Consider the following 57,671-nt stretch of genomic DNA (forward strand, 5'->3'; position numbering starts at 1 on the left):
GTCGACAGCGCCAGCCGTGAGGCGCCGCGCACCAGCAGTTCGGCGCCGCCGAGCAGCAGGATCAGGCCGAGGATCAGCAGCAGCGCGGTCATGCGGGGGACACCTCAATGACGGAAATGGCGCACGCCGGTGAACACCATTGCCAGGCCATGCTCGTCGGCCGCGGCGATGACCTCCTTGTCGCGCATCGAGCCGCCGGGCTGGATCACCGCACCGATGCCGGCCGCGGCGGCGGCGTCGATGCCGTCGCGGAACGGAAAAAACGCGTCGGAGGCCATGACCGAGCCAGGCACCGCCAGGCCGGCCTCGTCGGCCTTGAGCGCGGCGATTTTCGCGCTGACCACGCGGCTCATCTGGCCGGCGCCGATGCCGATGCTGCGCTGGTCGCGGGCGTAAACAATCGCGTTGGACTTGACGTACTTGGCGATGCGCCAGGCGAACAGCAAGTCGTCCAGCTCGGCGTCGGTCGGCGCGCGCTGCGTCACCACTTGCAGTTCCTCGCGGGTGACCTCGCGGATGTCGCTGGTTTGCATCAGCAGGCCGGAGCCGACCCGCTTGACGTCGAAGTTGTTGCGCCCGTCGCCGTGCGGGATCCGCAGCACGCGCACGTTGGCTTTCTTCTTGGCGTAGTCGAGCGCGCCATCCTCGTAATCGGGTGCGATCAGCACCTCGACGAACTGGCGGTCGAGGACCGCCTTCGCGGTCGCCGCGTCGAGTGTCTTGTTGAACGCGATGATGCCGCCGAACGCGGAGGTCGGGTCGGTGGCGTAGGCCAGCTCGTACGCATCGCCGCAGGCCACGCCCTGGGCGACGCCGCACGGGTTGGCGTGCTTGACGATCACGCAGGCCGGGCGCTCGAACTGGCGCACGCATTCCCACGCGGCATCGGCATCGGCCAGGTTGTTGAAGCTCAGCTCCTTGCCCTGCAGCTGGGTGAACGTCGCCAACGTGCCGGGCACCGGCCACAGGTCGCGGTAGAACGCGCCGTGCTGGTGCGGGTTCTCGCCATAGCGCAGGTCCATGACCTTGACGAAGTTGCTGTTGTTCTGTGCCGGGAACAGCGTGCGCGAACCGGCCTCGTCCAGCGATGACAGATAGTTGCTGATGCAGGCGTCATAGAAGGCCACGCGGTTGAACGCGGCGACTGACAGCGCGAAGCGCGTCTTGCCCGAGAGTGCGCCGTCATTGGCGGCCATCTCCTGGACGATGCCGGCGTACTGCGCCGGCTCGGTGGCGACAGCGACGCGCGCGAAATTCTTGGCCGCCGAACGCAGCATCGCCGGGCCGCCGATGTCGATGTTCTCGATGATCTCGTCCATGGTCGAGTCGGGATTGCTCGACACCGCTTCGAACGGATACAGGTTCAGCACCAGCAGGTCGATCGCGCCGATGCCGTGCTGCGCCATCACCGTCTCGTCCAGCCCGGCGCGGCCGAGCAGGCCGCCGTGCACCATCGGGTGCAGGGTCTTGACCCGTCCGTCCATCATCTCGGGAAAGCCGGTGACGTCGCTGACGTCCCGGACCGCGATCCCTGCGTCGCGGATCGCCCTGGCGGTGCCGCCGGTGGAGAGCAGCTCGACATCGCGTGCCGCCAGCGCCTGGGCCAGTTCGATCAGGCCGGTCTTGTCGGACACGGACAACAGCGCGCGGCGGATCTTCACCGGCGAGGTGGGGACGGCAGTCATGCGCTCAGGCTCAGCAGGGGAGCCGCGAATTATAACGAGTGATCGTCAGCCGGATCCTCGCGCGTTCTTCCGCGGGAACGACGAGCGAGGGCGCGATGATCTTGCGAGTCCCGAGTCCCGACTCCGAAAACCGCCGCCTCAGCCCAGCCCGTAATCGCGCAGCTTCTTGCGCAAGGTCGCGCGATGGATGCCGAGCATCGCCGCGGCGCGGCTCTGGTTGCCGTCGCAGTGGGACAGCACCTCGGCGAACAGCGGGATCTCCAGTTCGCGCAGCGCGATCTCGTAGAGGTCCTCGGTGCCGCTGCCGTTGAGGTCGCCGAGGTAGCGCCGGATCGAGGTGGCGACATGGTCACGCAGCGGAACGCGTGGCCCGGGACGGGAGGCATCGTGGCGGTCGGTTGCGGCGTTCAAGAAACATTCCCCCCGGAATTCTCGCGTCCCGTCGCGGAGTCGAATCGGGCGCGGTGCGCGCGGGCCGGGCGACGGGAGGACGGAGTCTATCGCGGGAAAGTCGCGGGGAACACCGTGACCGCACCGATTCAGGACAAATGCGCGGGAGGCGGGCCACGAAACGTGAGCGAAGTCTCCGGCCCAGACTTCAGCGGAACTCGAAGGTGAACGCGACGATCCGTGGCGACGGCTCCACCACCGAAAACTGCACCGACGCGCTCTGGCCAGGCGCCAGCGTCGCTGCGCCGCCGTCGGACCGGTACTCCTGTGGCGCGAACGCGCGCATCCCGAGCGGCTTGCCCTCCAGGTCGGCCAGGCTCAACACCAGGATCGGCCATGGCTGCGGCCAACGTGCGTCGTTGCGGAAGCTGGCGTTGACATCGAGCACGCCGGCCTGGCCGGGCCGTGGTTGCACGCTGCGGTTGAGCATCGTGTAGGCCGCCGGTTCCTGCCACGGCGGCACCTGGCAGCGCAGCACCTCGCACAGGCCGGCGAGCCACGGCCGCCAGCGCGCGTCGGCGGCCAGTTCGACGCGTTGCGCGAGCAGCAGCTGCAGGGCCAGCACCACGACCAGCACCACCAGCACCGCCACTTCCGGCCAGCGCGGCATGTGCACGCCGCGGGTCACCGGCACCCGCGCGAAGCTCGGGCTGCCGCGCCTGCGGCCGGTGCGCGGCGGAGTGCGCGCGGGTACCTGCCCGGCGACCGCCGCAGGCGGTGCCACCGGATCTTCCGGTGCAACGTCTGTCGCTGTCGCTAGGGTCGGATCTACCTCCGACTCCGCGTCAGCGGCTGTCTCGATCGGCCCGGCGGGCTTGGCCCGGTCGGTGTCGGCGGGGTCCGCCGCGGCCTGCAGCGGCTGCGCGCAACGCGGGCAGCGCTGCGGCATGCCGTCGCCGGATGCCGCCGATGCGACCAGGAATCCACAATGCGGGCAGGGCACGGACATGCCCGAAGTGTACGGCGCCGGCGCGCCGCGACGGGATCCCGGCTCCGGTGCGGCGTGCACTATCGGACCGCGATCGCACTTTTTCGGCTTTTCCAGACGCACTTGCGAGCGCGTCGGAGGCTCAGCCGCGGCGGACCCCGGTGATGCGGATCCAGTCGTCGAGCCGCTCGGCATGCAACTGCTGGAAACCGGTGGCGAAGCACGCGAGCACCTCGTCCTCCTGCCCGGCCAGGATGCCCGACAGTGCGATCCGGCCATGTGGTGCGACGCGTGCCGTCAGGGTGTCGGCCAGCGCGATCAGCGCCGAGGCGAGAATGTTGGCGACCACCACCGGGTAGCTCGCCGTCGGCTCGTCGCCGGGCAGGTACACCGACAGCCGCTCGGCGACTTCGTTGCGTGCCGCGTTGTCGTGGGTGGCGAGCAGCGCCTGCGGGTCGTTGTCGATGCCGACCGCACGTGCCGCACCGAGCTTGAGCGCGGCCAGCGCGAGAATGCCGGAGCCGCAACCGAAGTCGAGCACCGGCTGCTCGCGCAGCGCCCCTTCGCTGGCCAGTGTGTCCAGCCACTGCAGGCACAACGCGGTGGTCGGATGGGTGCCGGAGCCGAAGGCGAGGCCGGGATCCAGGCGTACCACCGCGGCGTCGGGCGCATCGGCGCCGTCGGGCAGCGCGTGATTCCACGGCACAATCCAGGTGCGCGCGCCGAACTGCAGCGGTTCGTACTGGTCCATCCAGGCGCGTTCCCAGTCCTGGTCGGCGACCTCACGGCACTGCGCGCGCGACCAGTCGAGATCGGCATCGGCCGCGGCCAGCGCATGCATCAGCAGTTCCGGCAAAGTGCCGCCGGCGAACAGCGCGGTCAGCGCCATCTCCCGCCAGACCGGCGTCTCGCCGACCCCGGGCTCGAAGATCGCCTGCTCGTCGGGCGCATCGGCGTGGGCGTCTGCCAGCGTGACCGCCAGCGCACCGACCTGCTCCAGCGCGTGTTCGTAGCGCGGTTGCTCGGCTTCGGTGCAGGGCAGGGTGAGTTCGAGAAAGGGCATGGGGGCGGCGGGCTGAGGGTTGCGACTCGAGCAGTGGGGTTCGTGGGGCGTGCCTGGATGCGTATTTCGGGACCGGGGACCGGGGACCCGGGACCCGGAAAGGCAGAGACAAGAGCGGGAACTCGTTTTCTGCTCTTCCGGGTCCCCGGTCCCGGCTCCACTCACACGATCGAGATCGACTTTTCCTTCTGCTCCTTCAGCCGCTTCTCGAGGTAGTGAATGTTCTGCTCGCCCTGCTGGAAGCCGATGTCGGCCAGGATGCGCTGCTGCAGCGGAATGTTGGTCTTGATCCCGTCGACCACCATCTCGCTGAGCGCCACGCGCATGCGGCAGATCGCCTGCTCGCGGGTGGCGCCGTGCACGATCAGCTTGCCGATCATCGAGTCGTAGTTGGCCGGTACGCGGTAGCCCTCGTAGATGTGGCTGTCGACGCGCACGCCGGGGCCGCCGGGGGCATGGAAGTGCTGGATCAGGCCCGGGCTGGGCATGAACGTGTCCGGGTCCTCGGCGTTGATGCGGCATTCGATCGCGTGGCCATCGAGCACCACGTCGCTCTGCGTGATCGACAGCTTGTGGCCGGCGGCGATCATCAGCTGTTCGCGCACCAGGTCGATGCCGGTCACCATCTCGGTGACCGGGTGCTCGACCTGGATGCGGGTGTTCATTTCAATGAAGTAGAAGCGGCCGTCCTCGTAGAGGAACTCGAACGTGCCGGCACCGCGATAGTCGATCCGGATGCAGGCGTCCACGCAGACCTGGCCGATCTGCGCGCGCTGCTGCGGGGTGATCCCCGGTGCCGGTGCTTCCTCGACCACCTTCTGGTGGCGGCGCTGCATCGAGCAGTCGCGCTCGCCCAGATGGATGGCGTTGCCCTGGCCGTCGGCGAGCACCTGGATCTCGATGTGGCGCGGGTTCTCCAGGAACTTCTCCATGTAGACCATGTCGTTGCCGAACGCGGTCTTGGCCTCGACCTTGGTGGTCGCGACCGCGTTGGCCAGGTGGGCCTCGGTATGCACCACGCGCATGCCGCGGCCGCCGCCGCCGCCGGCGGCCTTGACGATGACCGGATAGCCGATCTCGCGCGCGATGCCGATGTTGGTGGCCGCATCGTCGCCGAGCGGGCCGCCGCTGCCGGGCACGCAGGGCACGCCGGCCTCCTTCATCGCGCGGATCGCCTCGACCTTGTCGCCCATCAGGCGGATGGTCTCGGCGCGCGGGCCGATGAAGACGAAGCCGGACTCCTCCACCCGCTCGGCGAAGTCGGCGTTCTCGCTGAGAAACCCGTAGCCGGGATGGATCGCCTGGGCGTCGGTGACCTCGGCCGCCGAAATGATCTGCGCCATGTTGAGGTAGCTGTCGCTCGACTTTGCTGGACCGATGCAGACCGATTCGTCGGCCATCGCGACGTGCTTGAGGTTGCGATCGACGGTGGAGTGCACCGCGACGGTATGGATGCCCAGCGCGTGGCAGGCGCGCAGGATGCGCAGGGCGATTTCGCCGCGGTTGGCGATTACGACTTTGTCGAGCATTAGGGATTCCGGGAGTCGGGGTTGTTTCGCGTTGCGGGACCGGGGACCGGGGACCGGGGACCCGGGAAAAGCACAAGCCGAGCGCGACGCTTTGCTGTTGCTTTCCCCGGTCCCCGGTCCCGTGTCCCCGGTCCCGACCATCAACCAATCACGAACAGCGGCTGATCGAACTCGATCGGCTGGCCGCTCTCGGCCATCACCTTGAGCACGGTGCCGGAGACGTCGGCCTCGATCGGGTTGAACATCTTCATCGCCTCGATGATCGCCAGCGTCTCGCCGGCCCGGATCGACTGGCCGACGGTGACGAACGGCGGCTTGTCCGGCGCCGGCGAGGCGTAGAACGTGCCGACCATCGGTGCGCGCACGACATGGCCGTCGGGCAGGTCCGGGCCGGACGCGCCGGCGTGGCCGCTGCCGCTGGCGGCATCGGTCGATGACGGCGTCGGCGCGGCATGCATCGGCGCGGCGGCGTGCGCGAGCGGTGCGGCGACGGCGATGCCGCCGCGCGGCGTGCGGGCCAGGCGGACCGACTCTTCGCCTTCCTTGATCTCGATCTCGGCCAGGTTCGACTCTTCGAGCAGGTCGATCAGTTTCTTGATTTTGCGCAGGTCCATGGGTCGGGCCTCTGGTGGGTGGGCTCCGCTCGGGGCGGGGCGTGGATTCGTGGAAGTCGGAGTGCCGTCAGGACGGCCGGGACTTGGACACGGCGTGGCGGTCCAGCCACGCCAGCGCCGCGTCGAGCGCGTAGCGGTAGCTGTCCTCGCCGAAACCGGCGATCACGCCCAGCGCGAGATCGCTGAAATAGCTGTGGCGGCGGAACGGCTCGCGGGTGTGCGGGTTGGACAGGTGGATCTCGATGAACGGCAGGTCCACCGCGGCCAATGCATCGCGCAGCGCCACGCTGGTGTGGGTGAAGGCGGCCGGGTTGATCAGGATCAGCGCGGTGCCATCAACGCGGGTCGCCTGGATGCGCTCGACCAGCACGTGCTCGGCGTTGGACTGCAGCGTGGCGAACTGGTGCCCGGCGCGCTCGGCTCCGGCCTGCATCGCAGCGTCGATCTCGGCCAGAGTGGTCCGACCGTAGACCCGCGGCTCGCGATCGCCGAGCAGGTTGAGGTTGGGGCCGTGCAGGGCCAGCAGCTTCGCCATCAGGGGCCGGTGTTCAGGCGGAAAGGCCGGCAGTGTGCGTCAGGACGCGGGAGCTGTCCAGAAGTTGGCCCCCATATCGGCGAAGTTGTCGCGATTTAAGCGGCCGTTTGGATGATGTTTTGTAGGAGCGGCTTCAGCCGCGAACGGATGATGGTCGTTCGTCCGATTCGGGATCGCGGCTAAAGCCGCTCCTACAAGGGCTTAGCCGAGGGCTTAGCGGGCGTCGGCCCATTGGTCGATCTCGCCGTGCTCGAATGGGCCGATCTTCTGCTTGAGCAGCCGCCCATCGGTACCGACCAGCACGGTATACGGCAGCACGCCACGCGGGTTGCCGAGCCGGACCCCGGCGTCCGCCGGGCCGGCCTGGTCCAGCACGATCGGGTAGCTGACCGGGACGCGGCCGAGGAACTCGCGCACCGCGGCCTCCTCGTCCAGCGCGATTCCGACCACCTGGGTACCGGCTTCGCCCTGGCTGGCGGCGAAACGCTCCAGCTCGGGCATTTCCTGGATGCACGGTCCGCACCAGCTCGCCCACAGGTTGACCAGGATCGGGCGGCCGGCATAGTCGTCCGGCAGGGTCAGATCGCCGCCGCCGAGCCTGGGCAGGCTCAGCGCCGGCAGCGCCTGGCCGCGTCGGGCGACGGCCAGATCCGCCGGCGGTTCGGGCGCGCCGGCGGCGAGCACGCCCTGCAGCACCCGCTGGCCGATCTCGGTGCGCAGCAGCGGCGCGGGGCTGTTGAGCGCGATGCCGATGACCGCGCCGAACACGCCGGCGACCGCGGCCACCAGCAGCACCTTGGCGGTCGAGCTCATCGCCATCAGGGTGCACCTGCCGCGGCGGCGGCCGGCGCCTGCACCCGCGCGGCACGCTCGGCGAACGGGGCGGCCTGCTCGAAGCCGAACAGCCGCAGCTCGCGGCGTTCGCGGCCGTCGACGTAATACAGCGTGGCCGGCGGGCCGATGATGCCCAGGCGCTTCATCAGCGCCTGGTCGGCGTCGTCGTTGGCGGTCACGTCGGCCTTGAGCAGCACGAAGCCGTCCAGCGCCGCATGCACCACCGGCTCGGGGAAGGTGTACTTCTCCATCTCCTTGCACGACACGCACCAGTCGGCATAGAAGTCGAGCATCAGCGGCTGACCGGCAGCCTGCGCGGCGGCGAGTTCGCGGTCGAGGTCGGCCAGCGATTTGATCTTGCGGAACGGCAGCTCGCGCGATTCGATCCCGCCGGCGCTCAGCCCGGCCAGCGGCTGCAGCGGATCGCGGCTGCCGGCCATCGCGCCGACCACCTGCGCCACCCCGCCCACGCCCAGCAGCAGCGCCAGGGCCCAGGCGCCTGCACGCAGGCCCTCGCGCGGCATCGGTCGGCTCGCCGCCAGCCCCGCCATGGCCGCCGCGCCCAGCAGCAGCACGCCCCACAATGCCAGCACCAGCGGCGCCGGCAGGATCCGCGACAGCATCCACACCGCCAGGCCCAGGAACACGAAGCCGAACACGCGCTGCACGCCGGTCATCCACGGGCCGCTGGTCGGCAGACCCCTGCCGGCCGCGATGCCGAACGCGATCAGCGGCAGGCCCATGCCCATCGCCAGCAGGAACAGCGCTGCGCCGCCGAACACCGGGTCCTGGGTCTGGCCGATGTACAGCACCGCCGCGGCCAGCGGCGGCGCCACGCACGGCCCGACGATCAGCGCCGACAGCGCGCCCATCGCAGCCACTCCGGCCCACGAGCCGCCGCGTTGCCGATCGCTCAGTGCGCCGAGCCGGCTGCGCAGCGATGCCGGCAGTTGCAGCTCGTAGGCACCGAAGCTCGACAGCGCCAGCGCGACGAACAGCAGCGCGAAGGCGACGATCACCCACGGGGTCTGGAACGCGATCTGCACGTTGGCGCCGACCAGCCCGGCGACCATGCCGGCGATGGTGAACACCAGCGCGTTGGCCAATACGTACACCAGCGACAGCGTCGCGGCGCGGCCAGTGCCAAGCCCGCGGCCGGGGCCCTGGCTGGCCGAGGCGCCGGCGATCAGTCCCGACAGGATCGGGATCATCGGCAGCACGCACGGGGTGAAGGCGAGCAGCAGGCCGAAGCCGAAGAAGCTCAGCAGCGCCCAGCCGCGGTCGGGCCCCGACAATGCGGCGGCGATGCGGCTGTCTTCGGCCTGGGCGGCGGTGGCCGGCTCCAGGGCGGGCCTCTCGGGCTCCCGTGCTGTTGTAGGAGCGGCTTCAGCCGCGAAGATGTCGCCGGTTGCGTCACCGCTGCCCGCCGCTGACGACCGCCCGCCGACCGGGTCTGCATTCGCGACCACGGGCCCATTCCCGGTCGCGGCTGAAGCCGCTCCTACCGGTTCCTCTGCGGGCGTTGCCTCGCCGGCCGGCAGCGCCACCGTCACCGTCCGTGTCATCGGCGGGTAGCAGATGCCGTCTGTCTGGCAGCCCTGGAAGCCGGCGGTCAGGCGCACTTCACCGGCAGCGGCGCGTTCGCGCCGCAACGGCAGCGGCACGTCGATCTGCTCGAAGAACACCGTGGTGGTGCCGAAGTATTCGTCGTGGTGCGTCTCCCCGCGCGGCCATTGCGGCTCACCGGCGCGCAGGCCTGCGGCGGCGACCAGCGGGCCATCCAGCTCCAGCGTGGTCTGGTCGCGGTACAGGTAATAGCCGCGCGCCGGGGTGAAGCGCAGCAGCAGGGTGTTGCCGTCGCCGGCAATCGCCTCGAAGCCGAACGCCTGCTCCGGCGGCAGCGGCGCGGAAGCCGCGCCACTGCCGAACAGGCCCGGCGCCGCGGTGCCGGCGGACGACGCGGCGCCACCGAACGCGCTCAGCGCGCTGCCGAGCACGCCGCCGGCGCCCGAATCCATGGCCGCCGGCATGTCCACCACCAGCTCGCGGGTCTGCGGCGGATAGCACACCCCCAGGTCCGCACAGCCCTGGTACTTCACTTCCAGCGTCACCCGGTCGGCACCGGCGGTGCCCGGCAGGGTCGCGGTCAGCGTGTCGCGATAGGTCTCGACCTCGCCGAAGAACTCGTCCTCATACGCCTTGCCACGCGGCAGCTGCAGTGGCCCCGCGGCGTAGTCCGGCGTGGCCTTGACCGCGGTGCGATGGCGGTACAGGTAGTAGCCGTCGGCGATCTCCCAGTGGATTGCGATGCGGTCGGCCGCGGTGGCCCGGGCGCTGAGCACGAATGCCTCATCGACCGGTAGCAGGTCGTCCTCGTCGATCGCCGCTAGCGCCGGTGCCGCCGCCAGCAGCAGGCCGGCGAGCAGGGCGCACAATGCGGCGGCTCCGGGCACGCGGCGCTTGGCCCTGCCGGATCGGGCGCCGGGGCGGGCAGGGTCGCGCGGTGTCGCACTCATCAGGTTGGGCTCATCGGGTCGGAGTCTTTAGTCTTCATGTCGGTGCGCGGCAGGTTGCACGCGGCGGGTCGCGCGGGGCCGGTCTCCCCGACCACCCAGTCCAGATACGGAGCAAGCCCGCCGACGGCTTCGACCGCGATGACCTCCGGCAGTTCAGCCGGATGCAGCGCGTGCACCCGGGCGGTGAGGGCATCGAGGTGTTCGCGCGTGGTTTTGATCAGCAGCAGGACCTCGTCGGCCTGTTCGATGCGCCCTTCCCAGCGATAGGTGGAGGTCAGTCCCGGCAACTGGTTGACGCAGGCCGCCAGCCGCTCCTCGACCAGGGCGGTGGCGAGCGTACGCGCGCTGGCGGCGTCCGGGCAGGTGCACAGGCAGATCAGGACGGTCATGCGTGCCGATTCTACCGGCCGCGCGGCCGCCCCGGACCGGCGCGGCCAACCGGCCGGCGGCGGCTCAGCGCGTATTCCTGCCGCCATCCCCGCCGCTGCGGCGCCCGATGCGTTGCGAAGCCAACTGTTCGGCGATCTCGACCAGCGGCGCCCGCGCCAGCATCGGCGCCTCGCGGAACGCCACCAGCAGGCGCAACTCCAGTGGATCATCGATCAGCATCGCGTCGGCGGCAGCGACCGAGTCCATCGCGATGTCTTCGGTCAGGGTCATGCGCCCGCGCCCGGTGGCGAGCCACTCGAACTGCACGCCCGTGGCGAGCGCCGCCTCGCGCAGGTGGTTGGCGCTGGGCGACTTGCCCAGGCTGGCCTCCCAATGGCTCACCGCGCTGCGCTGCACGCCGACAGCCCGGCCCAGCGCGCTCTGCGACAGGCCCGCGTGCCGGCGCGCGAGGCGGATGCGTTGCTGGGGCGTCATCGACCGGCTCCCGCGGGCGAGGGTGTGTGTCCGGCGCGGCGGGAGCGAAGCCGCAGCGGAGCGGCATCCGGGGTGTCCAGGGCTAGGGTGTCCAGTAGTGGCGGCGCTACCGATACTGTCCGCAACGTGTATACCGATGGTAGCGGCACGGCCCGTATATGCTGGTACAGTTCTGCTTTCATGCGGTTCAGCTCGTCAATACGCTACTGGAAGCGCACGACACCATAAGCCGACTGCTCTGGTCAAGGCGAGTTCGTACGAACAGAATCGCCGCACGCCGACAGGACGTCAGCGCGGACAGGAGTCGCCAGGTCAGGGGAGGGGCCACGGACGCCGTGCTCGGATGCCATCTCCGTACCAGAAAGAGCGCGTGCCTTCGGGGACGCGCTCTTTCTTCATGGGCGCGTGGCTGCGCATCCGCCAGGCTGCCGCCGCCCAAGGTCGAGCGGTCCCGGCCGCACCGCGGCCCGATCCGCCTTTGACCAGCCGATGGCCGCCGTGAGGCGAACCCTTGAAAGCATCCTGATCCGCCCCATCTCCTCGCCACCCCGGTTCGCCGGGCGTTGTCGTCTCCGGCATTGGCACTCACCGGGGGCGACTGCTAAAATTCTGATCTTTTCCCCACCCCTTCAACCACTTAGAGGTTGTCCATGAATATCAAGCCGCTCTACGATCGCGTGGTCATCAAGCGCATGGAAGAAGAAAAGATGTCCGCCGGCGGCATCGTGATTCCCGACTCGGCCACCGAAAAGCCGATCAAGGGCGAAGTCATCGCCGTCGGCGAAGGCAAGGTGCTCGACAACGGCAGCGTGCGCGCGCCGAACGTCAAGGTCGGCGACAAGGTGCTGTTCGGCAAATACAGCGGCACTGAAGTGAAGCTCGACGGCACCGATCTGCTGGTGGTCAAGGAAGACGACATCTTCGCGATCCTCGGCTGATGCGTAGGGCGGGTTTCAACCCGCCGCCACATCACCAGGAACAGCGATGGCGGGTTGAAACCCGCCCTACCCGTTCTTCCGATTCCCTATTCCCCATTCCCGATTCCCGGAGTTAAAAAATGGCTGCCAAAGAAATCCGCTTCGGCGAAGACGCACGCGCAAAGATGGTGCGCGGCGTCAACGTACTCGCCAATGCCGTCAAAGCCACGCTCGGCCCGAAGGGTCGCAATGTCGTGCTCGAGAAGAGCTACGGCGCCCCCACGATCACCAAGGACGGCGTGTCCGTGGCCAAGGAGATCGAGCTGTCCGACAAGTTCGAGAACATGGGCGCGCAGATGGTCAAGGAAGTCGCGTCCAAGACCTCTGACATCGCCGGTGACGGCACCACCACCGCCACCGTGCTGGCGCAGGCGCTGATCCGCGAGGGCATGAAGGCGGTCGCCGCCGGCATGAACCCGATGGACCTCAAGCGCGGCATCGACAAGGCCGTGATCGGCGCGGTCGAAGAGCTCAAGAAGATCAGCAAGCCGTCGTCCACCAGCAAGGAAATCGCCCAGGTCGGCGCGATCTCGGCCAACTCCGACACCAACATCGGCGACCTCATCGCCCAGGCGATGGACAAGGTCGGCAAGGAAGGCGTGATCACGGTCGAGGAAGGTTCGGGCCTGGACAACGAGCTCGACGTGGTCGAGGGCATGCAGTTCGACCGCGGCTACCTGTCGCCGTACTTCATCAACAACCAGCAGTCGATGCAGGCCGAACTTGACGACCCGTTCATCCTGCTCTACGACAAGAAGATCTCCAACGTGCGCGATCTGCTGCCCGTGCTGGAAGGCGTGGCCAAGGCCGGCAAGCCGCTGCTGATCGTCGCCGAGGAAGTCGAAGGCGAGGCGCTGGCGACCCTGGTGGTCAACACCATCCGCGGCATCGTCAAGGTCTGCGCGGTCAAGGCGCCGGGCTTCGGTGACCGTCGCAAGTCGATGCTCGAGGACATGGCCGTGCTGACCGGCGGCACCGTGATCTCCGAGGAAGTCGGCCTGCAACTGGAGAAGGCCACGATCAACGATTTGGGTCGCGCGAAGAAGGTGCAGGTCTCCAAGGAGAACACCACCATCATCGACGGCGCTGGCGACGGCGAGGGCATCCAGTCGCGCATCAAGCAGATCAAGGCGCAGATCGAGGAGACCTCCTCGGACTACGACCGCGAGAAGCTGCAGGAGCGTGTGGCCAAGCTGGCCGGCGGCGTGGCGGTGATCAAGGTCGGTGCCTCGACCGAAATCGAGATGAAGGAAAAGAAAGCACGTGTGGAAGATGCATTGCACGCCACCCGCGCGGCAGTGGAAGAAGGCGTGGTCCCGGGCGGCGGCGTCGCGCTGATCCGCGCGCTGGCCGCGATCGCCGAGCTCAAGGGCATCAACGAAGACCAGAACCACGGCATCCAGATCGCCCGCCGTGCGATGGAAGCCCCGCTGCGCGAGATCGTGATCAACGCCGGTGAAGAGGCGTCCGTGATCCTCAACCGGGTCAAGGAAGGCAGCGGCAACTTCGGTTACAACGCGGCCAATGGCGAATTCGGCGACATGATCGAGTTCGGCATCCTGGACCCGACCAAGGTCACCCGCACCGCGCTGCAGAATGCCGCGTCGATCGCCGGCCTGATGATCACCACCGAAGCGATGGTCGCCGAGTCGCCGAAGAAGGAAGAGCCGGCCATGGGCGGCGGCGGTGGCGGCATGGGTGGTATGGGTGGCATGGGCGGCATGGACTTCTGATCCAGCGCCCCGGCCGAGCGCGTCGCGACACCGCGACGCGCTGGTTAGCCCGGCAACACCAGGAACCCCGCCCCCGAGGCGGGGTTCTTTTTTGCCTGGTCCTTATCTTCGCGTTCTCGTGGGACGGTGTGACCACCACTGGCAAGAAGAAGGCTTTCTTGGTGCCCGACGGCGATTACGTGGTGAAGCGCAGAGACGGTCTTTTCCAAACTGCCGGGTTCTTTTTTGCGCTGCAGCGTGCATTGTTGATCACACCTCCCTCACGATCGGGCTGCATCCCGACGTGGGGGAGGGAGCAGGCCCGCTACCGGTTCGACCGGGGCGGGCTTTTTGTTTGGCCCGGTCCTGGCTCGCAAATCAGCGGTGCCGGTGCCGGTGCAGGAGCGCCTTGTCTGGCCTGCGGGGAGACGCGCCGCGGCTTGCATCGCGCCCATGGGGTGCTCCTACAAAAACAGCGGCGCCAATGTAGGAGCGGGCCACGCCCGCGAGCGGCGACTCGCGAGCCATGTCGCTGCCGTGCCGCCCCGGTTCCGCGCGGCGAACGCGGGCCGCCACATGCCCTTGATGCCACGCAACAGGTTTCGTGATCCCCATCACGGTTAGACTCGGCCGGCCGGTTTCAGCGTTCAGCTGGGATTTGGCAACTGGATCTTTTCGTTTTTTCAAGGGAGCTACACATGAACTTGTCTGTACGGGCCATCGCATTGGCCCTGGGTACCGTGGGTTTTGCCGCATCCGTCCACGCCGAGACCTTTGTCGTCGCGGCCAACGGCAATGCCTTCGACCAGCAGCTCGCACAACGCATCGAAGCGGCCGGCGGCACCATCACCGCGCGTCTGCCGCAGATCGGCGTGGCGATCGTGGAATCGGAATACGCCGGGTTTGCCGATCGCGCTGCGCGGGTGAAGGGCGTGCATTCGGCGGTGGCCGACTACGTGTTGCAGTTCGAGCAGCCGCAGGGCAGCGAGCCGATCGCGGCCGATGCCTTCGGCAATCCGCCGGCATCGGGCGAGGACGACTTTTTCTTCGACCTGCAGTGGGGCCATGCCGCAATCGACGCGGCCGGCGCGTGGAATGCCGGTTATCGCGGCGAAGGTGCGATCGTGGCGGTGCTGGACTCGGGCCTGTACTGCGACCACGTCGACATCGCGCCGAACCTGATCGGCGGCGCATCGTTCGTGCCGAGCGAGCCGGACTTCTGCAACACCAGCGGCAGCAGCCATGGCACCCACGTGGCCGGTACGATCCTGGCCGCCGACAATGGCATCGGCACGATTGGTGTCGCGCCGGAAGCCAGGCTGCTCGCGGTCAAGGTACTGAGCGCGGCCAACGGCAGCGGCAGCTTCGCCGGGATCATCCAGGGCATCGTTTTCGCCGCCGAGCAGGGCGCCGACGTGATCAACATGAGCCTGGGCGTGGCCGGTGGGCTGCCGACCAGCGGCCCCGGCGCCAACCAGGTCGCGGCCCTGATCAACACCACCGCGCGCGCCACGCGCTACGCCGCCAGCCGCAACGCACTGGTGGTGGCTTCGGCCGGCAACGACGCGCGCGATCTGGACCACGACAAGAGCGTGCGTGCATTCCCGGCGCAACTGCCGGGCGTGCTGGCGATCTCGGCCACCGCGCCGACCGGCTGGGCGCTGGCGCCGTTCGACATCGACCTGGACGGCCGCGCGAGCTACAGCAACTACGGCCAATCGGCGATCGACTTCGCCGCGCCGGGCGGCGACTTCGTCTATCCCGGCAACGAAGGCTGCCAGATCGGCTTCGTGGGTCAGGCGTGCTGGGTGTTCGACATGGTGTTCAGCACCACCTTCACCTCCGGCGGCAGCTCGTTCTACAGCTGGAACGCGGGCACCAGCATGGCCGCCCCGCATGCCTCGGGCGTGGCTGCGCTGATCATCGGCAAGCACGGCGGTGACATGAAGCCGGCCGCGGTGACGCGCATCCTGCGCGCCTCCGCCGATGACCTGGGCAAGCCCGGCAACGACGACACCTTCGGTGGCGGCCGGGTCAACGCGGCGCGCGCGGTCCGGTAACCGCATCACCGCAACACCAGAAGGCGCTCGTCGGCAACGGCGGGCGCCTTTTTGATGGTCGGCAGCTCGGGCGGCATGCCGACGCGTGCCATCATCGAGGCATGCCGATTGCGCTCACCGACACCGATTCCGATGCCCTCCGCGCACTGGCCGAGCGCGCGCTGACGCGGCTGCGCGCGGCGTCGCCGGAGGTGGCCGAGCAGTTGAGCGATCCCGATGGCGAGGCCGTGCAGCGCTGCCGCCAGGTCGCCATCGCCAGCGACTTCGCCATCGACACCCTGGTGCGCCAGCCCGATCGGCTGGTGGCGCTGCTGGTCGACCCCGATGCCGGCCCGGCGCCGCCGCCGGTGCTGGACATCGACGCGCGCGAGCAGTGGCCGGCATTGCTGCGGCGCTACCGCGCGGCCGAGTCGGCGCGGCTGGTGTGGCGCGACGTGCTCGGCCTGGATGACGTCGATACGACCCTGGCCGGCAGCACCGCGCTGGCCGAGCGCTGCCTGGAGCTGGGCCTGGCAGCGCTGGAAACCGACATGGCGCAGCGGCACGGCGTCGTCCGCGATGGCGCTGGCGGCGCGCAGCGGCTGGTGGTGTTCGGCCTGGGCAAGCTCGGCGGTGCCGAGCTGAATTTCAGTTCCGATGTCGACCTGGTTTACGCCTACCCATCCGCCGACGACGCGGGCGAGGGCCAAGCGCCGCGCAGCAGCGACGGTGCCCGCCCGCTGGATGCCGAAGCCTGGTTCGCCAAACTCGGCCAGCAGCTCACCCGGCTGCTCGACGAGGTCACCGCCGATGGCTTTTGCCACCGGGTCGACCTGCGGCTGCGGCCCTACGGCAACGCCGGCCGCCCGGCGTGGTCGTTCGCGGCGATGGAGCAGTACTTCCAGCGCGAGGGCCGGGACTGGGAGCGCTATGCGTGGCAGAAGGCGCGCCCGGTCGCGGGCGACCTCAAAGCCGGCGAGCGCTTCCTGAAAACCCTGCGGCCGTTCGTGTACCGCCGCTACCTCGACTACGGCGCGCTCGACGGCCTGCGTGCGATGAAGGCCGCGATCACCGCCGAGGTCGCGCGCACCGAGCGGGCCGACGACATCAAGCGCGGCCCGGGGGGCATCCGAGAGATCGAGTTTCTGGCGCAGGCGCTGCAGCTGATCCGCGGTGGCCGCGAACCCGAGCTGCGCAGCCGGCAACTGCGCGCATCGCTCGCCGCGCTGGTCGAGGCCAACCAGATGACGCCCGAAGCCGGTGCGGCGCTGACCGGCGCCTACCGTTTCCTGCGCCGGCTCGAGAACCGCCTGCAGATGCTGCGCGATGCGCAGAGCCACTCGTTGCCCGAAGACGGCCAGGACCGCGCACGGATCGCCCGTGGCTTGGGCTTCGAGGCCTGGGCCGCGCTGCGCGAGGCGCTGGATGCGCAGCGCACCCTGGTCAGCGAGGAGTTCGCCGCGCTGCTGGCGCCGCGTCGGCGCAACGCCGCGCCCGGCGCGCTGGCGAGCTACTGGCTGGCGTTGCCCGATGCGGGCGATGCCTCGGTGTTGACCCGGGCCGGATTCGAGCCGGCCGGCAACGCCGATGCGATCCTGCGCGACTTCGCCCGCAGTCCCGGCGTGGCCGGGCTGTCCGACAGCACCCGCGCCCGCCTCGACCGGGTACTGCCGGCGCTGCTGCATGGCGCGGCGTCCTCGTCGGAACCGATGCTGGCCTTGCGCCGGTTGCTGGCGATGCTGCACAACATCCTGCGCCGCAGCGCCTACCTGGCCTTGCTCGACGAGCAGCCCGCGGCCCTGGCGCGACTGGTCGAGGTGGTCACCCACAGCGCGCTGCTGGCCGAGCGGCTGGCGTCCCATCCGCTGCTGCTGGATGAACTGCTAGACGTGCGCATCTCCGGGCCCTTGCCGGACCGCGCCGAGTTGCTCGCCGCCTGCGCGGCGGTCGCCGGCGACGACGACATCGAAGCGACCTTGCAGGCCCTCAACGAGGTGCGCCAGGCCCTGGGCTTCCGCGTCGCGATGGCACTGCGTGACGGGCGCCAGTCCGCCACCGACAGCGCCCAGCAGCTGGCATGGCTGGCCGATGGCGTGGTCAGGCGGGTGGTGCTGCTGGCCGAACACGAAGTCGCGCGCACGCACGGGCGCATCGCGCAGGCGCGGTTCGCGGTGCTGGGTTACGGCAGCCTCGGCGGCGAGGAACTGGGCTTCGGCTCCGACCTGGACCTGGTGTTTCTGTACGACGCCGCGCCGGAGGCACAATCCGACGGTGACCGCCCGATCGACGCCTCGCGCTGGTTCGCGCGGGTGGCGCAGAAAGTGGTCGCGCTGCTCGGCACGGTCACCGCCGCCGGCCGGTTGTTCGACGTCGACGTGCGGCTGCGCCCCGACGGTGCCAAGGGCCTCCTGGTGTCCACGCTGTCGAGCTTCGCCGACTACCAGCGCACGCGTGCCTGGACCTGGGAGCACCAGGCGCTGGTGCGCGCACGCTGCGTCAGCGGCGATGCGCATCTCTGCGCCGACTTCGAGCGGGTACGCGCGCAAACGCTGGCCCGCGCCCGGCAGCGGCAACAGGTGCATGCCGACGTGGCCCGGATGCGCGGCCGCATGCGGGCCGAGCTCGACCGCGGCGACGCGGCGGCGTTCGACCTGAAGCAGGGCGAGGGCGGGCTGGTCGACCTGGAGTTCCTGCTGCAGGCGCTGGTGTTGCGCGAGGGCCACGTGCACCCGGTGCTGCTGGGTCCGCGCAACACGCCGGCTTTGATCCAGGCGATGCGCGAGGCTGGGCTGCTGGACGCGGCCAGTGCCGCAGGCCTGCTCGCAGCGCACGCATTGCTGCTGGCGCGGGGGCTGGACTGCACGCTGGACCGGCGCTCGCGCCGGACTGCAATGGACGAGGAAGTCGAAGCCGCCCGGGCGGCGATCCGTTCCGCGACGCAGGCGCAGGGCCTGGACTTCACCGCACCCCGCGGCGAGGGCCTGTAGGAGCGCCCCATGGGCGCGAAGTCTTCGTGCAGGTGCTGCGGAGGGTGGTGCCCCATCGCGCCCATGGGGCGCTCCTACAGAAGCTGCGCCACCGACGTGTCCGTAGAGCCGAGCTTGCTCGGCTGCCTTAGCACCTTGCCAGCAGCAGCGGAGCAAGCTCCGCTCTACAGCACCTGCCGGCTGTTTGTAGGAGCGCCCATGGGCGCGAGCTCTTCGTGCAGGCGCTGTGGAAGGTGGTGCCCCGGTCGCGGGCATGGCCCGCTCCTACACCAGCTGCGCCACCGACCTGTCCGTAGAGCCGAGCTTGCTCGGCTGCTTCCACGCGCGTGGCCGAAGCAGCAGCGGCGCAAGCTTCGCTCTACAGGTGCAGGCGCGCTTTGACCTCTTCGGCGATGCGCGCGGTCTCGCGCAGCGGCACCACCGGGTAGTCGGCCAGCACGCCGTCCAGCGGGCGCAGGCGGTCGCGGCTCAGCAGGCTCTCGAGAAAGCGCTTCGGCCGGCCGCGGACCCGCTCGATGCCGGCGGCGAATACCGGCGCGTCGGTCGCGCAGGCCTCCGACAGCATGTTGACCGAGTCGGCGGTGCAGACGATCCGGTCGGCCCAGCCGAGCAGCCCGGGGTAGGGGTTCTCGCCGCCCTCGCTGCCGGTCCAGACCACGCCCGGAATGCCGATGAAGCGCTCGCGCAGCCGCGCCTTGACCGCTTCGGGCGTGCGTCGCGAAGTGGTGGCCAGCACGCTGCCGCCTTCGCGCGCCACCGCCGCGCCGATCTGCGCGGCGATCTGGCCGAACAGCGCGGTGTCGAACGCCGCATGGGTGCTGGCACCGCCCAGCAACAGCGCGGTGCGTGGCTGCGGCAGCTTCGCGAGCGCCGCGAAATCGCGCCGCGCCGCTGCCAGCCAGAGGTCATCGACCGGGTGCAGGCTGCCCAGCAGGGTCAGCACGTTGGGGCCGCTGAGCGCGTCGTGCTCGGGCGCGATCACCAGGTCCCAATGGCGCGTCGACACGCGCGGATCGAGGATCTGCACGGCCTTGGCGCCACGCGCGCGCAATAGCCGCGTCGCCAGCGCGGCTTGCCGTCCGCAGCCGATCGCCAGCGCCGGTGGATCCGACAGGGCATCGGCGAATCCGTCGCCAAATGCATGCGCTGCGCCCGGCATCCGTCGCGGCGCCAGCCACCGCCAGGGTGCGCGTGGCTGCAGCGTTTGTGCATGCACGCTCATGCCACGCGACTGCAAGGCCAGCGCATCGGCCAGTGCCGTGGCCTGGCGCGAGTTGCCGGCATGGCCGTCGGTCACGGTCCAGGCAGCGAGGGTCGCGGTGCTGGGTCGTTGCACGAGTGCGTGTAATCCGTTCCGGAGGTGTCGTCTGTTGCTTGACACCCGAGACTCTACACTTCCCGGTGTCGGCTGCGCCCCTGTCAGCGCCGATTTGCGCGCATAGCGATGCTGTTTTTGCCACTTGTGTTGCCACTGGAGAATACGATGTCCCGGACCCTGCCCGACGAGTCGCTCGACCGGATCTTCCGCACCGCCCGCACCCACAACGAGCTGGGCGGTGAAGTCAGCGAGGAGACCTTGCGCCAGCTCTACGACCTGGTGAAGTGGGGCCCGACCACCGCCAACACGACCCCGGCGCGCTTCGTGTTCGTGAAGTCGGAGCAGGGCAAGGCGAGGCTCGGCCCGGCGCTGGACGAGGGCAACTACGCCAAGACCATGGCGGCGCCGGTCACGGTGATCGTGGCGCACGATGTCGCGTTCTACCAGAAGCTGCCGTACCTGTTCCCCCACACCGATGCCAAGAGCTGGTTCGACGGCAAGTCCGAAGCCGAACTCACCCCGGTCGCCTTGCGCAACGGCAGCCTGCAGGGCGCCTACCTGATCCTGGCGGCGCGCGCGCTCGGGCTGGACACGGGGCCGATGTCGGGCTTCGACAACGCACGGGTCGACGCCGAGTTCTTCGGTGGCACCACGATCAGGTCGAACTTCCTGGTGAATCTCGGCCATGGCGACACCGACAAGCTGTTTCCGCGTTCGCCGCGACTGGCATTCGACGAAGCCGCGCGCATCGTCTGAAGCAACAAGCGTTGACGCGGATCTACGCGGATCAAAACGCGAATCAATCTTCAACGTAAAAGTGCCCTATCCGTGTCCCTCCGCGTTGATCCGCGTCCGAATGCGGTTCGTTCTTTCCCACAACGGAGCTATCCATGAAGCGTCTGCTGCTGCCTATCACCCTCGCGCTCGCCTTTGCCGGCAGCGCCGCCGCCGCGCCAATCACCTATACGATCGATCCCAACCACACCGACGTGATCGCCAGCTGGAACCACCTCGGGTTCTCCAACCCCATCGCGCATTTTGGCGATGTCGAAGGCGCCATCACCCATGATGCCGACAACGTCGGCCAGTCCTCGGTCGAGGTGACCATTCCGCTCAGCGGCCTGGAGTCGCATGTCGAGGCGTTCAACGAGCACCTGCGCAGCGGCGACTTCTTCGACGCCGAAAAGTATCCGGAAATCACCTTCAAAAGCACCCGCATCGAGGCCGCCGGCGACGACAAGCTGCGCGTGTGGGGCGAACTGACTATCCGCGACACCACCCGCGAGGTGCTGCTCGACACCACCATCAACCAGATCGGCGAGCATCCGATGGCCAAGCGCCGCGCGGCCGGCTTCGATGCGGTCACCACGATCAAGCGCAGCGACTTCGGGGTCGACATGTACGCGCCGAACGTCAGCGACGAGGTGACCATCCGCATCACCACCGAGGCGGTGGTGGCCGAGGCCGAAGACGCCGGCTAAGACGCGCCGATGATCATCGAACGCCGCTCCGCCGACCGCGGCCACGTACGCGCCGGATGGCTCGAGAGCCGCCATACGTTTTCGTTCGGCAGCTACTACGACCCGGCCTGGATGGGCTTCGGGCCGTTGCGGGTGATCAACGAGGACCGGGTCGCGCCGGGTGCGGGTTTTCCGCCGCACCGCCACGCCAACATGGAGATCCTGAGCTATGTGCTCAGCGGCGCGCTGGCGCATCGCGACAGCAGCGGCGCTGGTGGCGGGGAGATCGGGCCGGGGCAGTTGCAATGGATGAGCGCCGGGCACGGGGTGGAACACAGCGAGTACAACGCCTCTGGGACCGAGCCGGTGCACTTCCTGCAGATATGGTTGCAGCCCGACCGGGTCAATGCCGCGCCCGCGTACGCGCGGCGCGACGCGGGCGCAGGCGGAGACTGGCAATTGCTGGCTTCGCCCGACGGGGCGGACGGCAGCCTCGCGATTCGCCAGGACGCGCGGTTGTATGCGCTCAGCCCGCCGGCGGGCGCGGAGGTGGCACGAGAGTTGTCCGGTGCGCGTCGTTACTGGCTGCACGTGGCCGCCGGAGCAGTCACGCTCTACGGGCGCGAGCTGCAGGCCGGCGACGCGCTTGGGTTCGTCGAGGAGACCGCCACGCTGCGGATCGAACGGAGCGGCAACACGCCGGCCGACGTGCTGCTGTTCGAGCTGCCTGCCTAGGTACTTGCGCCGTTCTGGTCCCGTTCCCTGTAGGAGCGGCTTCAGCCGCGATCCGGAACCGATGCAAGCGGCCCATCGCCCGATCGCGGCTGAAGCCGCTCCTACAGCACCCGGATGCGCCGCAGGGGCAGAACCGTCGCGGGCTTGGATACCACGTGGCTGCTAAACTGCGCGCCTCGCAACGCCCGTGCATCGCCGCCATGATCGCAGCCTCCGACCACCCCACCCAGGCCAACGCCGAGCAGCGCTACACGGTGACGCGCGCCGACCTGCCGCTGAGTTGCCCGCTGCCGTCGATGGCGCTGTGGAATTCGCATCCACGCGTCTACCTGCCGATCGAAGCCGAGCGCGAGAGCCAATGCCCGTACTGCGGCGCGCACTTCGTGCTCGTCGATGACGCCCAGCCCGACGCAACCTAGGACGGGTTGAGCGAAGCGATACCCATCATTACGAACCTGCCCGTGCCGGCGAACTCCGCGCCCGCAGGATTGCAGCGTCGCATTGTGATGTATTGCGCCGCGACGGCTGTTCCGGTGGTGGCGCGATGGTTCGGTGCATGGCGATGATGGGTATTGCGTTGCTCAACCCGTCCTTTGATCCGGGAGTCGCTTCGTGCGCCGGCTGACCATCGTTCAGTTGCTGCCCGCGCTCGAATCAGGCGGGGTGGAGCGCTCCACCCTGGAAATCGCCGACGCACTGGTACGCGCCGGTCACCGCGCAATCGTGATTTCCGCCGGCGGGCGTCTGGTGCCGCGGCTGCAGGCCTCTGGCGCCGAACACGTTGCGCTGGACATCGGTCGCAAGTCATTGCTGACGCTGCGGCACGTGCGCAGGCTGCGGGCGCTGTTCGCCAATGAAGCGGTCGACCTGGTGCATGCGCGCTCGCGGCTGCCGGCCTGGCTCGGATCGATGGCCTTGCGCGGCATGCGCGACGGTGCGCGCCCGCGTTTTGTCACCACCGTGCACGGACTCAATTCGCCCTCGCGCTACAGCGAAGTGATGACCCGCGGCGAACGGGTGATCTGCGTCTCCACCAGCGTGCGCAGCCATGTGCGGCAGCACTATCCGCGAGCGGCCGCCGAGAAGTTGCGGGTGATCCCGCGCGGGATTGATCCGGCTGCCTTTCCACGCTGCCCGGCGCCTGACCGCCAGGCCCGCCGCTGGGCCGCGGGGCAGCACCTGGCTCTGGACGGCGACGGCCCGCTGCTGCTGCTCGCCGGGCGTGGCACGCGGCTGAAGGGACATGCCGATGCGCTGGCGCTGCTGGCCTCGCTGCGCCGCAGCGGCATCGACGCCCGCCTGTGGCTGCCCGGCGCGCGCGATGCCGGTCGCCAGGCGTACATGCTGGAACTGGAACGCGAGGCGGCGGCGCTCGGCATCGGCGGCGCGATTGCGCTGACCGCGCCGACCGAGGCGATCGCGCGCGCGTATGCGGCCAGCGATTTGGTGCTGCAGCTCTCGCGCAAGCCAGAAGCGTTCGGGCGCACCGTGATCGAGGCGCTGTCGGTGGGCCGGCCGGTGCTCGGTTGGGCCCACGGCGGTGTCGGCGAGCTGCTGCGGGAACTGCAGCCGGGAGGGGAGGTCGCCCCGTTCGATGCGGCGGCGCTGGCCGACACCGCGCAGGCCCTGCTCGCCCGCCCGCCCGCACCACCGGCTACGATTCCCTACACCCTGGCCGCGATGCAGGACGCCACCCTCGCTCTCTATGCCGAACTCGTCGATGAACCAGCCGTCCGCTGACATGACTTCCACCGACCGCGCCCCCGGTGACATGCCGCGCGCGTCGCACGGCGCGGCGGGGTGGCGCTGGGCGCCGGCGTGGGTCCTGGCTTTCGTCGCGCTGTGGCCGGCGCCGGGCTATGCCGAGGGCGTGTTGGTGCTGGGCGCGCTGGTGGCGATCTTCAAGCTGGTCGGCTCGCGCTTCCGCGGCGGTGCGCAACTGCTCAGCCACCACGCCTGGGCGTTGACCAGCGTGCTGTTCTTTGCCTACTGGCTGCCGGAACTGGTATCGGCGTTCGACGCGGTCGATACCGGCCGGACACTGCGAGAGGCCGCCGTCGACCTGCGCTATCTGCCGTTCCTGTGGCTGACCGCGTCGGCGGTCGCCAATACGCGCGGGCGCCGGATCACCTTCGGCGGACTGGCGATCATCATGGGCGTGTGGACGCTCGATGCGCTGGCCCAGGCGCTGACCGGCACCAGTCCGCTGTTCGCCGGCATCGACACGCTCAAACACCTGATCAGCGACCGCGGCATGTGCAGCGCCGAGGATACCGCCGGCGTCGACCGGCTCAGCGGCATCCTGGGGCCCTGCAACCTGAAGCTCGGGCTGGTGATCGCCAGCCTGTCGCCGTTCGTGCTGTACGCGGCGGGTCGGCGTTTCGGCATGGGCGGCTGGAGCGTGGCCGCCGCGGCGATCGGCATCGTGGTGCTGATGGCCGGTGCGCGCGCGTCGTGGATCACCTTCGCACTGGTGCTGCTGTTGTCTGGCTGGAGCCTGCTCGGCTGGAAGAAGCTGCTGGGCGTGTTCGCGTTCGGCGCAATCGCGCTTGCGGTACTGAGTGTTGCCTCGCCGCAAGTGGGCGAGCGCATCGAGCGCACCGCCGAGGTGCTGGCCGCCGACGAGGGTGGCGTCGACATCGCCCTGTCCGGACGCACCCGGATCTGGGGCGCGGCGCTATGCATGGCGCGCGAGCATCCGTTCAACGGCGTGGGCGCGCGCGGGTTCCGCGAGGCGTTCGCAGCCTGCGATCCCCAGCAGGGCGAGCTCGCGGTTTGGGGCGATGGCCCGGCGCTGCACGCGCACCAGGTCGTGCTGGAGGTGCTGAGCGAGACCGGCTTCTTCGGCCTGCTGATGTGGCTCGCCGGCGCCGCCCTGGCGTGGCGGGCGTGGCGCTTTGCCGATGCGCAGGCGCGTGAGAACGCGCGCCCGGCGATGCTGGCGATGGTGGTGACGGTGTTCCCGTTCAACACGCATCTGGCGTTTTATTCGACATTCTGGGGCGGGCTGACGCTGCTGCTGGCAGCCCTGTACGCGGGCAGCCTGCTGGCCCGCGAGGCGCGATGACCCGCCGCTGCGGATTGCCTCGCAGCCCGACTGAGATCACGAGTCCTCACCCGATGTGATCCAGCGAACCTTGAATTCAGCCGGATATGAGCTTTGGCTTCGGCTTTTGCATTGCCGTTGCTGTCCCGCGCAAATTCATCCGTGGGGTCACTCCACAGACCCCGAAGGGGCGGCGGCCATGGATGGCCGCCGTTTTCCGATCGAGGCAGGATGCCGAGTCGGAAAATCCCCGCGTCGCCCGCACGGCGAGGTGTTTGAAGTGTCGAGGAAGGGCCTTTCTTTGGTTACTTTCTTTGGCCCTTCAAAGAAAGTGACTCGCCTTCAGGCGAAAGCATATGATCTTTGCTTGCCTACCGTCTGCGGATGTTTTTTTAAGGTCGCGGCGTGCTCACGATCAACCGCAAGAGCTTCCGCCTGAAGGCGGGTCACTTTCTTTGCTAAGCCCAAAGAAAGTAACCAAAGAAAGGGCTCTCCTCGACACACCTCCCGTGCGGGCGTGGAGTAGCGCGGGGATTTTTCGACTCGCCATCCATGGCTCGGTCGAAAAACGGCGGGCATCCCTGCCCGCCGCCCTTTGGGGTCTGTGGAGTGGCGAGGTGGGTTGGTTGGCGTGGAACATCAACGGCAACGGCAACGGCGATGTTCAGCGTCGGCCGACGGCGTCGAGTTGTCGGTACGCAGATCGCCGCTAATGCGGCTGATAAGGCGAAATCATCCCGCCCGGCCGGCGTTTAAAGCGCCGGTGGATCCACAGGTATTGGCTGGGTGCCTCGCGCACCATTGCCTCGATTGCGCCATTGACCCGTGCGCTGTCGGTCGTCGCGTCGGTGGACGGAAATCCAGCCAACGGCTCGCCCAGGCGCAATACGTAGTCGGCGCCCTCGCGGCGGTGGAAGAACGGCACCACCGCGCAGCCGCTGAGACGGGCGAACTGGTGGGTCGCGGTGATGGTCGCCGCCGGCACGCCGAAGAACGGGGCGAACACCGTGTCCTTGCCGCGCATGTCCTGATCAGGCGCATACCACAGGACGCCGCCCTGCTTGAGGTGGCGCATCGCCGGACGGATCTCCTCGTTGCTGAACATCGCCGCGGCGTAGCGTTGGCGGCCGCGTTTGACCGCCCACTCGAACACCGGGCTGCGGTGGCGGCGGTACATGCCGGCCAACGGAAGGTGCTCGCACATCAGCCGGCCGCACATCTCCAGCGTCAGGAAGTGGCCGGACACCAGCAGCACGCCCTGGCCGTTCGCGCGCAGTGCCTTGATTCGCTCAACGCCTTCGATTCGCAGCGTGTCGCGCACCGGTGTCGCTGAGCCCCACCACGCGCGGATGAATTCGAACAGGCCGATGCCCAGGTCCCGAAAGCTGCCGCGCAGCAGCCTGGCGCGCCCGCTGTCGTCGAGCTCGGGGAAGCACAGCCGCAGGTTGACCTGGGCTGCGCGCCGGCGCTCACGCGCAAGATGGAATGCGAGCGCTCCGATGCCACGGCCGAGCAGGCGTTGCAGCGCCCACGGCAGGCGCGCGCCCAGCAGCATGAAACCCAGGCCCAGCCACATCGGCCAGTGGCGCGGCCCCAGTGGTGGGCGGGGCAGGGAGGGAGGGCGTGCCGGCATGCTGGTGATTCTAGCGGGGGCGTTGTCGCAGCTGGTGGACGTATCGATGACGCAGACGTCCGTTTGGTTCCGTCATCGTGGGCGCAGCGCTGGACCTGCCGTTGCGCGGTAGGAAACGGAAGCAAATGGTCCTGCGCACCGGGATGACACAAGACCGAAGGCGACAGATGCTCTTGCGAGTCCCGAGTCCCGAGTCCCGAGTCCCGAGTCCCGAGTCCCGAGTCCCGAGTCCCGAGTCCCGCTATCCTTCCGACATGCGGAACGACCCCTTCGAGCGCCTGGTGCGCGGCCTGTACTCGGCCGCTTTGTATTTGCTGGCGCCGATCACCGTCTATCACCTGATCTGGCGCGGCTTCCGGCAGCCGGCGTACCTGCAGCGCTGGTCCGAGCGCTACGCGATCTACCACGATCCGCCGCATGCACAGACCCTGTGGCTGCATGCGGTGTCGGTCGGGGAGGTCAACGCCGCCGTGCCGCTGGTGACTGCCTTGCGCCGCGGCCGGCCGGACCTGCGGCTGCTGGTCACCACGATCACCCCGACCGGCTCCGAACGCGCGCGTGCGCTGTGGCCCGACGATGTCGAGCACGTCTACCTGCCCTACGACCTGCCCGGCGCGGTCGGCCGCTTCCTCGACCATTTCCGTCCGCACGCGGCGCTGATAATGGAAACCGAACTGTGGCCGAACCTGCTGTTCGGCTGCCGCGCGCGCGGAATACCCGCCTACATCCTCAATGCCCGGCTCTCGGAGCGTTCCCTGCGCGGCTATCGCGTCCTGGCGCCGCTGGTCGGGCGCGCGCTGCGCACGGTGCACACCGTGGCGGCGCAGTCGATGGCCGACGCGATGCGCTTTGTCCGGCTGGGCGCGCGTGCCGAGCAGGTGGTCGATATGGGCAACCTCAAGTTCGACGTGCTGGTGCCCGAAGCGCTGGAAGATTTCGCCGGCCAGTGCCGGGCGCGATGCCGCGGCCGGCCGGTATGGATCGCCGCGAGCACCCATGAGGACGAGGAGGCGGCAGTCATCGCGATCCACCGGCGCCTGCGTGCGCAACATCCCGATCTGCTGCTGCTGTGGGCGCCGCGTCACCCGGAGCGTTTCCGCAGTGTCGCCGAGCACTCGCGCATGGCCGGCTGGCAGGTCTCGACCCGATCGCGTGCGCGCTGGCCGCAGGAGCACGACGGCGTGTTCGTGATCGACACCCTGGGCGAGCTGATGAACTTTTACGCCTGCGCCGATGTCGCGTTCGTCGGCGGCAGCCTGCAGCCGGTCGGCGGGCACAACCTGCTGGAGCCGGCCGCGACCGGCGCCGCCACGGTGACCGGCCCGCACCTGCACAATTTCGCCGAGATATCCCGGCGGTTGCAGCAGGCCGGAGCACTGCGGATCGGGTCCGATGAGGCCGCGATCGCGGCCGAGCTGGAGGCGCTGCTGGCCGATCCCGCTGCGCGCCAGGCGATGGCGGACGCCGGCCGCGCGCTGGTGGAAACCGGGCGCGGCGCGCTGGCGCGGACCATGGTGCTGCTGCAGCCGGCATTGCCGCCGGTGCGATGAGGCCGCTGCGGCCTAGTTGCTGCCCGAGTCCAGTTGCGCTTCGGCATCGGCGGTCAGCAGGCGGTTGATCTCCTGCACGTCCTGGATGTCGAGCGTGCCGGCGGCCTGCTCGAGCAGCAGCCGGTTCTGCAGGTAGTTGTAGCGCGCCAGCGCGTACGCCTGTTGTGCGGTGAATAGGTTCTGCTGGTTGATCAGCACGTCAAGCACGGTGCGGGTGCCGACCTCCAGGCCGACCTGTGAGGCGTCGTAGGCGCTGCGCGCGGAGAACAGCGCCAGCCGGCGCGCTTCGATTTCGCTGATGCCGGCGACCAGTGCCTGGTAGGCGTTGCGGGTGTTGCGCTCCAGCGCCCGCTTCTGCTGCTCGAGTTCGTCGCTGGCGATGTCGCGTTGTGCGATCGCCTGGCGCACGCCGGACTGCACCGCACCGCCGGAGAAGATCGGCACCGACAGCGTAATGCCGATGCTGCGCGCCTGGCTGTCGTTCTCGAAATCGGTGACCTCATTGGCGATGTTGTTGGAGGAGGAACCCTCGGTGTTGGTATCGCCGTAGCTGCCGCCGAAATACAGCGTCGGCCAGTGCCCTGCGCGCGCGGTCTGGACATTGGCCGCAGTTGCGCGCACCTGGAACTCCTTGGCACGCAGCGCCGGGTTGTTGTCGAACGCGGTCTGGACCCAGCTGTCGGCCCCTTCCGATTCGGGCAGAGCCGGTTGGAAGTCCTCGGGCAACGCGCGCAGGTTGCGCACCGGCTGGCCGGTGATCTCGGCCAGTGCCTGGTAAGCGTCCTCCAGCGCGTTCTCGGCCAGGATCGTCTGCGCCCGCGCACTGTCGAAGGTGGCGCGGGCCTCGTGCACGTCGGTGATCGGCGCCAGGCCGACTTCCAGCCGCTTGGAGGCGAAGTCGAACTGCTTCTGCAGCGCCGTTTCCGCAGCCTGCGCCGCGGCGAGGGTTTCGATCGCCACCAGCACATTGAAGTAGGCAGCGGAGGTCCGCGTGACCAGCGAATCGCCCGCCGACTCGAGCTGGAAATCGCCGGCCTGGCTCAGTGCAAGCTGGCTCTTGAGCCGGGTGAAGTTGGCGCGGTCGTAGATCATCTGCTCCAGGCGCAGCCCGGCCTGGCGCGTGGTGCTTTCGTTGGTGCCGTTGTTGGGGATCAACGTGCTGCCGAAAGCCTGCGTGCCTTCGCTGTCGGAGCGGCTGCGCGTCAGCGAAGCGCTGCCGCCGAGCTGCGGCAGCAGGGCGGCGCGCGCCTGCACTGCGCCCTCCCGGATCGCCAGCCGGTTGGCCTCGGCCGCCGACAATTGCGGATCGCCGGCGCGGGCCATCTCGTAGGTCTGCAACAGGTCGGCGGCCGGAGCCGTGGCAGGCAGCAGGACGAAAGCGAGGGCAAGTGCGAGTGGGCGGCGGATCATGCGGGGTTCCTTGGTCCTTGTTTAACTATCCGCACCAGCATGTGCGGGATTTTGCGAGGGACTCGCATCACAACTTGAATGCCGGCACGGGCGCGGCACCGGCAAGATAGGGCAGGTCGGTTTCGAACAACGACTCGATGCGCCGCTCGTTGACGTCCGTCGTGCTGGAGGCGCTTCGCACCAGCACCGCTTCCATCGCCGGCGCGCGGCCGCGGACCACGAACATGCGTCCGTGGGGCTGTAGCCACTGCAGGAACTGCGACGGGATCACATCGACCGCGCCGGTCACGCAGATCGCGTTGAAGCGGCGCTGGGTCTGCCACGAGAAAGCATCGGCCTGCTCGACGTGGACGTTGCCCAGGCCCAGCGCGGCCAGACGCGTGCGCGCGGCGTCGGCCAGGTCCACATGTTGTTCCAGGGTGACCACCGCGCGTGCGAGCCGCGCCAGGCACGCGGTCAGGAACCCGCTGCCGGTGCCGATCTCCAGCACGTCGTCGCTCGGTTCCAGTGCGAGCGCCTGCAGCGTGCGGCCCTCGACCACCGGCTTCATCATGAACTCGCCATGGCCCAGCGGCAGCGGAAGGTCGGCATAGGCCAGGGTGCGGTGGGCGGCCGGCACAAACTCCTCGCGCGGCAGCGAAGCCAGCACCTCCAGCACGCGCGGATCGAGCACGTCCCACGGCCGAACCTGCTGCTCGACCATCAGTTCTCGGGCCTTGTCATAATCCATGGTGCTCATCGGGGTCTCGGCTGCGCGCGGGAAACCCGCAATTCTAAAGCGTCGGGCGGTGTGGGGCTGCTGCGTGGAGCAGGAGCGGGGCCGTGGATAGAATCATTCACACCGCCGCTGGAGCTGAGTGCCGGAAGTCACCCGGACTCCCGGTACCGGGCGGGGGTCATCGCGCCGCTGGAACCGATCGACACAGCGCTCCGAACGGATTCAACGTGACCCACCTGCGCCGCCGCGGGTGCCGTAGGCACGCAGAAACAGGTCCACGGATGCGGCCAGGTGTGCCTGCACCTCGTCGGCGGCAAGCCCACCGCAGCAGCCGAACACCATCTGCGCATGCGGCTCGCCCTTGAGCAGGGTGAAGAATTGTGCCGAGGCGCGGGCGACGTCGGGCACGTCCAGTTCGCCGATCGCGATCCGGCGTCGCAGCAGCGCGGAGAACTCGTCCTGCACCCGTTGCGGGCCGGCCTCCCAGAACATCTTCGGCAGGGCCGAGTCGGCCAGCTGCGGCGTGCACAGGATGCGGTGCCCGGCTATGGCCTCGGGCTTGCTGATCATTGCGTAGAACGCTCGGGCGATCGCCAGCAGGCGTTCGCGCAGCGGCAGGCCGGGTCCGGATTCGAACAACGTGCTGGGCAGTTGCTGCTCGCAGTAGGCGCGCACCGCCGCGGCGAACAAGGTCTCCTTGTCGCCGAAGTGGCTGTAGACGGTGAGCTTGGAGACTCCGGCCTCGGCGGCGATCTGGTCCATGCTGGCGCCGCCGAACCCGTATTGGGTAAACATGCTCTTGGCCGCGTCGAGGATCGCAGCGCGCTTGGCCAGATCCTTGGGACGACCGGGGCCGGCCGGCTTTGCTTGCCCGGGACGGTCGGGATCGACCGGCTTGCCGGCGCTGGTCTTGTCACGTTTGCGGTCGGCGGACATGCTTCAATACTAGACTAATCGGTTCGATATTTATACAGTACCCGCAGGTCCATTAATTAACCGTGAGGCGTCCGATGCGCAGCGCGCAGTTCCCCGGCGTAGCCCTCGCCAGCGGCCAGATCCGGCTGGTGCTGGTGTTGATCGCGCTGTCGCTGGCCGCATGCGCAGGCGACGACGCAGCCGGCAGCGCGGCGCGTCCGGTGCTGGTGGTCCAGCCGACCACCGACCGAACCAGCGGCTCGTCGTTTGCCGGCGACGTGCGGGCGCGCGAGGAAAGCCCGCTGTCGTTCCGGGTCGGCGGCAACCTGGTCGAGCGCCGGGTCGATGTCGGCGACCGCGTCGCTGCCGGCGATCTGCTCGCGGTGCTCGAAGCCGGCGATTTTCAGGCTCAGGCGCGTGCTTCGCGGGCGCAGCTGGAAGCAGCCGAGGCGGAACTTGCGCGCGCCCGCGCCGATCAGGCGCGCTTTGCCCAGCTTGCCGAGGAGCAACTGGTGAGCCGTTCGAGGATCGATGCCCAAGACGCCGCGGCTGCCGCGGCGCAAGGCCGGGTCGATGCGGCACGCGCGAACCTGCGGGTCGCGCGCAACCAGACCGGCTACACCCAGCTGCGGGCGCCGGCCGATGGTGTGATCGCCGCGCGTAGCGCCGAGGCCGGGCAGGTGGTCGCGGCCGGGCAGACGGTATTCACCCTGGCCGCCGACGGCGCACGCGAAGTCGCGTTCGCGGTGCCCGAAGGCGCGATCGGACGCATTGCCTCGGGCCAGGCGGTGCAGGTCGAACTCTGGGCGCAGGACGGGCGGCGCTGGCCGGGCCAGGTGCGTGAGGTCGCGCCGGCCGCGGATCCGGCGTCGCGCACCTACGCCGCACGCGCGACCGTGGACGCGCCGGCCGGCGCGCTGCAACTGGGCCAGAGCGCGCGGGTGTTGCTGGAGGGCGACGTCGGCGCCGCGCTCGGCGTGCCGCTGGCGGCACTGCAACGGCAGATCGACGGGCAGGGCGCAACGGTGTTCGTGGTCGATCAGGAGACCTCGACGCTGCGCCTGCAGGCGGTCGAGGTCGGCCCGTATCGCGAGGACCGCGTGCCGGTGACCGGTGGCCTGAGCGCGGATGCCTGGGTGGTCGCCGCGGGCGGGCATCTGCTGCGCGAGGGACAGAAGGTGAGCGCGGTGGACCGTGACAACCGGCCCCTAAAACCGACAACCATTACCGCGCGCGAATGAATTGCCATTGAAGCCCATCGAAGCGACTCCCGCCCGGCACCTTCGCCCTTCCCCTGCTCGGGGGGAAGGGTTGGGATGGCGGCACGCCCGGTCGCCGCGCGCCCTCACCCCAACCCTCTCCCGCAGGCGGGAGAGGGGGCCAGGGCACACGAGTAGCTAGGCCCATGCGCTTCAACCTGTCCGAGTGGGCGCTGCGCCATCGCAGCCTGATCATCTACGCGATGCTGGTGCTGGCGATCACCGGCAGTTTCTCGTACGCCACTCTCGGGCGCAGCGAGGACCCGGCGTTCACCTTCAAGTTCATGGTGATCCAGACCCGCTGGCCCGGCGCGACCGCCGAGGAGGTCTCCAAGCAGGTCACCAAACGCATCGAGCGCACGCTCATGGAAACCGGCGAGTACGAGTTCATCCGCTCGTACTCGCGCGCCGGCGAGTCGCAGGTGATCTTTGCCGCGCGCGACTCGATGCATTCGGCGCAGATCGAGCCGCTCTGGTACCAGGTGCGCAAGAAGATCGGCGACATTCGCCCGAGCCTGCCGCGCGACGTGGTCGGCCCGTTCTTCAACGACGAATTCGGCGATACGTTCGGCAACATCTACGCGCTGACCGGCGAAGGCTTCGACTACGCCGTGCTCAAGGACTACGCCGAGCGCGTGCAGCTCGCGCTGCAGGACCTGCCGGACGTCGGCAAGATCGAGCTGTTCGGGCTGCAGGAGGAGAAGATCTGGGTCGAGCTGTCCCACACCCGGCTGGCCACCCTGGGGGTGTCGGCCGCGGCGGTGCAGCAGGCGCTGGAGGGCCAGAACGCGATGGCCCCCGCCGGGTTCTTCGAGACCGCCAGCAGCCGCGTACCGCTGCGGGTGGACGGCCGGTTCGGCTCGGTCGAGCAGATCCGCGACTTCCCGATCCGGGTCGGCGACCGCAGCTTCCGGCTGGGCGATGTCGCCGAGGTGCATCGTGAGTTCGCCGATCCGCCGGCGCCGCGGATGCGCTTCATGGGCCAGGACGCGATCGGCGTGGGCGTGGCGATGCGTGAGGGCGGCGACATCCTCGAGCTCGGCCAGACCCTGGAGCGCGAGCTGGCCGCGCTGCAGCGGACGCTGCCGGCCGGGATGGTGCTGAGCAAGGTCTCCGATCAGCCGGCCGCGGTCGAGGAATCGGTCGGCGAGTTCATCAAGGTGCTGGCCGAGGCGGTCGCCATCGTGCTGCTGGTGTGCTTCGTGTCGCTGGGCTGGCGCACCGGGCTGGTGGTCGCGCTGTCGATCCCGCTGGTGCTGGCGATGACGTTCGCGGCGATGCAGTTCTTCGGCGTCGGCCTGCACAAGATCTCGCTCGGCGCGCTGGTGCTGTCGCTCGGGCTGCTGGTCGACGACGCGATCATCGCGGTGGAGATGATGGCGATCAAGATGGAGCAGGGCTTCAGCCGGCTGAAGGCGGCGGCGTTCGTTTGGGACTCGACCGCCTTCCCTATGCTGACCGGTACCCTGATCACTGCCGCGGGGTTCCTGCCGATCGCGACCGCGGCATCGAGCACCGGTGAATACACGCGCTCACTGTTCCAGGTGGTCACCATCGCGCTGCTGATGTCGTGGGTCGCGGCGGTGGCGTTCATTCCGTTTCTGGGCGACAAGCTGTTGCCTGACCATGGCCACGGATCGGCGCTCAGACCCGGTTCCCTCGCGTCGCGCTGGCACGCGCGCCGTCAGCGCTGGGCCGAGTGCTACCCGCAGTACGCCGATCTGATCGCACCGCCGCCGCACGACGGCCGCGACCGTGATCCCTACGCGACCCGCTTCTACCAGCGCTTCCGTGGCTGGCTGGTCTGGTGCGTGCGACGGCGCTGGCTGGTGATCGGCATGACCGTGGCCGTGTTCGCCGCCTCGATCGTGCTGTTCCGCTTCGTGCCGCAGCAGTTCTTCCCCGACTCGGTACGGCCCGAGCTGATGGTCGACATGGAGCTGGCCGAGGGCAGTTCGTTGCGCGCGACCCAGGCGCAGGCCGAGCGGCTCGAGGCGATCCTCGCGCAGCGCGAGGACCTGACCCACTTCGTCGCCTACGTCGGCACCGGCTCGCCGCGCTTCTACCTGCCGCTGGACCAGCAGCTGCCGGCGGCCAACTTCGCCCAGTTCGTGCTGATGCCCGAGGACATCGCCGCGCGCGAAGCGGTCCGGAGCTGGATCATCGAGGAGGTGGTGCCGCGCTTCCCGGAGCTGCAGTTACGCGTCACCCGGCTGGAGAACGGGCCGCCGGTCGGCTATCCGGTGCAGTTCCGCGTATCCGGCGAGCACATCGACCGGGTACGCGAGATCGCCTACCGCGTCCGCGAACAGATCGGTGAGAACCCGCACGTGGCCAATGTAAATCTCGACTGGGACGAGCCTGGCAAGGTCGTGCGGCTGCACGTCGACCAGGCGCGTGCACGCGCGCTCGGGGTCAGTTCGGCGCAGTTGTCGCAGTTCCTCTCGACCACGCTGTCGGGCGGCCATGTCAGCACCTGGCGCGAAGGCGACGAGCTGATTGAGATACTGCTGCGCGGATCGGCGCCGGAGCGCTCGGACCTGGACATGCTCGGCAGCCTGATGGTCCCTATCGGGAGCGGGCCGACCGCGAGCGGGCAGAGCGTACCGCTGAGCCAGATCGCCACGCTCGAGTACGGCTTCGAGGACGGCATCATCTGGCATCGCGACCGGCTGCCGACGATCACTGTTCGCGCCGACATCTACGACGGCACCCAGCCGGCCACGGTGACGGGGCAGATCTCGCCGACGCTCAAGGACATCCGCAGCGGGCTGCCGTACGGCTACTCGGTGGAGGTCGGCGGCAGCGTCGAGGATTCCGCGCGCGGGCAGAACTCGATCATCGCCGGCGTGCCGCTGTTCGGGTTCGTCGTGTTCACCCTGTTGATGCTGCAACTGCGCAGCTTCTCGCGCAGTGTCATGGTGCTGTTGACCGCGCCGCTGGGCCTGATCGGGGTGACCCTGTTCCTGCTGATGTTCCGGGTGCCGTTCGGCTTCGTGGCGATGCTCGGCACGATCGCGTTGGCCGGCATGATCATGCGCAACTCGGTGATCCTGGTCGATCAGATCGAGCAGGACCGCGGCGAGGGGCTGGACACGTGGCAGGCGATAGTCGAGGCGACCGTGCGCCGCTTCCGGCCGATCGTGCTGACCGCGCTGGCGTCGATCCTGGCGATGATCCCGCTGTCGCGCAGCGCGTTCTTCGGGCCGATGGCGGTGTCGATCATGGGTGGCCTGCTGGTCGCCACGGTACTGACGCTGTTCTTCCTGCCGGCGCTGTACGCGGCGTGGTTCAGGGTGAAGGTGCCGGAGATGGCTTCCAGGCTTTGACGCGGATCAACGCGGAAAATACACGGATAACGCCAAAATGGAACAGGCAGAGGTCGGCCGGCAGGCATTTGTCGCGATGAACGGCCTCGCGCGCGATCTCCTTCAGAAAGCTCTATCCGCGTTTCAATCCGCGTTGATCCGCGTCAAAAAAGCTCCTACGCGTCAGCCCTCATCGCCCCAGGGCGCCGGCGGCACTGCGACCGGCTGGGTCAGGTCGAACTCGACCCGGAACAGGCGTCCGCCCGGGCGAGCCAGTTCGTAGACGAACTCCCGGCCGGGATCGAACTCCATCGCCCAGGTGTTGGTCACCGACACGTCCAGGCCCTCGCGCAGGAACATCGCCTTGGAGAACTCGTCGACCGGAAACTCCTGGCGCTGTGCGGTGCCGAGGGCGACCGTGTCGCCGCCGTACATCGTGACCGCGTCGTCGCTGCCGTCCTCGTGGCGGTGGTCGTGTTTGAGCCGCAGGCCCGGACCGGTGCGGGTGATGACCCAGGTGCGCGAGCGGTCGTCGCCGACGTGGAACGGCACGCGCAACTCGGTATCGCCGCAGCCGCGCACGTGCATCACCAGGGGCTTGCCGGCGAACGGGTCATCGCCGGTCGGTGCCGGTGTGTCGACCGCCACCCGCCCGGCGAAAGCCTGGCCGCACATCGATTCGAGCCCGGCGTAGAACTGGTCGGCCGGCAGCGTGATGGCCGACGTCGCTGCCGCATCGGTCGAGGTGGATGAGCTCATGGCGCAGCCGGACACGGCGACGACGAGGGCGGTCAGGGCGAGGCGGATCGGAATGATGGTCATCGCCGCACCGTAGCCGCTACGCCGGCGCCGGGCAAATGGGGTTGCTGGCGTGGCAAGTGCTGGCCCCGGGGCGGTGGCCGTGATGAAATGCAGCTTGAAGCGGGGGTACCACGGCCGATCGGGCCGCCGGTTGAGACAGACCCTTCGAACCTGATGCGGGCAAGGGCGCGACCCCAGCCGCCGTAGGGAGCTTCGCCGGATGCACTGCGTCCGCGCGCCGCCGCTTCGTCCACGCTCCCCGCGCCCATAGGACGAAACGAATGAACGCGATCCCTTCCGAGCTCCAGCAGCAGGCCGACGAACTGTCGGCCGACGTCGTGCGCCCGATCCCTGGCTCACGCAAGATCTTTGTTGAGGGCTCACGCCCGGACATCCAGGTGCCGATGCGGGAGATTTCGCTGGCGCCGACCTCGACTTTGTTCGGTGGCGAGGACAACGCCCCGCTGGCGGTCTACGACACCTCCGGCGCCTACACCGACGCCACTGCCGAGATCGACCTGGCGCGCGGCCTGGCCCCGCGACGCGCGCAGTGGATCGCCGAGCGCGGCGATACCGAACTGCTCGCCGGCCTGTCCTCGGAGTTCGGCCGCCAGCGCGAGCACGACCCCAGGCTCGCGCACATCCGTTTCGGCAACCGCCCGCTGCCGCGCCGCGCCGTGGCCGGTGCCAACGTCACCCAGATGCACTACGCGCGCCGCGGCATCATCACCCCGGAGATGGAGTTCATCGCGGTGCGTGAGAACCAACGTCTCGCGGCGTTGGGCGAGAGCCAGCCGATCGACGCGCACCTGCTCAGGCAGCACCCCGGCCAGAGTTTCGGCGCCAATATCCAGCAGGTCATCACGCCCGAATTCGTCCGCGACGAGGTCGCCCGCGGCCGCGCGATCATCCCGTGCAACATCAACCATCCCGAAAGCGAGCCGATGATCATCGGCCGCAACTTCCTGACCAAGGTCAACGCGAACATCGGCAACTCCGCGGTGTCCTCGGGCATCGCCGAGGAAGTCGAGAAGCTGGTGTGGTCGATCCGCTGGGGCGCCGACAACGTCATGGACCTCTCGACCGGCAAGCACATCCACGAGACCCGCGAGTGGATCATCCGCAACAGCCCGGTACCGATCGGCACAGTCCCAATTTACCAGGCGCTGGAGAAGGTCGACGGCCGCGCCGAGGAGCTGACCTGGGAGATCTTCCGCGACACCCTCATCGAGCAGGCCGAGCAGGGCGTCGACTACTTCACGATCCACGCCGGCGTGCTGCTGCGCTACGTGCCGCTGACGGCCAAGCGCGTGACCGGGATCGTCAGCCGCGGCGGCTCGATCATGGCCAAGTGGTGCCTGGCGCATCACCGCGAGAGCTTCCTCTATGAACACTTCGAGGACATCTGCGAGATCATGAAGGCCTACGACGTGTCCTTCAGCCTCGGCGACGGGCTGCGCCCGGGCTGCATCGCCGACGCCAACGACGCGGCCCAGTTCAGCGAGCTCGAAACGCTCGGCGAGCTGACCAAGATCGCGTGGAAGCACGACGTCCAGACCATGATCGAAGGCCCCGGCCATGTGCCGATGCAGCTGATCAAGGAGAACATGGACAAGCAGCTGGAGGTCTGCGGCGAGGCGCCGTTCTACACGCTGGGGCCGCTGACCACCGACATCGCGCCGGGCTACGACCACATCACCAGCGCGATCGGCGCGGCGCTGATCGGCTGGTACGGCACCGCGATGCTCTGCTACGTGACCCCGAAAGAGCACCTCGGCCTGCCGAACAAGAACGATGTGCGCGAAGGCCTGATGGCGTACAAGATCGCCGCGCACGCCGCCGACCTGGCCAAGGGCCACCCCGGCGCGCAGGCGCGCGACAACGCGCTGAGCAAGGCGCGCTTCGAGTTCCGCTGGGAGGACCAGTTCAACCTCGGGCTCGATCCGGAACGCGCCCACGAGTACCACGACGAGACGCTGCCCAAGGATGCGCACAAGGTCGCGCACTTCTGCTCGATGTGCGGCCCGCACTTCTGCTCGATGAAGATCACCCAGGACGTGCGCGAATACGCCAAGGAGCACGGCATGGGCGACGACAGCGCGGCGCTGGAGCAGGGCATGGCGGACAAGGCGGCCGAGTTCCGTGCCCAGGGTGCCGAGGTCTACCGCAAAGCCTGAACCGGAGGTGGCTCCGCCCCCGCGGCGCCACGTATCTATGTGGAGCGGAGCTTGCTCCGCTGCAGGTAGCGGCGAAAACAGCAGCCGAGCGAAGTCGGCGCTACCGATCGCGTGCAGGTTTCTGTAGGAGCGCCCCATGGGCGCGAAGCCTGCCGCGGCGCAACCCCGGCTCCGATCGCGGGCATGGCCCCGCTCCTACACCCCTCCGCCGCACGTGCACGTAGCGGGGCTTGCTCCGCTGCCACCGGCTTCATGCCGCACGCAGCCGAGCAAGCTCGGCTCTACCCACCCTCCGTCGGCGTCTGCCAAAAAAAACGCGCCATCGGCGCGTAATTTGAACAAACTGTGACGTTGGCGAGAGAGTGCCGGGGTGTAGCCCGGGATCGGGCTCCCCAAAACAGTAAGATGCACCGCCAGCACGCGCCTGCCGCAGGGTGGCCGCCTGCTTTGCCGACCGTGTCGACTGGATGCGCAGGTCGTTCGGCACATGACGGTGATTTGTTCGCCGCCCAGACTTGCGGACCCCATGCTCAATCCCCCTGATACCCCATCGCTGGCGATTCCGGCTCCGTCAGAACGACTGCGGGTCGGCGAATGCACGGTCGATATCCCGCTGCGCGAGATCCGCGCGCCGTCGGCGCGCCGGCTGCGGCGGGTCACGCCCAAGGCGATCGGGGTGTTGCTGGTGCTGGTCGAGCACGCCGACAAGGTGGTCAGCCGCGACACGCTGCTGGCGCGCGTGTGGCCCGATACGCTGCCCACCGATGACGTACTCACCCAGGGGGTCACCCAACTGCGCAAGGCGCTGGGCGAGGAGCGCGGGCAGCCGCGCTACATCGAAACCATCGCCAAATCCGGCTATCGCCTGCGGGCGCCGGTGCAGTGGCTGGACGACGATTCCGGCCCGGTCGAGGCGGCCGAGGCGGCGTCCTACACGGTCGACACCGACACCGCCGAGTTCCCGGCGTTGCCGCCGCTGGTGCCTGCGCCCACCAACCCGGGCGCTCGCGGCACGGTCGCGGACCGGCCGCGCGCGCCGCTGCGCGAGCTGCTGACTGCCGGTGCGGTGGCGGTCGTGCTGGCGCTGGGCTTGTCGGTGTTCCTGCTGCTGCGCGTCGGGGCACCGGCGGACGAGCCGGCCCAGGGCGAGGACTGGTCGGCCGGCGCCGGTTCGGACCGGCCGTATCGGCTGCTGACCTCGGCCCCGGGCTTCGAGTTGGCGCCGACGCTGTCGCCGGAGGCTTCGATGGTGGCCTACTCGGCGTCGCTGCCGGACCGGCGCGGCACCGTCATCCTGGTCCAGACCACCGACCAGTCGCAGCCGCGCCAGCTCAGCCATCCGGCCGACGGCGTATCGGACCGGGTGCCGGCGTGGTCACCCGACGGGCGGGAGATCGCGTTCGTGCGGGCCGGTCCCGGCCTGCGCTGCCAGATCCTGGTGGTGCCCGCCAGCGGCGGGGCGGAGCGGCGCATCGGTGCCTGCGATCCGCGCAGCCGGGCCAGTTTTTCCTGGGCGCCGGATGGCCGCAGCCTGATCTTCGGCAGCATGACCTTCGGCAGCATGACCACCGGCGCCGGCCGGGCCGGCCTGCGGGTGCTCGACCTGGCCAGTGGCCAGTGGCATGCGGTGGACTACGACGCGGACACCGGTGACCTCGATCACGCCCCGCGCTACTCACCCGACGGCCGCTGGATCGTGTTCGTGCGCAACCCGCAGTTCGGCGACCTGTGGCGGATCCCCGCCAGTGGCGGCCGGGCCGAGCGGCTGACCCGCCAGAGCGGCGAAATGCGCGGCTGGGACTGGCTGCCGGACGGGCGTGGACTGGTGTTCGGGCGTCGCATCGGGCTGCAGACGCGGCTCTACCAGCTCGATCTGGACACCAGGCAGGTACGCGATCTCGGCATCGACGACGCCCAGAGCCCCACGGTCGCGGCGCGGAGCGGCATGATGGCGTTCGTGCGGCGGCGCCCGCAGTTCGGGATCTTCCGCATCCCGCGCGGCCCGACCGAGGCCTCGGCGGCACCAGTGCATCTGTTCGCCTCCTCCGCCCGCGACAGCCAGCCGCGGGTGGCGCCGGACGCACGGCAACTGGTGTTCACCTCCGACCGGTCCGGCGACTTCGGCCTGTGGTGGGCGGATCTGCAGCAGCCCGGATCGCTGAGGATGATCGACGGTCTGCGGCCCGGGACGCGCGGGCTTCCGCAGTGGTCGTCCGACAGCCGCAGTCTGCTGGTCGCGGGCACCGACCGCGCCGGGCGCACCGGCATCCACGAGATCGTCCCGGCCAGTGGTCAGGTTTCCTTGTTGCCGGTGCCGGTCGAGCATCCGCTCCAGGCCGACTACCTCCCCGATGCGCAGCGGATGCTGGTGACCGGGCAGTTGGACGATGGCCGCATGCGGGTGACGCTGTTCGACCGCAGCGGACAGACCTGGCGCGCGTTGGCCTGGCTGGACGACGTTTCGCTGCCCAAGGTCGATCCGGCCAACGACCGGGTCCTGTTCACCCGGCTCTCGGCCGACGGCTTGTGGCAGGCCGACCTGGCCCTGTCGCCCGGCAGCGTGCGCCAGGTGAGCCATGATGCGCCGGCGCGTTGGCGCTACCAGAGCTGGGCAGTGGCCGAGGACGGCAGCGTCGACTATCTCGATTCCCTGCGAGGCTGCTTGGCGACCCTGCGCCCGATCGCCGATGCACCGGCGCCTGCGGACACAGCGGACGCATCGAAGTGCCTGCACCCCGACCGGCTGGCCAGCACCACCGGTTTCAGCGTCAGCGCCAAGGCCGACGCGGTGTTTGTCGCGCTGGCGATCGCCGACGGCACCGATGTGGCGTTCATGCCGGTGCCGGCGCCGCCCGAGCCGGTACGTGGAACATTCGTGCCTGGCTGGTTCAAGTGACTGATTGAACAGTGGATTTGGCTTCGGATGTTTGTCGGGAGCCGCATTCGGAGCAAATTCGGACAACTCTCCGCTGATTTTCCGGCAGCGGACGGGCACATCAGGCAAATCCATTGGCCATCCCTGGCAAATGAGATGAGCAGATGGAGCAACCACTTTGGGCTGACCGTGGTCAGCTGTTGCAGTCGGACGCACCGGAAGGCGCCGTTCACGCGAGCTGTGTGGCGGTATCGCGGCTGGGTAGCGCACAATTGTCCGGAACCCACTTCTCTATCTGGGTGCAGGTGCGTGGCAGTTCATGGGTCCAGGCCAAGGAGGGCAAGTTCCGCCTGCGCCGCGGCGACTGGATCGCGCTGGAAAAAGACTCCCGGCCGGTGCTGCAGGCTGATCGTCACGGCCTGTGCATCGGGTTGAGCCTGACCGCCGACGCGCTGCGCAGGCTCACCCAGTTCGCCGATTGCGCGTTGTACGCCGGTCGCGGCCGCGCCAGCGCCGCCGATGTCAGGACCGCCCTGCAGCTGTGGCGGCAGGCGAATGCCCGGCTGGCCGTGCCCGATACCGGCGGCGATGCGACCGCGCTGCGCCCGATGCTGCTGCACCTGGCCGGAATTCAGCGCGAACTCGCCGCACGCATCCCGCGCTGCCCGGGACGTTCACGCAGCCGCAAGCGCCAGGTGTTCGGCCGGCTCCAGCGCGCAAGGCTGTATCTGGAGGGCAACTGCGACCGCGTGGTGCGGATCAGCGAGCTGGCCGAGCTGACCAGTTTTTCCAGCTGGTACTTCTCCAAGACCTTCCACGGGCTGTACGACGAGAGCCCGCAGGCCGCCGCCGCGCGGATGCGGCTCGAGCACGCGGCCGAGCTGTTGCGCAGCACCTCAATGATGATCGGCGAGGTCGCCGCCGCGTCCGGGTTCGACAACTGCTGCAGTTTCGCGCGGGCATTCCGGGGCCGCTACGGGATTTCCGCAACCCGGTTCCGCGCCGCCCCGCCGGCCGCAACGCCAGACTCGGCAAGCCCAGTCGATGATGCCCGCAAAGCGGCGTGAGCCAACGGCACGTAGTTTTGCGGGGCGTTAACGCGTCGATAACAACAGCGGTACAACGCGCCCATTACCGTTATCTGGAGAGAGATACATGAATCAACGCAGTCCGCGTCACGCGGCTCGGCTCGGCTTGTTGCCGGCCGGCATCGCGCTCGCTCTTGTGCCGGCATTCGCTGTCGCCCAGGACGCTGAAACCGGAGCCGAAGCGACCACCCTCGATCGCATCGAGGTCACCGGTTCACGCATCAAGCGCGCCGCGATCGAAGGCGCGCTGCCGATCACCGTCATCGACCGCGCCGAGATCGAAGCCAGCGGCGATATCTCGGTCGCCGACTTCCTGCGCGGCACCAGCTTCAACTCGTTCGGCTCGTTCCGCCCGCAGTCCGGTAGTTCCGCGCAGTCGTTCGCGGGTATCAGCCTGCGCGGCCTGGGCGCGGCGCGCACCCTGGTCCTGATCGATGGCCGCCGCGCCCCCGTCGCCCCGACCACGGGACAGGGTCAGGACCTGAACATCATCCCGATGGCAGCGGTCGAGCGCGTCGAGATCCTGCTTGACGGCGCATCCTCGGTGTACGGCTCCGACGCCATCGGCGGCGTGATCAACATCATCACCCGCAGCGATTACGAAGGCGCCGAAATCACCGTCGGCAAGTCCTTCCCGATCCGCCCGGGCGGCGACACCGAGGAAGGCAACGCGCTGATGGGCTTCAGCACCGACCGCGGACACCTGCTGGCCAGCATCTCGTACGAGAATCGCGACATCATCTTCCAGCGCGATCGTCCCTGGTCGTCGGGCGGCTTCTCGGTCTTCTCCAACAACTTCTGGAGCAGGAACCAGCTTTCGTTCGGCGCCCTGGTCGGTCCGGTCCCGGGTGGCTGTGAGGATCCCGGCTTCACCGATATCGGCTTCCTCTGCGGATACGACTTCACCGCGCTGGCGGCGGACGAAGCCGCAATCGGCAACCGCTCGCTGGTGACCAGCGGCGCCTACGACATCAACAACGACTGGACCTTCTACGGTCGCGGCGTGGTGTCCCGGGTCAAGTCGTTCGGCCGCTATGCGCCGGTGCCCTCCTCGCCCTGGCCGGGCGGTTTGATCCCGATCTCGCCCGAATCGCCGAATCACCCGAACAACGCGGTGCCAGGCTGGACCGGTCAGACCGATACGATCTACCTGACCCACCGCTTCGCGGCCCTCGGCCCGCGCGATGCCAACATCGATTCGAACCTGTACGACCTGAATCTCGGCTTCGAAGGCCGCGTCGGCGGCGTCGATCTCGACTTCGGCGTCCGCCGCAACGAGTACCAGACCTACGACTTCGGGCTGAACTACGTGGTCGCGGCCATTGCCGGCGAGGCGATCGAGAGCGGCGAGTACAACATCTACGACCCGGACGGCAACGATCCCGACACCCTGCGGCAGTTCACGGCCACCATCTCGCGCCGCTCCAACACCAAGCTGGAGGAGGTCTACGGGTCGGCCGGCTTCGACCTGTTCGAGATGGGCGGCGGCCTCGCGGCGGCTGTGGTCGGCGCGGAGTACCGCAAGGAAGACTACGCCGATATCTATGATTCGCTGTCCGAAGCGGGCCAGATCGTCGGCTCGGCCGGCAATTCCGCCGGCGGCGGGCGCAGTGTCCGCGCGGTCTACGGCGAAGTCCTGCTCCCGGTCTTCGACAACTTCGAGGTCAACCTCTCCGCCCGCCACGACAGCTACAGCGACTACGGCAGCGATACCTCGCCAAAGGTCTCGCTGCGCTACCAGCCGCTCGACACGCTGACCTTCCGCGGCTCCTACGGCCAGGGCTTCCGCGCACCGACGCTGGACCTCGTCACCCAGCAACCGGCGTTCGGAGCGGCGGGCACCACCCACGCCCCCACTTGTGAGGTGCTCGGCGGCGGCGCGCCCTGTTCCACCCAGGTCACCACCTTCAGCATCGCCAACCCGGGCCTCGGCTCGGAGAAATCCGACCAGTGGGCCCTGGGCACCGCGTGGGATGCCACCGACTGGCTGAACATGTCGCTGGATTACTACAACATCAGCATCGAGGACCAGATCGCGTTCATCGGCATCAACCAGGTCGTGGGCTGCCTGGAAGGGACCATCGATGTCTGCCCGAGCGGCCTGAGCAGGTTCCCGGCCGGTACCCGCGCCACTGCCCCCGATTCCAGCCTGGGCCTGGGCGTGGAGTTCGGCTCGCAGGGCGAGATCGTGTTCGGCCAGATCGGCGCCACCAATCTGGGCACGATCGACACCTACGGCTTCGACTTCAATGCACGCACCCGCTTCGATCTGGGCGGCTGGGGCAACTTGCGTCAGCAGTTGCAGATCAGCAATCCGCTCAGCTTCCGGACCAATGGTGGGCCAAGCACGGTCGGCCGCCCCGGCGCGCCGCGCTATCGCGGTGTCCTGCAGAACGCGTGGTCGATGGCCGATTGGGAATTCGCCTGGAACCTCAACTACATCCACGGCACCCAGTCGACCAAGTACCGCGAGTTCGTTGTGGCCTCGCGTACAGGCGACCAGGAAACGATCGACGATCTGGCCGCCGAAGGCCTGTCCGACACCCTGCCGTCCTGGGTCACCCATGACCTGCAGTTGAGCTACAACGCCCCGTGGAACGCCAAGGTCACCCTCGGCGTCACCAACGTGGCGGACAAGGACCCGGTCATCGATCCGCGCGATCCGACCGGTCGCGGCTTCGACTTCAGCCTGTACGACGGCTATGGTCGCGTGCCGTACTTCCGCTACACCCAGCGGTTCTAAGCAAACGCTAGAGCAACTGGATTTTGGAAAGGGGCCTTCGGGCCCCTTTCCTTTTTGGGCATTCGGCACGATGCCGCCATCGGCATCGTGCCGCTGCCTTCCATCACGAGCAGGATGGTCTGCTTCAGCTTGGAAAGGGCCTTGCCGTCGACCTGCCCCAGTTCGGGCAATTGGCCGGTCAAGGTAGAGCCGAGCTCGCTCGGCTGCCGAGGATGCATGGTTGAGACAGCGCAGCAGACTGCGCTCTACGGACGATCTCCGCTCGCAGGCGGTCGCCGCCGGAGCATCGCCTCAGAACCTGGGTTTGTCGGCGTCGGCGGTCTGCTCGAAGCGCTGCATCGCGTCGCTCAGGATCGCCTTGGCCTCGGCCGCGCCACCCCAGCCATCGAGCTTGACCCACTTGCCCTTCTCCAGGTCCTTGTAGTGCTCGAAGAAGTGGCCGATGCGTTCGCACCAGTGCGGGCTGACCTGGTCGATGTCGCTGATGTGGCCGTATCCGGCGAACACCTTGTCGATCGGCACCGCCAGCAGTTTCTCGTCGCTGCCGGCCTCGTCGGACATGCGCAGCACGCCGACCGGGCGGCAGCGGATCACCGAGCCGGGGACCAGCGGCAGCGGCAGGATCACCATCACGTCGGCCGGGTCGCCGTCGCCGCAGAGGGTATGCGGGACGTAGCCGTAGTTGCACGGGTAGCGCATCGGCGTGGACAGGATGCGGTCGACGAAGATCGCGCCGGAGGCCTTGTCGACCTCGTACTTGACCGGCTCGGCGTCCTTGGGGATTTCGATGATGACGTTGATCTCATCCGGCGGGTTGCTGCCGGTGGGGACGAGGTCCAGGCCCATGGGGTGCTCCAACTGCTGGGGGCGCGTCCTGGAATGGACGGGCGGTGGGGGAGCCGGCCATTTTACGCGGCCCGCGTTCCGTAGGGTGGGTCTTGACCCGCCGCCTCGGCTCCCGCTCCCGCTTGATCCGTTGCAGACGCCGGCCGATGGGAATGGCGATGGCGGGTCAAGACCCGCCCTACAGTCTCCATTCCTGTAGGAGCGGCTTCAGCCGCGAAGCCCGCCCGCGCCGAGCCCCATGGGAGCCGGCGTGCTCGATCGCTCATGGCCTATACGCGCCGCTGCAGAGCCAGCCTATCCGGGATGAGCCCTCGCGGCTGAAGCCGCGCCTGCAGACGAAAAAAAAACGGCGACCCGAAGGTCGCCGCGCGATTCGTTGCCATGTGTATTTCGCTTGCCCTCACCCCTTGCCCTCTCCCGCAAGCGGGAGAGGGGCGAAGGTGCCATGCGGGAATCGCTTCGACTACAGCAGTGGCACCATCAATAGCGCCACGATATTGATGATCTTGATCAACGGGTTGATCGCCGGGCCGGCGGTGTCCTTGTACGGGTCGCCGACGGTGTCGCCGGTGACCGCGGCCTTGTGCGCTTCGCTGCCCTTGCCGCCGTGGTGACCATCCTCGATGTACTTCTTGGCGTTGTCCCACGCGCCGCCGCCGGTGGTCATCGAAATCGCCACGAAGATGCCGGTCACGATGGTGCCGATCAGCAGGCCGCCGAGCGCCTTGGGTCCGAGCAGCAGGCCGACCACCACCGGTACCGCGACCGGCAGCAACGACGGCACGATCATTTCCTTGATGGCCGACTTGGTCAGCATGTCGACCGCGCGCGAGTAGTCCGGCTTGCCGGTACCGGCCATGATCCCGGGGATCTCGCGGAACTGCCGACGCACTTCCTCGACCACCGCACCGGCCGCGCGACCGACCGCTTCCATCGCCATCGCACCGAACAGGTACGGGATCAGGCCGCCGATCAGCAGGCCGATGATGACCATGTGGTCGGACAGGTCGAAGGTGAAGATCTCGCCCGGGTTGCTCGCGCGCAGGTTGTAGGTGTAATCGGCAAACAGCACCAGTGCCGCCAGTGCCGCCGAACCGATCGCGTAGCCCTTGGTCACCGCCTTGGTGGTGTTGCCGACCGCGTCCAGCGGATCGGTCACCGCGCGTACCTCCGCTGGCAGCTCGGCCATCTCGGCGATGCCGCCGGCGTTGTCGGTGATCGGGCCGTAGGCGTCGAGCGCAACGATCATGCCGGCCATCGACAACATCGCGGTTGCCGCGATCGCGATGCCGTACAGGCCGGCGAGCTCGAAGCATCCCCAGATCGCCGCGCACACCGCGAGTACCGGCCAGGCGGTCGACTTCATCGAGATGCCCAGGCCGGCGATGATGTTGGTGCCATGGCCGGTGGTCGAGGCCGCGGCGATGTGCTGCACCGGCTTGAACTGGGTGCCGGTGTAGTACTCGGTGATCCACACGATCGCGCCGGTCAGCACCAGGCCGATCAGCGCGCAGCCGTAGAGGTTCAATGGCCCGGTCGCGAAGTCGCCCATCAGCATCGTGGTCACCGGATAGAACGCGATCGCGGCCAGCACCGCCGACACGATCACGCCCTTGTACAGCGCGCCCATGATCGAGCCGCCGGCCTTTACCTTGACGAACATGGCGCCGATGATCGAGGCGATGATCGACACGCCGCCGAGCACCAGCGGGTACAGCGCGCCATTGGCGCCGACCACGTCGGCCATCAGGAAGCCCAGCAGCATCGTGGCGATCACGGTGACTGCGTAGGTCTCGAACAGGTCGGCGGCCATGCCGGCGCAGTCGCCGACGTTGTCGCCGACGTTGTCGGCGATCACCGCCGGGTTGCGCGGGTCGTCCTCGGGGATGCCGGCCTCGACCTTGCCGACCAGATCCGCGCCGACGTCCGCACCCTTGGTGAAGATGCCTCCGCCCAGGCGCGCGAAGATCGAGATCAGTGAGCTGCCGAACGCCAGTCCGACCAGCGCATGCAGCGCGTCGATGCCGACGATGCCCATCCAGCCCAGCACCAGCCAGTAACCGGCCACGCCGAGCAGGCCCAGGCCCACCACCAGCATGCCGGTGATCGCCCCGCCCCTGAAGGCCACGTCCATCGCCGGGCCAATGCCGCGGCGTGCAGCCTCGGCGGTGCGCACGTTGGCGCGCACCGACACGTTCATGCCGATGTAGCCGGCCGCGCCCGAGAGCACCGCACCGAGCAGGAAGCCGATCGCGGTCGGCCAGTCCAGGAAGATGCCGACCACCACGAACAGCACCGCGCCGGCGATACCGATCGTCATGTACTGGCGGTTGAGGTAGGCGCGTGCGCCTTCCTGGATCGCGCCGGCGATCTCCTGCATCCGCGCATTACCGGCGGGCTGCGCATTGATCCAGCGCGCCGAGATGATCCCGTACAGGATCGCGATGACGGCGCATACAAGCGCCAGGGTCAAACCGTACTGCTCCAGCATGAACCGCTCCCCATAGAAGTGGACACAGGAATTTCGGATGGCACCTGCATGCAGTCGTCTGCATGCGGTCGTCGCGCGGCAAGGCGGGCCTGCCACGCAACAGGCCGACTATCGCATAGGTCGTGCCAGTAGGGGCCAGGCGGACGTGCGGCCTCCCGTAGGAGCGGCTTCAGCCGCGAACTAGAACTAGTTTCCAGCATCCGCACCACGATCGCGACCAGCCCCGCCGTCGCCAACGCAGGTGCGCTATCCACAGCGTTCCGGCGTAGACCGGCTTCTGCAGGAGCGGCTTAAGCCGCGAGCCAGAACCGGTTTCTAGCGCCCCGCACCACGGTCGCGACCAGCCCCCGCCGTCGCCCAATACATGTGCCCTATCCACAGCGACCGGCGTATCGACCGGCGGTTCAGGCCGGCGATGCAAGTCTCATCGCCAGACCCTTCGGAGTGCCCCCATGCGCCTGACCCCGCTGCTGTTCGCATTCGCCGCGCTGCCTGTGCTCGCCGCCGATCCCAAGCCCGAGATCGGACGCGCCGCCGCCGCGGCGCAGGCGGTCGGTGCAGCCCACACCCTGCGCACCATCCCGGAAGCCTGCGCGCGCATCGAAGGCGTGTTTACCGGCCGCGCCGCCGACCCGTACGAGTTCTCGGTGGTGCGTACCAGTCCCCGTTGCCAAGCGCGTGCGGTCCTGGCCGATGCCGTCAGGATCAAGCCATCGCCGGCGACCGGCTGGATCCTCAACGATCTAGTTCGCGTGCCGAGCGCAGCTTGCCCGTCGCGCGAAGCCGTGGTCGAGGTCTGGCGCAAGCCGGCCGCGAACGGCGGCCCGGAGCTGGATACCCAGGGCGCGGTACGGGTCTATCTCGACGACCAGACCCAGCGGGCCGCTTCCGTCGGTAAGCGCAGCGCGATCGCGAAGTTTGCCGTGGCGATGTCGGTCCAGGGCGAACCCTGCGATCAGCCCGTCGGATCTCGCTGAAGCCGCCGTAGGGTGGGCACGTTTTTTTTGTGCCCACCGCCGTCTGCGTCCCCGCAATCGTGGGCACAAGAGCGCGCCCACCCACGGCGCGGTCAATCCGACCACGGTCCCAGCTTCTGCGGCACCATCACGTTCTTCAGCGCCACGTACTTCGGTAGCCCGTCGCGCCCGTACGGCGGCGGCGCCTCGCCGCGGATCAGCGGTTCCATGTAGGCGCGCGCCCTCGCGGTGATGCCGTAGCCGTCCTTGCGGATGAAGCTCGCCGGCATCTTCTTTTCGTGGTTGGCGATCCGGCCCAGCGGCGCGGGCTCGATCTTCCAGCGGTACGGCGCGTCGCTGGTGCGCACGATCACCGGCATCACCGCGTTCATGCCCTTGAGCGCGAACTCGACGGCCTTGCGGCCGACCGCCTGGGCCTGGTCGAGATCGGTTTTGGAGGCCAGGTGCCGGGCCGAGCGCTGCAGGTAGTCGGGCAGGGTCCAGTGGACCTTGTAGCCGAGCGCATCCTTGACCCGCCCGGCCAGGTGCGAGGCCACGCCGCCAAGTTGGGTGTGGCCGAAGGAATCCTGGCCGCCGCCGGCATCGGCGACGAAGCTGCCGTCGGTGGTACGGATGCCTTCGCTGGCGACCACCACGCAGTAGCCGACGCGCTCGACGGTGGCCTTGACCCGGGCGAAGAAGTCGGCCTCCTCGAACGGGCGCTCCGGGAACAGGATCAGATGCGGCGCCTCGTCCGGACCGTGTCCGGCCAGCCCGGCCGAGGCCGCCAGCCAACCCGCATGCCGCCCCATCGCCTCGTACACGAACACCTTGGTCGAGGTGTCGGCCATCGCCGCCACGTCCAGGGCCGCCTCGCGCACCGACACCGCGGTGTACTTGGCCGCCGAGCCGAAGCCCGGGCAGGTGTCGGTCACCGCGAGGTCGTTGTCGACCGTCTTGGGTACGCCGACGCAGGTCAACGGATAGTCGAACTCGGCTGCGAGCTTCGACACCTTGAGCGCGGTGTCGGCCGAATCGTTGCCGCCGTTGTAGAGGAAATAGCGCACGTCGTGCGCCTTGAACACCGCCAGCAGGCGCTCGTACTTCGCGCGGTCCTCGTCGAGCGACTTGAGCTTGACCCGGCACGAGCCGAACGCGCCGCCAGGGGTATGCGCCAGCGCGCGGATTGCGGCGGGCGATTCGCCGCTGGTGTCGAACAGTTCCTCGCGCAGTGCACCGAGGATGCCGTTGCGCCCGGCCAGCACCTTGATCCTGTGCGCGCGGGCGGTCTGGATCACCGCCGAGGCGGTGGCGTTGATGACGGCGGTGACACCGCCGGACTGGGCGTAGAACAGGGTTCCTGAAGGCATGCTGGGTCCGTGGGTTGGTCTGTGGTGGTGCCGGAGTTCGCGGGCGGGATGGGGTAAGCTGGCGGCCGATTGCCTGCAGGCGGCCCGCAGGTGGATGGTGCCGGCAGCTGGACGGCCGCATCGAGTGTAGCCGTGCGCTGCGGGCGCCAGTTTCCGAAAGTTCGTGTCCTTTGGGAGTGATGTTGATGCGATTGGTACTTCTGGGTCCGCCCGGTTCCGGCAAGGGCACACAGGCCGCACGGCTCAGGGAGCACCTGCAGGTGCCGCACATCTCCACCGGCGACCTGCTGCGCGCGGAAGTCGCCGCCGGCAGCAAGCTCGGGCTGGAGGCCAGGGAAGTGATGGCCCGCGGCGAACTGGTCTCCGATGAGATCCTGCTGGGCATGCTGGAGGAGCGCTTCTCGCGCGCCGATACCGCCGGCGGATTCGTGCTCGACGGCTATCCACGCAATCTCGCCCAGGCCGACGCGCTCGATGCGCTGATGACCCGCATCGGCCAGCCGATGGATTGTGCGGTGCAGCTGGAAGTGCCGACCGAGATGCTGGTCGAGCGCATTGCCGGGCGCGCGAGTGCCGAGGGCCGCGCCGACGACAGCCCGGAGTCGGTACGCACCCGGCTGCAGGTGTACGAGAAGCAGACCGCGCCGGTGGTGGATTTCTATCGTCAGCACGGCAAGTTGAGCGTGGTCGACGGGGTCGGCTCGCTGGATGACGTGTTCAACCGGATCGTCGAGGCGCTGCGGCCGGTGCCGCCGGTGGGGTGACTGTCTTCGCCCCTTCTCCCGCGGCGGGAGAGGGTTGGGGTGAGGGCACACGAAACGGCGCGTGCGGCGGGCTACGTAAGCGACAGCGCCTGCGTAAGCGAGAGCGCCTGGATGCGGTCTCGTCGTCATCTGCCGCCCCGCGTGCCCTCACCCCTTGCCCTCTCCCGCAAGCAGGGGGAGTCGGTGCCATGCGGGAGTCGCTTCGCTTATCTGCGCGGCTGTTCGAAGAGGCGTAAGCATTTGAAACTACATATCTTGGGTGTGGCCGGCACCTTCATGGGCGGCGTCGCCGCACTGGCGCGCGAACTGGGCCACCAGGTCGAAGGCAGCGACCAGGCGGTTTACCCGCCGATGTCGACCCAGTTAAAAAACCTCGGCATCACGCTGCAGCAGGGCTATGCGCCCGAACACATCTCGGCCGATTGCGACGAGGTCGTGATCGGCAATGCGCTCTCGCGCGGCAACCCGGCGGTCGAGCAGGTGCTCGACGACGGCCGTCCCTACAGCGCCGGTGCGCAGTGGCTGGCCGAACACGTGCTGCCGGGCCGCGAAGTGCTCGCGGTCGCCGGCACCCACGGCAAGACCACCACCAGCACGATCCTGACCTTTCTGCTGGAAGCCGCCGGCCGTGAACCCGGCTTCCTGATAGGCGGCGTGGCGGAGGATTTCGGGACGTCGGCGCGGCTGGGTCGAGGGGTCGCCGAACCCCCATCCGGCACTGCGCGCCATCCTCTCAAAGCGGAAGAAGGAGAGCAGGCGCCGGCCCTGGCGAGCCGCCCGCTCTTTGTGGTGGAAGCCGACGAATACGACACCGCGTTCTTCGACAAGCGCAGCAAGTTCGTGCACTACCGGCCGCTGGTGGCGATCCTCAACAACCTCGAGTTCGACCACGCCGACATCTTTCCCGACATCGAGGCTATCCAGCGCCAGTTCCATCATCTGGTGCGCACCGTGCCGCGGCGTGGGCGCCTGATCGTCAACGGCGAGGATGCGCGCCTGGCCCAGGTGCTGGCGACGGGCTGCTGGACGCCGGTCGAGCGCTTCGGCCTCGATAGCGATGATTTCGACTGGACCGCGCGGCTGATCCAAGATGACGGCAGCGCATTCGCCGTGATCCACCGTGGCGTCGAACTCGGCCAGGTGCACTGGCCCCTGCTCGGCCGCCATAACGTGATGAACGCATTGGCCGCGCTGGCGACGGTCCATGCGGTCGGTGTCGATGTGGCGGCGCTGCTGCCGTCGCTGGCGGGGTTCCGCAGCGTCAAGCGTCGCATGGAGCTGATCGGCGAATGCGGTGGCGTCACCGTGTACGACGACTTCGCCCATCACCCCACCGCGATTGCGACCACCCTGGCCGGCTTGCGCGCCCGGATCGGCGATGAGCGCAGGATCGTGGTGGCGATGGAGCCGCGCAGCAACTCGATGCGGCTGGGTGCGCACGCCGAGGCGCTGGCGCCGTCGCTGGCCGATGCCGATACCGTGGTGTTCCTGCACCGGCCGGAGCTAGCTTGGGACGCAAGCAAGGTCGTGGCCGGACTGCGCGGCCAGGGCGTGACGGCGGCCGATGTCGACACGCTGATCGCGGCGCTGCGCGAACGCGTGCTGCCGGGTGACCACGTGGTGTTCATGTCCAACGGGGGCTTCGACGGCGCCCCGCGGCGATTCCTTGCGGCGCTGCGCAGCGACTGATGCCGGCCGGATTGGTGAAGAGCTTTTGACGCGGATCAGAGCGAAAAAAAGCGGATCAAGCGGTTTGTGCTTGTGCACCGCGTAGGTGACCTCGCAAGCTCGCAGGGCAACACGCCCGCCGGCCAGTGCAGCATCCTTGGCTGGCTCGATCTTGCAGATGCTCTATCCGCCTTTTTTCGCTCTGATCCGCGTCAAAAAAGCGCCTGCTCCAAACCCACGTACCCACCCCCAGACCTGCGATACGCTGTCGGCGATGTCGAGCGAGTCGCTATCGCTGTTCCCTCTGCACACCGTGCTGGTGCCCGGCGCCGCGCTGGGCCTGCGCATCTTCGAGCCGCGCTACCTCGACCTGATTCGCGACTGCAGCCGTCAGGAACGCGGCTTCGGCATCTGCCTGATCCTGGAAAGCGACGAGGAAGGCACCGCCGCCGCGGCAGCCTACGGCACCGAGGCGCTGATCGAGGATTTCGGCAGCGGCGATGACGGCCTGCTGACCCTCCAGGTCCGCGGGCACCGGCGGTTCCTGATCCGACGCGTGCGGGTGCGCGACAACGGCCTGCAGGTCGCGGAGGTGGCGTGGTGCGATGACGGGCCTGCGCAGTTGATCCGGCCCGAGCATGCGTTGCTGGCAACCCTGCTGCAGCAGATCCTGGAGCAGGTCGGTGGCGAGTACGCCAACGTCCCGGCGCGGCGCTTCGACGATGCGGTGTGGGTCGGCTGGCGCCTGGCCGAGCTGCTGCCGATGACCGACGAGCAGCGCCAGGCGCTTCTGCAGCACGACGACCCGCACGAACGCCTGCAGCAGGTGCTGTCGCTACTGCCCTGAGTCGGCGCTGTCGCCGGGTTCGATTTGCAGGCGCAGCACCGGATGTCCGGTCTGCGGGTGGGCCGCCTCGCGCTGCTCGAACCGGCTCAGCGCCTCGCGCACCAGCGCGTGCGCGCGATGCTCATCCGACCCCGGGCGCCACAGCACCACCGCGTCCAGTGGCTTGATCAGGTGCAGGGCCTGGCTGGTGCCGAGCCACAAGGCACGCCCATCGTCGAGCGCGGCGGGAGCCGGCCACAGGCGGATTGCGTAGCGTTGGCCCGGGTGTTCGCCCTCGCGCAGCATCAGCAGTGCTTCGGCCTGGGCATCGAGCGTCGCCGGCAGCACGACCTGCTCGTGCGGCGCTATGTCGTCGTCGAGCAGGGCGACCGCCGCGGTCCAGTCGGCCTGCGGCTGCACGCGCCAGCCCTCGGCCTCGAGGGTGGCCTGCAATGGCGCCAGCGGCCCGGCGATCTGCAGGTCGAGCGGCCAGCGCTGGCGCACATCGTTCTCGTTGCGTTGCGCGGGCAGCATCGCCCAGTCGCTGCGCCACCAGTCCCCGGCGTCGATCACTTGCTGTGGCGTGGCGGCATGGAACTTCGCCAGCAGGCCCTCGGCCGCGCGCGGCCCATGCCACAGCGCGGCTGCGGCAAAGCTGCCGTAGAACAGCGCCGCCAGCGGCCGCATCCAGAACGAACGCGCGACATGGCGGCGGTAGGCGATCCCCAGCACCAGCAGCCACAGCAGGCCGAAAAGGGTGCCGCCGATCAGGTCACTCGGCCAGTGCGCTCCCAGGTACAGCCGCGCGAAGCCGACCACCGTGGTCACCACGCCGGCCAGCAGGTATGGCCAGACCCGCTTGCGGCCGGGCAACTCGCGTGCGATCAGGATCGCGAAGAAACCAAAGGTGATCGTGGTCATGGTCACCGCAACCGACGGGAAGCCGAAACCGGCCGGCGCGGTCGGCGGGCGCGGCATCTCGATCGCGGCCCCGAGCAGGGCGGTCAGCACCAGGCCGAACACCAGCGCCGCCAGCCAGTGCGCCGCGGCCATCCAGCGCCGGCGCCACAGCAGATAGGCCAGCGCGACCGCGGCGGCGGTGCCGAGCACCGGGGCATCGCCGATGCCGGCCAGCCCGGCCATCAGCCGGTCGGCGAGCGGATTGCGCAGGCGCCACATCAGGTCGTGCACGGTGTGGTCCAGCGCGAGCGGCCCGCCGCTGGCCAGCAGCGTCGCCAGCAGCGTGAACCAGATCCAGCTGATGCCCAGCAGGCACACCGCGAGGATCGCCAGCGAGGGCGATTCGGGTCGGTTCGGGTCAATCAACGCGGCCGCGTACCGACCCAGCCGCGGATGCGCCCGGGTCCACAGCAGGGCACGCGCAAGCAGGCTGTCGGCATGCGCGGCGAACCACCGCCAGGTGTAGAGCACCACCGCCCAGACCAGCGCGATCGCCAGCACCAGACCCGCCAGCGCCAGCGCCAGCCGGTCGGCCACCGCGGCCACCGCCTCGTAGGAAGCTCCCAGCACCCAGCCCGGCGCCAACAGCAGCGCCGCCCAGGCCACGCACGCCACCAGGCTGGTCAGCGCGTAGGCACGCAGCGGCATGTGCAGCATCCCGGCGATGGCTGGCACAAAGGGCCGCATCGCGCCGACGAAGCGTGCGATCACGATGCCCCGGATGCCATGGCGGCGGAACAGCGTCTCGCCACGATCGAGCCATTGCGGGTAGCGCGCGAATGGCCAGCGCCCGCGCAGCTGCGCGCCCCAGCGCCGACCGATCCAGTAGCTCAGCGCATCACCGCTGAACGCGCCGACGGTCGCGGCGGCCAACGCGTACGGCCCGTTGATATGGCCCAGCCCGATCAGCGCACCGACCGCGAACAGCATCGGCAGGGCCGGCACGACGATGCCGACGATGACCAGGGCATCGCAGAACGCGATCAGAAAGACCAGCGCGCCGGCCGCGACCGGATTCGCGCTGAGCCACGCGGTCGCACTTTCGATCCAGGCCGAGTCCATCGGGGGATTATGGCAGTGCTGACGGATTCGATTGGGGGCTCGGGACCGCACACTCGGAATCCGGAATCCGGAATCCGGAATCCGGAACCCGGAACCCGGAACCCGGAACCCGAGTCCCGCCCCGCGACTTGCGGCACGGCTCAGGCTTCCTCCTGCCGGGCGGTTCCGTAAACTGCCCGGATGCATGCATCGATCCGCTCCGAGGTAACCGAGGTCGCTGAGCTGAAGGCCGACAGCTTCGGCCGGATTGCGCTGATGCGTGGTGACGCCGGTCTGTTCGTGCGCCGCGACCTGGCCCACGTGCCGCTGTGGCTGCGGCTGCCGGCGTGGTGGCTGGCACGACGCGAGGCACGTGCGCTGCGTCGGTTGGACGGGCTGCCGGCGACACCGCCACTGTTGCGCTGGGACGGCCGCCGACTGGATCGTGGGTATCTGGACGGCGCGGCCATGCACCAGCGACCGCCGCATGGCGATCGCGCGTATTTCCGGCAGGCGCGCGCCCTGCTGCAGCAGCTGCACCGGCACGGCCTGGCCCACAACGACCTCGCCAAGGAAGCCAACTGGCTGATGCTGGCCGACGGCACGCCCGCGATCATCGATTTTCAGCTCGCCATCATCGGCAATCCACGCTCGCCCTGGATGCGCCTGCTCGCACGCGAGGACCTGCGCCACCTGCTCAAGCACAAGCGGACCTACTGCCCCGATGCAATCACCCCGGTCGAGCGCCGCGTGCTCCAGCGCGCGTCGTGGTTGCGCCACGCCTGGTTCGCCACCGGCAAGCCGGTCTACCGCTTCGTGACGCGCAAGCTGTTGAAATGGGAAGACAACGAGGGCCAAGGTCCCAAACTCTGATCTCGCGGCTCTGTAGAAGCGGCTTCAGCCGCGACCGGATGCTTGGTTGCTCGCACCGACTCCTGATTGCGGCTGAAGCCGCTTCTACAATGGGATCCGGCCTCCTG

The 57,671-nt window shown here is 68.7% G+C and carries 45 protein-coding genes (1 of these 45 cut by a window edge); 22 read left to right on the plus strand and 23 right to left on the minus strand.

Features of this window, described 5'->3' with window-relative positions; translation table 11 throughout:
• The 12 genes from ACJQWM_RS01785 to ACJQWM_RS01840 form a co-directional block, all read right to left on the minus strand.
• Positions 1-92 carry the beginning of a calcium/sodium antiporter gene (locus ACJQWM_RS01785; protein WP_332703311.1) on the minus strand. Its footprint begins 985 nt before the window's first position, so 92 of the gene's 1,077 nt are visible here — the first part of the coding sequence; it begins with the start codon at positions 90-92; its stop codon lies off the left edge, out of view.
• A 12-nt stretch (positions 93-104) separates the two neighbouring features.
• Entirely contained in the window at positions 105-1,685 is a 1,581-nt protein-coding gene (gene purH / locus ACJQWM_RS01790) for a bifunctional phosphoribosylaminoimidazolecarboxamide formyltransferase/IMP cyclohydrolase (protein WP_332703310.1), read from the minus strand.
• Positions 1,686-1,823: 138 nt separating this feature from the next.
• Entirely contained in the window at positions 1,824-2,096 is a 273-nt protein-coding gene (gene fis, locus ACJQWM_RS01795) for a DNA-binding transcriptional regulator Fis (RefSeq protein WP_332703308.1), read from the minus strand.
• Positions 2,097-2,283: 187 nt separating this feature from the next.
• Positions 2,284-3,084: a DUF3426 domain-containing protein gene (locus ACJQWM_RS01800; RefSeq protein WP_332703307.1), complete on the minus strand. Its 801-nt coding sequence runs from the start codon at positions 3,082-3,084 to the stop codon at positions 2,284-2,286.
• A gap of 121 nt (positions 3,085-3,205) precedes the next feature.
• Positions 3,206-4,126, minus strand: a complete 921-nt coding sequence (gene prmA / locus ACJQWM_RS01805; protein ID WP_332703305.1) for a 50S ribosomal protein L11 methyltransferase — start codon at positions 4,124-4,126, stop codon at positions 3,206-3,208.
• A 161-nt stretch (positions 4,127-4,287) separates the two neighbouring features.
• Complete coding sequence (gene accC, locus ACJQWM_RS01810; protein ID WP_332703303.1) at positions 4,288-5,655, minus strand: acetyl-CoA carboxylase biotin carboxylase subunit; 1,368 nt, start codon at positions 5,653-5,655, stop codon at positions 4,288-4,290.
• A 140-nt stretch (positions 5,656-5,795) separates the two neighbouring features.
• Positions 5,796-6,269: an acetyl-CoA carboxylase biotin carboxyl carrier protein gene (gene accB / locus ACJQWM_RS01815; protein WP_332703301.1), complete on the minus strand. Its 474-nt coding sequence runs from the start codon at positions 6,267-6,269 to the stop codon at positions 5,796-5,798.
• Between the two features lie 67 nt (positions 6,270-6,336).
• Positions 6,337-6,804, minus strand: coding sequence for a type II 3-dehydroquinate dehydratase (locus tag ACJQWM_RS01820; RefSeq protein ID WP_332703299.1), 468 nt, complete (start codon positions 6,802-6,804; stop codon positions 6,337-6,339).
• Between the two features lie 213 nt (positions 6,805-7,017).
• On the minus strand, positions 7,018-7,617 hold the full coding sequence (locus ACJQWM_RS01825; RefSeq protein ID WP_411306630.1) for a TlpA family protein disulfide reductase: 600 nt from the start codon (positions 7,615-7,617) through the stop codon (positions 7,018-7,020).
• A gap of 5 nt (positions 7,618-7,622) precedes the next feature.
• Positions 7,623-10,073 carry a protein-disulfide reductase DsbD gene (locus tag ACJQWM_RS01830; protein ID WP_411306631.1) on the minus strand — a complete coding sequence of 817 codons (2,451 nt, stop codon included), beginning with the start codon at positions 10,071-10,073 and terminating at the stop codon, positions 7,623-7,625.
• An 80-nt stretch (positions 10,074-10,153) separates the two neighbouring features.
• Entirely contained in the window at positions 10,154-10,543 is a 390-nt protein-coding gene (gene cutA, locus ACJQWM_RS01835) for a divalent-cation tolerance protein CutA (RefSeq protein WP_332708033.1), read from the minus strand.
• 64 nt (positions 10,544-10,607) lie between these two features.
• Positions 10,608-11,018 carry a helix-turn-helix domain-containing protein gene (locus ACJQWM_RS01840; RefSeq protein WP_332708035.1) on the minus strand — a complete coding sequence of 137 codons (411 nt, stop codon included), beginning with the start codon at positions 11,016-11,018 and terminating at the stop codon, positions 10,608-10,610.
• Between the two features lie 650 nt (positions 11,019-11,668).
• Between ACJQWM_RS01840 and groES the strand changes: the two genes are divergently transcribed.
• The 4 genes from groES to glnE all read left to right on the plus strand — a co-directional run bounded on the left by groES (position 11,669) and on the right by glnE (position 18,733).
• A complete protein-coding gene (groES, locus tag ACJQWM_RS01845; RefSeq protein ID WP_332708037.1) occupies positions 11,669-11,956 on the plus strand; it encodes a co-chaperone GroES in 288 nt (95 codons plus the stop codon).
• A 119-nt stretch (positions 11,957-12,075) separates the two neighbouring features.
• A complete protein-coding gene (groL, locus tag ACJQWM_RS01850; RefSeq protein ID WP_332707726.1) occupies positions 12,076-13,728 on the plus strand; it encodes a chaperonin GroEL in 1,653 nt (550 codons plus the stop codon).
• 677 nt (positions 13,729-14,405) lie between these two features.
• Entirely contained in the window at positions 14,406-15,767 is a 1,362-nt protein-coding gene (locus tag ACJQWM_RS01855; protein WP_332707723.1) for a S8 family peptidase, read from the plus strand.
• A 101-nt stretch (positions 15,768-15,868) separates the two neighbouring features.
• Positions 15,869-18,733: a bifunctional [glutamate--ammonia ligase]-adenylyl-L-tyrosine phosphorylase/[glutamate--ammonia-ligase] adenylyltransferase gene (gene glnE / locus ACJQWM_RS01860; RefSeq protein ID WP_332707720.1), complete on the plus strand. Its 2,865-nt coding sequence runs from the start codon at positions 15,869-15,871 to the stop codon at positions 18,731-18,733.
• A gap of 358 nt (positions 18,734-19,091) precedes the next feature.
• Here glnE and ACJQWM_RS01865 read toward each other — a convergent pair whose 3' ends face one another.
• Positions 19,092-20,069, minus strand: a complete 978-nt coding sequence (locus ACJQWM_RS01865) for a mitochondrial fission ELM1 family protein (RefSeq protein WP_332707717.1) — start codon at positions 20,067-20,069, stop codon at positions 19,092-19,094.
• Between the two features lie 147 nt (positions 20,070-20,216).
• Between ACJQWM_RS01865 and ACJQWM_RS01870 the strand changes: the two genes are divergently transcribed.
• From ACJQWM_RS01870 to ACJQWM_RS01895, 6 genes are all read left to right on the plus strand, one after another.
• On the plus strand, positions 20,217-20,807 hold the full coding sequence (locus ACJQWM_RS01870) for a malonic semialdehyde reductase (protein WP_332707714.1): 591 nt from the start codon (positions 20,217-20,219) through the stop codon (positions 20,805-20,807).
• Positions 20,808-20,941: 134 nt separating this feature from the next.
• On the plus strand, positions 20,942-21,532 hold the full coding sequence (locus ACJQWM_RS01875; protein WP_332707711.1) for a YceI family protein: 591 nt from the start codon (positions 20,942-20,944) through the stop codon (positions 21,530-21,532).
• A 9-nt stretch (positions 21,533-21,541) separates the two neighbouring features.
• A complete protein-coding gene (locus ACJQWM_RS01880; RefSeq protein WP_332707708.1) occupies positions 21,542-22,246 on the plus strand; it encodes a pirin family protein in 705 nt (234 codons plus the stop codon).
• A 200-nt stretch (positions 22,247-22,446) separates the two neighbouring features.
• Complete coding sequence (locus ACJQWM_RS01885; protein ID WP_332705136.1) at positions 22,447-22,665, plus strand: zinc-finger domain-containing protein; 219 nt, start codon at positions 22,447-22,449, stop codon at positions 22,663-22,665.
• A 193-nt stretch (positions 22,666-22,858) separates the two neighbouring features.
• Positions 22,859-23,986, plus strand: a complete 1,128-nt coding sequence (locus ACJQWM_RS01890) for a glycosyltransferase (RefSeq protein WP_332705128.1) — start codon at positions 22,859-22,861, stop codon at positions 23,984-23,986.
• A 31-nt stretch (positions 23,987-24,017) separates the two neighbouring features.
• Positions 24,018-25,313 (plus strand): O-antigen ligase family protein, encoded by a 1,296-nt coding sequence (locus tag ACJQWM_RS01895; protein ID WP_411306638.1) that lies wholly within the window; start codon positions 24,018-24,020, stop codon positions 25,311-25,313.
• A 688-nt stretch (positions 25,314-26,001) separates the two neighbouring features.
• Here the strand turns inward: ACJQWM_RS01895 and lpxL are convergent.
• Positions 26,002-26,925 carry an LpxL/LpxP family Kdo(2)-lipid IV(A) lauroyl/palmitoleoyl acyltransferase gene (gene lpxL, locus ACJQWM_RS01900; protein ID WP_332705122.1) on the minus strand — a complete coding sequence of 308 codons (924 nt, stop codon included), beginning with the start codon at positions 26,923-26,925 and terminating at the stop codon, positions 26,002-26,004.
• Between the two features lie 254 nt (positions 26,926-27,179).
• Here lpxL and waaA point away from each other — a divergent pair, with 254 nt between their 5' ends.
• On the plus strand, positions 27,180-28,475 hold the full coding sequence (gene waaA, locus ACJQWM_RS01905; RefSeq protein WP_332705119.1) for a lipid IV(A) 3-deoxy-D-manno-octulosonic acid transferase: 1,296 nt from the start codon (positions 27,180-27,182) through the stop codon (positions 28,473-28,475).
• A 12-nt stretch (positions 28,476-28,487) separates the two neighbouring features.
• On the opposite strand, the gene ACJQWM_RS01910 is transcribed toward waaA, so the two are convergent.
• The 3 genes from ACJQWM_RS01910 to ACJQWM_RS01920 all read right to left on the minus strand — a co-directional run bounded on the left by ACJQWM_RS01910 (position 28,488) and on the right by ACJQWM_RS01920 (position 31,539).
• A complete protein-coding gene (locus ACJQWM_RS01910; RefSeq protein ID WP_332705116.1) occupies positions 28,488-29,885 on the minus strand; it encodes a TolC family outer membrane protein in 1,398 nt (465 codons plus the stop codon).
• Positions 29,886-29,952: 67 nt separating this feature from the next.
• Positions 29,953-30,624: a protein-L-isoaspartate O-methyltransferase family protein gene (locus ACJQWM_RS01915; RefSeq protein WP_332705113.1), complete on the minus strand. Its 672-nt coding sequence runs from the start codon at positions 30,622-30,624 to the stop codon at positions 29,953-29,955.
• Between the two features lie 201 nt (positions 30,625-30,825).
• On the minus strand, positions 30,826-31,539 hold the full coding sequence (locus ACJQWM_RS01920) for a TetR/AcrR family transcriptional regulator (protein WP_332705110.1): 714 nt from the start codon (positions 31,537-31,539) through the stop codon (positions 30,826-30,828).
• Positions 31,540-31,613: 74 nt separating this feature from the next.
• Here ACJQWM_RS01920 and ACJQWM_RS01925 point away from each other — a divergent pair, with 74 nt between their 5' ends.
• Positions 31,614-32,759, plus strand: coding sequence for an efflux RND transporter periplasmic adaptor subunit (locus ACJQWM_RS01925; RefSeq protein WP_332705133.1), 1,146 nt, complete (start codon positions 31,614-31,616; stop codon positions 32,757-32,759).
• Between the two features lie 164 nt (positions 32,760-32,923).
• Complete coding sequence (locus tag ACJQWM_RS01930; RefSeq protein WP_332705107.1) at positions 32,924-36,106, plus strand: efflux RND transporter permease subunit; 3,183 nt, start codon at positions 32,924-32,926, stop codon at positions 36,104-36,106.
• A gap of 162 nt (positions 36,107-36,268) precedes the next feature.
• Here ACJQWM_RS01930 and ACJQWM_RS01935 read toward each other — a convergent pair whose 3' ends face one another.
• Positions 36,269-36,844, minus strand: a complete 576-nt coding sequence (locus ACJQWM_RS01935; RefSeq protein ID WP_411306639.1) for a hypothetical protein — start codon at positions 36,842-36,844, stop codon at positions 36,269-36,271.
• A gap of 323 nt (positions 36,845-37,167) precedes the next feature.
• On the opposite strand from ACJQWM_RS01935, the gene thiC reads away from it, so the two are divergent.
• The 4 genes from thiC (at position 37,168) to ACJQWM_RS01955 (ending at position 45,769) form a co-directional block, all read left to right on the plus strand.
• Entirely contained in the window at positions 37,168-39,063 is a 1,896-nt protein-coding gene (gene thiC / locus ACJQWM_RS01940) for a phosphomethylpyrimidine synthase ThiC (RefSeq protein ID WP_332705103.1), read from the plus strand.
• A 526-nt stretch (positions 39,064-39,589) separates the two neighbouring features.
• Complete coding sequence (locus ACJQWM_RS01945; protein ID WP_332705100.1) at positions 39,590-41,959, plus strand: winged helix-turn-helix domain-containing protein; 2,370 nt, start codon at positions 39,590-39,592, stop codon at positions 41,957-41,959.
• A 143-nt stretch (positions 41,960-42,102) separates the two neighbouring features.
• Positions 42,103-43,005 (plus strand): helix-turn-helix domain-containing protein, encoded by a 903-nt coding sequence (locus ACJQWM_RS01950; RefSeq protein ID WP_332705097.1) that lies wholly within the window; start codon positions 42,103-42,105, stop codon positions 43,003-43,005.
• Positions 43,006-43,093: 88 nt separating this feature from the next.
• Positions 43,094-45,769, plus strand: coding sequence for a TonB-dependent receptor plug domain-containing protein (locus ACJQWM_RS01955; protein WP_332705094.1), 2,676 nt, complete (start codon positions 43,094-43,096; stop codon positions 45,767-45,769).
• Here ACJQWM_RS01955 and ACJQWM_RS01960 read toward each other — a convergent pair.
• The 3 genes from ACJQWM_RS01960 to ACJQWM_RS01970 all read right to left on the minus strand — a co-directional run bounded on the left by ACJQWM_RS01960 (position 45,766) and on the right by ACJQWM_RS01970 (position 49,106).
• Positions 45,766-45,951, minus strand: coding sequence for a hypothetical protein (locus ACJQWM_RS01960; RefSeq protein ID WP_332705091.1), 186 nt, complete (start codon positions 45,949-45,951; stop codon positions 45,766-45,768). The genes ACJQWM_RS01955 and ACJQWM_RS01960 overlap by 4 nt on opposite strands.
• Positions 45,952-46,060: 109 nt before the next feature.
• Positions 46,061-46,615, minus strand: a complete 555-nt coding sequence (gene ppa, locus ACJQWM_RS01965) for an inorganic diphosphatase (RefSeq protein WP_332705089.1) — start codon at positions 46,613-46,615, stop codon at positions 46,061-46,063.
• A gap of 463 nt (positions 46,616-47,078) precedes the next feature.
• On the minus strand, positions 47,079-49,106 hold the full coding sequence (locus ACJQWM_RS01970) for a sodium-translocating pyrophosphatase (protein WP_332705086.1): 2,028 nt from the start codon (positions 49,104-49,106) through the stop codon (positions 47,079-47,081).
• A 452-nt stretch (positions 49,107-49,558) separates the two neighbouring features.
• Between ACJQWM_RS01970 and ACJQWM_RS01975 the strand changes: the two genes are divergently transcribed.
• Entirely contained in the window at positions 49,559-50,083 is a 525-nt protein-coding gene (locus tag ACJQWM_RS01975) for a hypothetical protein (protein ID WP_332705083.1), read from the plus strand.
• A 92-nt stretch (positions 50,084-50,175) separates the two neighbouring features.
• On the opposite strand, the gene ACJQWM_RS01980 is transcribed toward ACJQWM_RS01975, so the two are convergent.
• Positions 50,176-51,432, minus strand: a complete 1,257-nt coding sequence (locus tag ACJQWM_RS01980; protein ID WP_332705080.1) for a 6-phosphofructokinase — start codon at positions 51,430-51,432, stop codon at positions 50,176-50,178.
• A gap of 185 nt (positions 51,433-51,617) precedes the next feature.
• On the opposite strand from ACJQWM_RS01980, the gene ACJQWM_RS01985 reads away from it, so the two are divergent.
• The 3 genes from ACJQWM_RS01985 (at position 51,618) to ACJQWM_RS01995 (ending at position 54,711) form a co-directional block, all read left to right on the plus strand.
• Complete coding sequence (locus ACJQWM_RS01985) at positions 51,618-52,196, plus strand: adenylate kinase (protein ID WP_332705077.1); 579 nt, start codon at positions 51,618-51,620, stop codon at positions 52,194-52,196.
• A 276-nt stretch (positions 52,197-52,472) separates the two neighbouring features.
• Complete coding sequence (mpl, locus tag ACJQWM_RS01990) at positions 52,473-53,885, plus strand: UDP-N-acetylmuramate:L-alanyl-gamma-D-glutamyl-meso-diaminopimelate ligase (RefSeq protein ID WP_411306640.1); 1,413 nt, start codon at positions 52,473-52,475, stop codon at positions 53,883-53,885.
• Between the two features lie 253 nt (positions 53,886-54,138).
• A complete protein-coding gene (locus ACJQWM_RS01995) occupies positions 54,139-54,711 on the plus strand; it encodes an LON peptidase substrate-binding domain-containing protein (protein ID WP_332705071.1) in 573 nt (190 codons plus the stop codon).
• Here ACJQWM_RS01995 and ACJQWM_RS02000 read toward each other — a convergent pair.
• On the minus strand, positions 54,700-56,712 hold the full coding sequence (locus tag ACJQWM_RS02000) for a bifunctional DedA family/phosphatase PAP2 family protein (RefSeq protein ID WP_332705068.1): 2,013 nt from the start codon (positions 56,710-56,712) through the stop codon (positions 54,700-54,702). The two genes, ACJQWM_RS01995 and ACJQWM_RS02000, sit on opposite strands and share 12 nt — an antisense overlap.
• Positions 56,713-56,892: 180 nt before the next feature.
• Between ACJQWM_RS02000 and ACJQWM_RS02005 the strand changes: the two genes are divergently transcribed.
• On the plus strand, positions 56,893-57,564 hold the full coding sequence (locus ACJQWM_RS02005) for a protein kinase family protein (RefSeq protein ID WP_332705065.1): 672 nt from the start codon (positions 56,893-56,895) through the stop codon (positions 57,562-57,564).
• Positions 57,565-57,671: the final 107 nt, after the last annotated feature.

Origin of the sequence: Novilysobacter longmucuonensis (genome assembly GCF_046600735.1) — a bacterium.
GTDB lineage: Bacteria > Pseudomonadota > Gammaproteobacteria > Xanthomonadales > Xanthomonadaceae > Novilysobacter_A > Novilysobacter_A longmucuonensis.

What these genes read in the sequence shown, in the direction of transcription:
- purH (WP_332703310.1), bottom strand. Translation starts at nt 1,685, where the DNA reads ATGACTGCCGTCCCCACCTCGCCGGTGAAGATCCGCCGCGCGCTGTTG.
- ACJQWM_RS01800 (WP_332703307.1), bottom strand. Translation starts at nt 3,084, where the DNA reads ATGTCCGTGCCCTGCCCGCATTGTGGATTCCTGGTCGCATCGGCGGCA.
- prmA (WP_332703305.1), bottom strand. Translation starts at nt 4,126, where the DNA reads ATGCCCTTTCTCGAACTCACCCTGCCCTGCACCGAAGCCGAGCAACCG.
- accC (WP_332703303.1), bottom strand. Translation starts at nt 5,655, where the DNA reads ATGCTCGACAAAGTCGTAATCGCCAACCGCGGCGAAATCGCCCTGCGC.
- accB (WP_332703301.1), bottom strand. Translation starts at nt 6,269, where the DNA reads ATGGACCTGCGCAAAATCAAGAAACTGATCGACCTGCTCGAAGAGTCG.
- ACJQWM_RS01820 (WP_332703299.1), bottom strand. Translation starts at nt 6,804, where the DNA reads ATGGCGAAGCTGCTGGCCCTGCACGGCCCCAACCTCAACCTGCTCGGC.
- ACJQWM_RS01825 (WP_411306630.1), bottom strand. Translation starts at nt 7,617, where the DNA reads ATGAGCTCGACCGCCAAGGTGCTGCTGGTGGCCGCGGTCGCCGGCGTG.
- cutA (WP_332708033.1), bottom strand. Translation starts at nt 10,543, where the DNA reads ATGACCGTCCTGATCTGCCTGTGCACCTGCCCGGACGCCGCCAGCGCG.
- ACJQWM_RS01840 (WP_332708035.1), bottom strand. Translation starts at nt 11,018, where the DNA reads ATGACGCCCCAGCAACGCATCCGCCTCGCGCGCCGGCACGCGGGCCTG.
- groES (WP_332708037.1), top strand. Translation starts at nt 11,669, where the DNA reads ATGAATATCAAGCCGCTCTACGATCGCGTGGTCATCAAGCGCATGGAA.
- groL (WP_332707726.1), top strand. Translation starts at nt 12,076, where the DNA reads ATGGCTGCCAAAGAAATCCGCTTCGGCGAAGACGCACGCGCAAAGATG.
- ACJQWM_RS01855 (WP_332707723.1), top strand. Translation starts at nt 14,406, where the DNA reads ATGAACTTGTCTGTACGGGCCATCGCATTGGCCCTGGGTACCGTGGGT.
- glnE (WP_332707720.1), top strand. Translation starts at nt 15,869, where the DNA reads ATGCCGATTGCGCTCACCGACACCGATTCCGATGCCCTCCGCGCACTG.
- ACJQWM_RS01870 (WP_332707714.1), top strand. Translation starts at nt 20,217, where the DNA reads ATGTCCCGGACCCTGCCCGACGAGTCGCTCGACCGGATCTTCCGCACC.
- ACJQWM_RS01875 (WP_332707711.1), top strand. Translation starts at nt 20,942, where the DNA reads ATGAAGCGTCTGCTGCTGCCTATCACCCTCGCGCTCGCCTTTGCCGGC.
- ACJQWM_RS01880 (WP_332707708.1), top strand. Translation starts at nt 21,542, where the DNA reads ATGATCATCGAACGCCGCTCCGCCGACCGCGGCCACGTACGCGCCGGA.
- ACJQWM_RS01885 (WP_332705136.1), top strand. Translation starts at nt 22,447, where the DNA reads ATGATCGCAGCCTCCGACCACCCCACCCAGGCCAACGCCGAGCAGCGC.
- ACJQWM_RS01895 (WP_411306638.1), top strand. Translation starts at nt 24,018, where the DNA reads ATGCCGCGCGCGTCGCACGGCGCGGCGGGGTGGCGCTGGGCGCCGGCG.
- lpxL (WP_332705122.1), bottom strand. Translation starts at nt 26,925, where the DNA reads ATGCCGGCACGCCCTCCCTCCCTGCCCCGCCCACCACTGGGGCCGCGC.
- waaA (WP_332705119.1), top strand. Translation starts at nt 27,180, where the DNA reads ATGCGGAACGACCCCTTCGAGCGCCTGGTGCGCGGCCTGTACTCGGCC.
- ACJQWM_RS01910 (WP_332705116.1), bottom strand. Translation starts at nt 29,885, where the DNA reads ATGATCCGCCGCCCACTCGCACTTGCCCTCGCTTTCGTCCTGCTGCCT.
- ACJQWM_RS01915 (WP_332705113.1), bottom strand. Translation starts at nt 30,624, where the DNA reads ATGAGCACCATGGATTATGACAAGGCCCGAGAACTGATGGTCGAGCAG.
- ACJQWM_RS01920 (WP_332705110.1), bottom strand. Translation starts at nt 31,539, where the DNA reads ATGTCCGCCGACCGCAAACGTGACAAGACCAGCGCCGGCAAGCCGGTC.
- ACJQWM_RS01925 (WP_332705133.1), top strand. Translation starts at nt 31,614, where the DNA reads ATGCGCAGCGCGCAGTTCCCCGGCGTAGCCCTCGCCAGCGGCCAGATC.
- ACJQWM_RS01930 (WP_332705107.1), top strand. Translation starts at nt 32,924, where the DNA reads ATGCGCTTCAACCTGTCCGAGTGGGCGCTGCGCCATCGCAGCCTGATC.
- ACJQWM_RS01935 (WP_411306639.1), bottom strand. Translation starts at nt 36,844, where the DNA reads ATGAGCTCATCCACCTCGACCGATGCGGCAGCGACGTCGGCCATCACG.
- thiC (WP_332705103.1), top strand. Translation starts at nt 37,168, where the DNA reads ATGAACGCGATCCCTTCCGAGCTCCAGCAGCAGGCCGACGAACTGTCG.
- ACJQWM_RS01945 (WP_332705100.1), top strand. Translation starts at nt 39,590, where the DNA reads ATGCTCAATCCCCCTGATACCCCATCGCTGGCGATTCCGGCTCCGTCA.
- ACJQWM_RS01950 (WP_332705097.1), top strand. Translation starts at nt 42,103, where the DNA reads ATGGAGCAACCACTTTGGGCTGACCGTGGTCAGCTGTTGCAGTCGGAC.
- ACJQWM_RS01955 (WP_332705094.1), top strand. Translation starts at nt 43,094, where the DNA reads ATGAATCAACGCAGTCCGCGTCACGCGGCTCGGCTCGGCTTGTTGCCG.
- ppa (WP_332705089.1), bottom strand. Translation starts at nt 46,615, where the DNA reads ATGGGCCTGGACCTCGTCCCCACCGGCAGCAACCCGCCGGATGAGATC.
- ACJQWM_RS01970 (WP_332705086.1), bottom strand. Translation starts at nt 49,106, where the DNA reads ATGCTGGAGCAGTACGGTTTGACCCTGGCGCTTGTATGCGCCGTCATC.
- ACJQWM_RS01975 (WP_332705083.1), top strand. Translation starts at nt 49,559, where the DNA reads ATGCGCCTGACCCCGCTGCTGTTCGCATTCGCCGCGCTGCCTGTGCTC.
- ACJQWM_RS01980 (WP_332705080.1), bottom strand. Translation starts at nt 51,432, where the DNA reads ATGCCTTCAGGAACCCTGTTCTACGCCCAGTCCGGCGGTGTCACCGCC.
- ACJQWM_RS01985 (WP_332705077.1), top strand. Translation starts at nt 51,618, where the DNA reads ATGCGATTGGTACTTCTGGGTCCGCCCGGTTCCGGCAAGGGCACACAG.
- mpl (WP_411306640.1), top strand. Translation starts at nt 52,473, where the DNA reads ATGGGCGGCGTCGCCGCACTGGCGCGCGAACTGGGCCACCAGGTCGAA.
- ACJQWM_RS01995 (WP_332705071.1), top strand. Translation starts at nt 54,139, where the DNA reads ATGTCGAGCGAGTCGCTATCGCTGTTCCCTCTGCACACCGTGCTGGTG.
- ACJQWM_RS02000 (WP_332705068.1), bottom strand. Translation starts at nt 56,712, where the DNA reads ATGGACTCGGCCTGGATCGAAAGTGCGACCGCGTGGCTCAGCGCGAAT.
- ACJQWM_RS02005 (WP_332705065.1), top strand. Translation starts at nt 56,893, where the DNA reads ATGCATGCATCGATCCGCTCCGAGGTAACCGAGGTCGCTGAGCTGAAG.